Raw genomic sequence first — 54,115 nt, 5'->3', positions numbered from 1 at the left:
AAGAGACACGCCGGATGCAGATGGAGCTCAACAACAAGAGCCGCGAGAAGACGCTCGACCAGATCGCGCACCTCCAGAAATTCGTCGATCGCTTCAAGGCCAAGGCCACCAAGGCCAAGCAGGCCCAGGCGCGCGTCAAGATGATCGCGAAGCTGAAGCCGCCGGCGGCGATGTTCGACGAGAGCTCGTCGCCGTTCAATTTCCCCGACCCGAAGAAGGTCCCGGCCTCGCCGATGATGACCTTCGACAACGTGTCGGTGGGCTATGGCGACAAGGTGATCCTCAGGCACATCACCAACCGGATCGATCCGGACGACCGCATCGCGCTGATCGGCGTCAACGGCAACGGCAAGTCGACCTTCGCCAAGCTGCTGTCGGGCGATTTGAAGCCGATGGGCGGCGAGATGCGGAAGGGCAAGGGGCTGGAGATCGCCTACTTCGCCCAGCACCAGCTCGACAAGCTGAAGCCCGAGCAGACGCCGTTCGAGCATGTCGTAGACCTGATGCCGTATGACAGCGAGGCGAAGCGCCGCAGCCGCGTGGCGCAGATGGGGCTCACCACCTCGCGCATGGACACCAAGGTGAAGAACCTGTCCGGCGGCGAGCGGGCGCGGCTGCTGCTCGGGCTCATCACCTTCGGCGGGCCGGGGATGCTGATCCTCGACGAGCCGACCAACCACCTCGATATCGACAGCCGCGACGCGCTGGTGGCGGCGCTCAACGACTATTCGGGCGCCGTGCTGATCATCAGCCACGACCGCCACCTGATCGACGCCACGGTCGACAAGCTGTGGATTGCGCAGAACGGGACGATCGAGGAATTCGACGAGGATCTCGACACTTACCAGCGGTTGCTCACCTCCAATAGCAATGGCAAGGGCAAGAAGGGTGCGGCCCAGGCAGCACCGGCGATCGAGGATCGGAAGGCGTCGCGGCAGGACGCGGCGGCCAAGCGCGCCGAAGTGGCGCCGCTGCGCAAATCGATCAAGGACCTCGAGCAGAAGCTCGGCCGGCTGCGGACCGAACTGGCGCGTGTCGATGGCTTCCTCGCCGACCCCAAGACCTATGACGGCGCGCCCGAACGGGTCATCCTGCTCGGCAAGGACAAGGCGCGATTCGAGGGCGAGATTGCCAAGATCGAGGAGAGCTGGCTGACGCTCAGCGAAGAGCTGGAGCTGGCAGAGAAGGCGCAGGCATGAAGCAGATGACGGCCTCCGAGATTGTCGGCCTGCTCGGGCTCGAGCCGCATATCGAGGGCGGCTTCTACCGGCAGACCTTCGCCGACGTGCCCGGCGCTTCAGGCCGGCCCCTCTCGACGCTGATCTACTACCTGCTCACCGATCGGCAGTCCGGCGCCTGGCACCGGGTGGATTCGGCCGAGGTCTGGCACTGGTATGCCGGCGCGCCGATGACGATCGGCATCTCTCGCGATGGCAAGAGCGTGACCGAGCACAAGCTCGGCAACGATCTGGTCGCCGGGGAAAGGCCGCAGGTGGTGATCCCCAGTCACGCGTGGCAACAGGCGACCTGTCTCGGCGACTGGTCGCTGGTCGGCTGCACGGTGGCGCCGGGGTTCCAGTTCTCGAAGTTCGAGCAGGCGGAGCCTGGCTGGGCGCCGGGGGTGTAGCGGGCTCGGCGTAATCTGTCGGTGCCTTCTCCCTTGTGGGAGAAGGCGCTGACCGATGGCGCGGGGCCTGCCCTACCCCTTCTTCGCCCACTTCCCGTTGCCGTCCTGCTGCCAATACGTCACCTCGTTGCCGTCGCGCAGCGCTTTCCACGCCGCGCGGGCTTCGGTGACGGCGTCGGGGTCGTGGCCGGAGAACATGTAGACCAGCCGGACATAGCCCTCGCCCGATTGCGGCACGGCGCGATCGACGAAGAAGCGGACCTGCGCCTGGTTGGGATTGTGCGGGCGGGTGGTGATGAGGATGCGCTGCAGGTCGTCGGCGTCGCCGCCGGCCAGCGAATGCGGCAGGAAGCTGTCGTCGCGATAGGTCCAGAGCAGGTTGTCGAGCGCCTCGGCCCGTTCCTCGCTGCCCGTTTCGACCACCACGTTCCAGCCGCGCTCCAGCGACTTTTCCAGGAGCACCGGGATCACCCGTTCGAGGGGCTGGCTCTCCAAGTGGTAGAACAGGATCTCGGCCATCGGCTCAGGCTCCGTCCGGTTGCGGGATCGTGGCGCCATGCCTGGTCGCCAGCGCCACCAGCGTATCGGCCAACAGCCGCGCCGGCCGGTCCATAGCGCGGACCGGGATGTTGGCGAGTCCGGCCGCCGGCTGGCGGAAACCAGTGGTGCCGGCACGGTAGGGGCTGAGGCGGGTATCGAGCGGCGTGCGCAGCGCCAGCAGCACGCCGCCACCGCCCGGGGATGGCGCCACTTCGACCACATCGGCCCAGGCGATCGGCGCATCGGTAACGCGGCGATCGAAGACGCCGTTCTCGTCGATGATAAGCACCGGCCGTTGCAGCCGCAGGTCGCCGACGATCACCGCACCGACGACGAGGAAGAACACCGCCACTGCCAGCGTCGGTAGCGCCAGCAGCGTCAACTCGACGCTCGGCGCCATGCCGAGCGCGCCGACGAGGAGGCTGGCGAGCAGCAGCGCGGTCGGCAGCAGCGCGACAAGCCCGGCGGCGATCGCCAATGCTGCGACCGGCGACAGCCAGAGGCGCGACGGACTGGCGGTGAGCGGCAGGTCGGGCAGCGTGCCGGTCATTTGGCCTCGTAATTGTCGCGGACCAGCCGATCGAGCAGTGCCACGCCGAAGCCCGATGCCCACGCCGCGTTGGTCTCCGATGACGGCGAGGCCAGCGCCACGGCGGCGATATCGAGGTGCGCCCACGGCACATCATTGACGAAGCGGGCGAGGAACTGCGCGGCGGTAATCGAGCCGGCGGGACGGCCGCCGGAGTTCTTGATGTCGGCGAAGCGGCTCTCGATGAGCTTGTCGTAGGCGGAGCCCATCGGCATGCGCCAGAGCTTTTCGCCGGTGGCGAGGCCGGCGGCGAGAAGCTTGGCCGAGAGTTCGTCGTTGTTGGAGAACAGCCCCGCGTGATCGTTGCCGAGCGCCACGCCGATGGCGCCGGTGAGGGTCGCGAGGTTGATCATGAACTTCGGCTTGAAGCGATCCTGGGTGTACCAGAGCGCGTCGGCGAGGACGAGGCGACCCTCGGCGTCGGTGTTGACGATTTCGATGGTGGTGCCGGACATGGCGGTGAGGATATCGCCAGGGCGCATCGCGGTGCCCGACGGCATGTTCTCCACCAGCCCGATGACGCCGACGGCGTTGACCTTGGCCTTGCGGCTGGCAAGCGCATGCATCAGCCCGGTGACTGCCGCCGCGCCGCCCATGTCGCCCTTCATGTCTTCCATGCCGAGGCCGGGCTTCAGCGAGATGCCGCCGGAATCGAACACCACGCCCTTGCCGACGAAGGCGATGGGCTGGTCCTTCGACTTGCCGCCGTTCCAGCGCATGATCACGAGGCGCGGCGGGCGGGCGGAGCCCTGCGATACGCCGAGCAGCGAGTTCATGCCGAGCTTGCGCATGGCCTTCTCGTCGAGCTGCTCGATCTCCACGCCGAGTTCGGCGAGCTTGGCGGCTTCGGCGGCGAACTCGAGCGTGCCGAGCACGTTGGGCGGCTGGTGGATCAACTCGCGGGCGAGCAGTGTGCCTTCGGTGGTGGCTTGGCGCTCGGCAATGGCCTTGTCGGTACCGGACTTGTCGGCGACGTGGAGAGTAACCGCCAGTGAGCTATCGCCATTGTCCTCGGCCTTGACCGCCTTGTAGCTGTCGAACTTGTAGTGGCGGAGGCGCAGCCCGGCGGCGAGTTCGGCGATGCCCTCAGGCGTCGCCGCCTCCTCGTCGAGCAGCACGGCGGCCTTTTTCACCTTGAGACCCATCAGCTTGCCGGCAAGCGAGCCGCCGCGGTCGGTCCAGGCGGAGAGCCCGGCACCCTGCCCTGCCTTGCCGCTGCCCAGCACCAGCAGGCGATCGGCGGCGACGCCGGCAGGCGCCAGCAGATCGAGCAACTGGCCCTGCTTGCCCTTGAAGTTGCCCGCGGCCGAGACCTTCTGCCAGTCGAGCCCGGTGGCGGCCCAGACCTCGGCCGCGGCGCCGGCGGGTGCGGCGTCCTCGGCGGCATAGACCACCAGCGTACCGGTTGCCTTCAACGGCAGGGCGGCGGTCTTGATCTCGATCCGGTTAGGCATGGGGCAAAATACCTTATGGCAATGGGGCGGGCGCGATTGCCCGCGAGGTCGGTAATCGACTGATAGTGGCTACGCCGGTCGCGTCAATCCCGCAACACCCCGGGGGGCAACGCCTCGCCCTCGCCCCGTTTTCCTTGCAAAGGGACGGGCGGGGCGGGCAAGGTCCGCTTGGTTCATCGCGCCGGGGGCAGTCCGGGGGGTGGGCGCGCGTCGGAACTCGTCTCTGATATGACTCGGCTAGGCAGTTATCTTTTCAAGCTTTTTGCCGCCGAAGCCGCAGCGCTTTTCGGGGTCGCGCTGACTATTCTCTACCTCGCGCAGACGCTCAGAATCGTCGAGGTCGGAGCGGTGCGCGATCGCGGGCTGCTGACGCTCTTGTGGCAGACGATCCTGGCGCTGCCGCCACTCTCCATTGCCTTCATGTACGTCTGCATCGCGGTGGGACTGGCCCGGGCCCTGCGCGCCCTGCAGGGGTCACGCGAGCTGCACATCATCCACGTGTCGCAGCGCTTGCCGGTGCTGATCCGCACGGTGCTGGGCTTTGCTACGGTCGGCACGCTGATCGTGCTGGTGCTGGCCCACGTCATCGAGCCGCTGGCGACCAGCGAAGGCAACCTGATCCGCGTGAAAGCCGCGGCCGACCTGGTGGGCCGCTCGCTGGTGCCGAACCGCTTCGCCGAACTGGGCGACGGGGTGACCATCACGGTGGGCGGCCGGGGCGCCGATGGGGAGATCACCTCGTTCTTTGCCGACGACCGGCGCGATGCCGAAACGCGGCGCACCTATATCGCGGACTCGGCGCTGATCACCGCCGACGAACTGGGCTACGTGCTGCAGTTGCAGCAAGGCACGATCCAGTACCGCACAGCGGACGGGAAGTTCTCGGAGATCTCGTTCGACCGCTACGACATCGCGCTGGAGCGGCTGACCGGCGACGCCGATACCGGCGACGCGCGCGGCGACCAGAGCACCTATGGCACGCTGGTGCGCGGCTTCACCACAGGCGAGTGGCCTGCCGAAAAGCTGCGCCGGCTGGCGGAACGCACCTCCGACGGTTTCCGTGTGCTGGCGCTTTGCCTGTTCGTCGCGGCCATCAGCGGCTTTCCCTCGGGCCGGCGCAAGGAACCGCTGCTGCCGGTGGAGATCACCGTGCTCGGCGCCGTGCTGTTCGAGCGCACCCTCACCTCCTACGCGCCGCTCAGCGGCTGGATGCGGGAGCCAGTCGGAGTGATCGTTCTCACCATCATTTCCATCGCCATCCTGATCTACCGGCTGCGCGTCTTCGTGCCCCTGCCCCGGGAGGCGCACAGCACATGAACCGCATCGACTGGATCGTCGTCCGGCGGCTGGCCGGCAATGTCGGGCTGACGCTGGCAGTGCTCTACGGCATCGTGGTGCTGGTCGAATCGCTCAACACCCACCGCTTCTCGGCGCTCGCGGCGGTCGGCGGGTTGCCGCTGGCGCTGACGGCGGTCGTCCTCTCCTCGGCCCGCTGGGTCATCGATACGCTGCCGCTGACCTTCCTTGTCGGCACCATTGCGGGCCTGCTCAACCTGCAGGCGACCCGCGAGATGACGGTGATCAAGGCCTCGGGCATGTCGGTCTGGCGGGTGATGGTCGCGCCGGTCGCGGTCACCCTGCTCGGCGGCGTGCTGATCACCCTGGTGGTCGACACCGGGGTGATCCAGTTCAACCGCAGCCTGGCGCCGAGCAGCGCCGCGAACGGCACCGTCAGCCGAGCCGGAACGCTATGGCTCGATGAGCGGCAGGGCGATCTCCACTACATTCTCGAGGCCGGCTATGTCAGCCCCAGCGGCGAGTCGCTGGGCAGCGTCAACGTGTTCCTGATGGATACGCCGCGCGACCGCATCGAGGCGCCGACCGCCGAGCTGCGCAATGGCGAGTGGGTGATGCCGGGGGCGATCCGTTTCCGCTCCAACCAACTGCCCGAAACGATAGCGGATTTCCGCCTGCCCACCGGCCACAGCCCCGGCGACATGCGGGCCCGGATCGCCTCGGTCAAGGACATGACGGTGTGGGAGCTGGCGAGTACGCTGGCGGCGAAACTGAGCGATTCCAAGGAGCGCGCCGAGACGGAAACGCGGTTCCTCAGGCTGCTGGCGCTGCCGCTCACCTTGTGTGGCTCCCTGGTCATTGCCTTCGCGTTTACGGCCGGTTATCGAAGGACCAATAAGTATGGTGGGGCGGTGCTTTATGGTATCGTCCTTGGCGTCTTGGTTTATGTCGTGACCGAGATGGCGGGACGCGCCGGGGGCGCCGGCGTGATGCATCCGGCCATAGCAGTCGCAGGGCCGGCAGTGGTGGCGATCGTTATCGGAGTGACGGTGCTGCTGAACAGGGAAGACGGGCGGACGTGAGCAAGATGCGCCGCGACCGGGGGATGGGGACGCGCCTGCGCCAGTTTGGTGCGGTGCTTGCGCTCGCCCTCGCGGCCGGCCTTGCCGCCACTCTTCCCGCCGCAGCCCAGTTCCTGCCAGAAGGCTTTTTCGCAACGCTCCCCGAGCCGGGCGCGCCGGCCAAGGTCGAGGCCAACGTCCTCTCCTATGACAAGAGCAGCGACGTGATCAGCGCGCAGGGCCGCGTGCTGATGCAGTACGAAGGCTACGCGATCGCCTGCGACGACCTGCGCTACGAGCAGAAATCGGGCGACCTGAACTGCGTCGGCAACGTGCAGGTGCGCGATCCGGCGGGTACCGAGTATACCGCCGACAGCGTCGAGGTGACGGGCGGGATGAAACAGGCGTTCATCCAGTCGCTGACGCTCACCACCGTCGACGGCGCCATGGTGACGGCGAACGACGCGCACTATTCGGCCGAGCTGGAAACCGTACTCAACCAGGCGACCTACAGCCCCTGCGGGCTCTGCATCGACGCCAAGGGACACCGGATCGGCTGGAAGGTGAAGGCCACCAAGCTGATCCACAACAGCGAAACCAAGACCGTCTACCTGGAACAGCCGTCGCTGGAAGTCCTGGGCATCCCCGTTGCCTGGCTGCCGTGGCTGTCGCTGCCCGATCCGACCTCCAAGCAGAGCAACGGCTTCCTGTTGCCGAGCGTCAACTACAAGGCCGCGTACGGCGCGCGGATCACCGCGCCCTACTTCATCAACATCGGCGAAGACACGCAAATCCTGCTCTCCCCCTCGCTGATGTCGCGGCAGGGCTTCCTGATGGCGGCCGAGTGGCGGCAGCAGTTCGACTACGGCTCGTTCACGGTGAAGGGCTCCGGCCTGTACCAGCTCGATCCCGGCGCCTTCACCGAGCTCGGCAACCGCGAGTGGCGCGGTGCGATCCAGAGTTCTGGGCGGTTCGAACCGGTAGCGGACTGGACCGTAGGCTGGTCGTACAGCGCCTTCTCCGATGCCGCCTATTTCGACGATTACGACTTCAGCACCGCGAAATGGCTCACCAACGAGGTGTATGCGACGCACCTCAGCGACAACTTCTACGCCGATGTGCGGCTGCAGCAGTTCCTGAAGCTGGGGCAGTACGGCACCAATGCTGCGGCCAACCTGGCGCAGGACCAGCAGGCGACGGCGTTGCCCAACGCACGCGGCAACGGCTATTTCGACCTCGGTGACTGGGGCCAGGTGCGCGCCAACGGCAACCTGCTTGGCGTGCAACGCGGCGAGAACTCGTCCGCAACCTACGGTACGAAGGACTATGTCTTCGGCTACGAAGGCAGCAAGATCCACGCATCCGGCGAGCTCAGCTGGCAGAACCAGATCGTCGCTCCGGGCGGCGTGGTGGTGACCCCGTATCTCGGGCTGCGGGCCGACGTCACGAATTACGACAGCGGCAGCCAGGGCAACCCGCCCGTCGGTCTGCCCGAGCCCTCGGACCAGTTCCTGTTCACGGCAACGCCGATCGCGGCCCTCGATTTCCGCTGGCCGCTATTCGCCAGCAACGGGCTCGACACGCACCTGCTCGAGCCGATCGCGCAGCTGGTCTATCGCGGCAGCGACACCACGCTGGTCGGGGTCACCAACGACAACGCGCACAGCTTCGTGCTCGATGACACCAACATCTTCTCCTACGACCGCTTCACCGGCACCGACCGGCAGGAGACAGGACTGCGCGCCAATGTCGGCGCTCGCTACCTTGCCAACTTCTCAGGCGGGCAATGGCTGGAAATCATCGCCGGGCAGAGCTTCCACCTCGCCGGCGTCAATGCCTTCGGCGTCGCTGATCCGGTCAATACCGGGGTCAGCAGCGGCCTCGAGGATGAGGCCTCCTACGTCGTGCTCGGCGCGCGTGGCTCGCCTTATGACGGGGTCACGCTCGGCGCCAAGCTGCAGATCGATCCGGACGGGCCGCGTGTCGCGCGGGCCGGTGTCGGCGGCAGTTATGCCTTCGGCCCCTACTCGGTGGGCAGCGACTATGTCTACCTGCCGGCCGACGCGGCGATCGGCGTGCCGGTCGATCAGCATGAAGTCACTGTGCGCGCCAGCGCGCCGCTGCCGATGGACTACTGGCGCGCCAATGGCAGCTTCTCGTGGGACATCGCATCCAGCGAGTGGCTGGAGGCACGCGGCGAGCTGCTTTACGATGACGGCTACTTCCTCGCCGGCGGCTTCGCCCAGGCCAACGGCCCGACCCACGAAACCCCGGACTCGTTCACCTTCGGCGTGCAGTTCAGGCTGAAGGGCCCCGGAACCGACTTCGGCATCGGATACTAGGCTCGGCCAACCGATTTTGGCCGTATTCTTCCAACATTGAGATGGCCGAGCCGGGGGCGATCCGGCGGCTTCCAGAGAACTGAATGGTGACGACAATGCTCCGCTTCATCGCTGCAATGCTGATCGGCCTTACCCTGAGCGTCATGCCGGCTTTCGCCGCGACCAAGGTGACGGTCAATGGCGTGCCGATCTCCGATATCGAGATCGCCCAGCGCACCAAGCTGCTGGCCCTCGAGGGCGGCGGCGGCAGCAAGAAGGCGATGGAGCAACTGATCGACGAGCAGTTGCAGCTGCAGGAAGCCAAGCGCATGAACATCGTCATTTCCGACCAGCAGGTCGACGACGCGTTCACGCAGGTCGCCCGCAACATCAAGGTGTCGAGCGACAAGCTGAACCAGATCCTGCAGCAGGCTGGTGTCAGCAAGGACACGATGCGCGCCCGCCTCCGCGCCGCCATCGCCTGGCAGCAGGTAAGCCAGATGGTCGTGTCGTCGCGCGTGAAGGTCTCCGATCTCGAGCTCGACAAGGAGGCCTCCGCCAAGCTCGACCAGGCCTCGAGCTACGACTACATCCTCAAGGAAGTGCTGTTCATCAGCTCGACCGGCAATGCTTCGGCCCGCACCGGCCAAGCCAACCAGTACCGCAAGGCCTTCAAGGGCTGCGATAGCGCCGTGCAGGTGTCGCTGAACTTCACCGACGCCGCCGTGCGCGACATGGGCCGCCGTCATGCGACGCAGTTGCCTGATGCGCTGGCTGCCGAACTCGCCAAGCTGAACGTCGGCGGCATCACCAAGCCGCGGGTGACCGAGGCAGGTGTGTCGATGCTGGCCATCTGCGCCAAGAACGAGGCGCGCGACACCACCTTCGTCAAGAACAAGCTGCGCAGCGAACAGGGCGGCGAAGCGATGAAGGCCGAAGCCGAGAAGTTCAAGGCCGAGCTCAGGAGCAAGGCAAAGATCGTCTACAACTAACGGACCCTTGTCATCCCCTTGAGAAATCGAGGGAAACTACGGTCTTTGACTTAGCAAGTCTGTGCTAGAGGGCGCTAGGCTTGGCGTGCCGAACCGGCTACGCCAAGCGGCCCAAACCTGCGAGGACGCCTTGGTCGACAACCGTTTGCCGCTTGCCGTCACCATGGGAGAGCCTGCCGGGATCGGGCCCGACCTGATCCTCAGGCTCTATTCCAAGCGCGCCGAGCTGGGCCTGCCGCCCTTCATCGTCTACGGCCACATCGATTTCCTGCGCACCCGCGCCGCACGCCTGCACCTCCCGGTGTCGATGGTTGAGAGCACGCCGCTCGAGGCCAATTTGCGCTTCCCTGACGCCCTGCCCATCGCCCATGTCGAGGGTCTGGTCCCCGACAAGCCGGGCGATCCTACCTCGCTCTCCGGCAAGGTGGTGATCGAGGCGATCAGCCGCGCCGTCGAGGCCAGCCTCACCGGCGCCTGCCGGGGCATCGTCACGGCGCCGATTCACAAGGCGGCGCTGTATTCGGCGGGCTTCAAGTATCCGGGCCATACCGAGTTCCTGGCGGCACTTTGCGCGCAGGGCGGCGTGGTGCCGACGCCGGTGATGATGCTGGCGCATGACGGGCTGCGAGTGATCCCCGCAACCATCCACGTGCCGATCAGCCAGGTCCCCTCGCTGATCACCTTCGACCTGGTGGTGAGCACCGGACGGATCGTCGCGCACAGCCTCAGGACCCGCTTCGGCATCGCCCAGCCCCGCATCGGCTTTGCCGGCCTCAACCCGCATGCCAGCGAAGGCGGCAATATCGGCACCGAAGACTTCGACACGGTCGGCCCGGCCATTGCCCAGTTGCAGCATGAGGGTATCGAGGCCGAGGGCCCCATGCCGGCCGATACCCTGTTCCACCTGCCCCACTGGCGCCGCTTCGACGCAGTGATCGCGATGTATCATGATCAGGCGCTGATCCCGATCAAGACGGTGGCCTTTGACGAGGCAGTGAACGTGACGCTGGGCCTGCCGATCGTCAGGACGTCCCCAGACCACGGCACGGCCTTCGACTTGGCCGGCAGCGGCCAGGGGTCGGATGCGAGCTTCCTCAACGCGATCAGGCTGGCAGATCAGCTGACCAACGGCATGCTGCATCAGCAGAACGCGGCGCAGTAGAGGTTCCGCACACAAATCTCTCCGTCATCTCTCCCCGTGCGGGAGAGAAAGCGATTTCTTGGACTTAGCCCTTCCTCTCTTGCGAAATCTAAGGCTTAGCCAAACGGCTAAACCTGAGATTTCGCTTTCTCCCCCGCCTAGGGGGAGATGGGGCCGGTGACTCCCTCCCCTACAGCGGCTGCTTCTCCAGCCAGGCAAGCATGTCGGCGATTTCCTTTTCCTGGGCGGTGATCACGGCCTGCGCCATTTCCTTGGCCCAGGGGTCATCGCCATGCGCCAGTTCGGCCTTGGCCATGTCGATGGCGCCGCGATGATGCGGGATCATCGAGCAGATGAAGGCGACGTCGATATCGGCCGCCGTGCCGCCGGCGGCCATGTCGGCGTTCATGGCATCCATGCCGTCCATCAGATCGACATGTGCCGCGTCGGCGCCGGCGGCATGCTGCATGGCCATGGGGGCCGACGCCTGCTGCGCGTTGGCGAGGCAGATCGCCGGAAGGTCGGCCGCTGGAGCCGCGCCATGGGCGCCATGATCCTGCGCCATGGCGGGAACGGCGAACGCCAGCAGCAGTGCAGCGGCGAGGGTGAACTTGTGCATCTTCATCTCCTTCGAAGTCAGGCCAACCAGAGTGGCTATGGCCCGTTCCTGCACCTTCCCATCATGGCAAGGTCAATACCCGTTCTTTGCGCCATTTGCCTTCGCCGATAAATCCGCTATCCCCCAAGCATGCAGATCGACAATCTACCGCCGCTTCGCGAGGTTATCGCCGCGCACGACCTGAGGGCCAAAAAGGAGCTCGGGCAGAACTTCCTGCTCGATCTCAACCTCACGGCGCGCATCGCCCGGGTCGCCGGCCCGCTCGAGGCGGTAACGGTGATCGAGGTCGGCCCCGGCCCCGGCGGCCTGACTCGCGCGCTGCTCGCGGAGGGCGCAAAGAAGGTCATCGCCATCGAGCGCGATGAACGCACCCTGCCCGCGCTCGCCGAGATCGCCGCGGCCTACCCTGGCCGGCTTGAGGTGATCGCTGGTGACGCGCTGCAGATCGACTATGCCGCGCTGGCCGACGGGCCGACGCGCATCGTCTCGAACCTGCCCTACAACATCGGCACCGAACTGCTCACCCGTTGGCTGACCGTCGAGCAGTGGCCGCCGTTCTTCGAGAGCCTGACGCTGATGTTCCAGCGCGAGGTCGCCGAGCGCATCATCGCCAAGGCCGGCGACGATCACTATGGCCGGCTCGGCGTGCTGTGCGGCTGGCGCACCGAGGCGCGCATCGCCTTCAATGTCGGGCGCGAGGCCTTCACCCCGCCGCCCAAGGTGACGTCGAGCGTCGTACACCTGAAGCCGAAGGCGACCACCGACGGCGTGGCCGTGCGCGATCTCGAGGCCGTCACCCGCGCCGCCTTCGGGCAGCGCCGCAAGATGGTGCGCCAGAGCCTCAAGTCGCTCGGAGTGCCGATGGAGCCATTGCTGGCTGCAGGCGGGCTGAAGGGCGATGAGCGGGCTGAGGTGCTGCCGGTCGAGACGTTCCTGAAGCTGGCGAAGGCGCGGCGCTGATGGGCGGTGCCATCGCGCTGATCGGGGCGTTCCTGGCGTTCTGCGTACCGGTTGCAGTGCCTCTGTTCGCGCAGCGTTGGCGGACGCTGGGGATTGTCGTGGCGCTTGGCGCGCTGTTCTTCGCCTATGTGAGCTACGACCTCACCAATCCAACCGGCATGACGCAACTGCTCGGGCCGTTCACCTTCGGCCTGATGCTATTCGGCTTCGCTGCCGGGGTAATCGCGAAGTTCGTGATGCTGTTGGGGCGCCGGTAGTTTCGGCTCCATCGCCTTCTCCCACAAGGGGACAAGGCGCAAACTGAGAGTACGGCGCTCAGCCGCTGACCGTCGGCCGCGTGACGTTGCCTTCGCCGCTCACCTCGATCTCGGCTACCGACACCGTCCGCTTGAGGATGGTTGCCGCCTTCACCAGCAGCGCAGTCTTCACCTCGGACGGGCTCATCTTGTCGTGGGTGTTGGCCCACACGCGCAGCGTTAGGTTGTGGTCGAACGTTTCGCGGGAGCGGATCTCGCGCAGCAGCACCTTGACCTTGGCCTGGGTCCGATCGGCGAAGGTCGGATGACGCTGCATTTCGTCGATGCTGCACGCTTTCACTTCGAATGGCATGCTCAAGTCCCCCGCCCGGGTAGGTTCTGCCCAATTCCGGGGTTCCGGAACTATGGCGCGCAGACCATCCACAGCTGGACGTGGTTTATCCACACCCGTCTGCAGCTAAAGTTAAGGCAATACCTTAAGCGTACTGCCGCTTGATGACAGCGGATACAGCGCGCGACCTCTGAGCAAAGCTCCTAAAGAGAGTCGATCTGGTCCTGCAAGTCCTTGACGAACTTATCCAATTGGATGAACCGCGTACGGGCGAGGCGCGCCGCGGCGAGGATGGTGCGGACGCGCGAGGTGGAATCTTCGAGATCCTCGTTGACCAGCACGTAGTCGTACTCGTTGTAGTGCTGCATTTCGATGCGGGCGTTCTTCAGCCGCTTGTCGATGGTGCCGGCGCTGTCCTGCGCCCGGCGCTCGAGGCGCTTGCGCAGTTCCTTGATCGAGGGCGGCAGGATGAAGATGGTCACCATGTCGCTGCGGCACTTCTCATAGAGCTGTAGCGTGCCCTGGAAATCGATGTCGAACAGGATGTCGCGGCCGGCCGAGAGCCGCTCTTCGACGCGCGAGCGCGGGGTGCCGTAGAAGTTGCCGTGGACTTCGGCGCTCTCCAGGAGCTCGCCGTCCTCGCGCATCTTCTTGAAGGTTGGCACGTCGATGAAGTGGTAGTGCTTGCCGTCGATCTCGTCGGTGCGGCGGGCGCGCGTGGTCACCGAGACCGACAGCGCGATGTTCGGGTCATCCTCGAACAGGGCGCGGGAAATCGAGGATTTGCCTGCGCCGGATGGCGAGGCGAGTACCAGCATCACTCCGCGGCGCGTGAATTCCATTCGTGCTTCGTCCTCTTGCCCTGCGCATAGCACTCGGCCGCTTCGCGGCACTCGCCGGGTTACTCGATATTCTGGACCTGCTCGCGGAGCTGATCGATCACGGCCTTCAAATCGAGGCCGATGGCAGTCAGGGCCACGTCGTTGGATTTGGAGCAGAGCGTATTCGCTTCGCGGTTAAATTCCTGTGACAGGAAGTCGAGCTTCCTGCCCACCGGGCCACCGCCGGCGATCAGTTGGCGCGCCGCGGCGATGTGCGCCCCCAGCCGGTCGAGCTCCTCGCGGATATCGGCCTTGGTGGCGAGCAGCACGGCTTCCTGCGCCAGCCGCTCGTCGGAGAGGGTCGGGCTGGCCTCGCTGAGATCGGCGACCTGCTGGCGCAGGCGGGCGAGGATGGCATCGCGGCTGCGGCCGGGATGGATCTCGGCGGCCTTGGTGAGCGCGGCGATCTCGTCGATGCGCTCGCCGAGGATGGCGGCGATGCGAGCCCCCTCCTCCCGCCGCGCGGCGACGAGGCCGGTCACCGCCTGTTCGACGGCGGCGAGGATAGCGGCATTCACCGCCTCCTCCTCGTCGGACGAGAGGGCTGTCTCGTGCTGCTCCAGCACGCCACGCAGAGCGAGGATGCCGTCCAGGCGGGGCTTGTCGGCATCGACGCGACTTTCCAGCCACTTGAAGCCTTCGAGCACTGCTTCCAGCGCCTGGTGATTGACGACGACGCGGCCGCCCTCACCCTCGCGGTCGACGTTCAGCGACACGGTCAGCGAGCCGCGGGTAATGGACTTGCCGATCAGCCGCCGGATCTCGCTCTCGAGCGCATCGAAGCCGGAGGCAAGGCGCATCCGCAAATCGAGGCCGCGGCCGTTGACTGACTTGATCTCAACGGTGAAGCCGACGCCCGGAAGTGCGCCGGCGGCGCGGGCGTAGCCGGTCATGCTGGCGAGTGTCGCCATTATTGCGCGGGCTCGACGGTCTCGCCGGCGCCCTTGGCCTCATCGGCCTCAAGCGCTTCCCTGGCGGCCTCGGCATCGGCTTCGGCGGCTGCCTTGCGATAGAGCGTCACGTTCTTCCTGTGCTGGGCATAGGTCTCGGCGAACAGGTGTCCATCGGCCGGGTTGGCGCTCTTGGCGACGAAGTAGAGATCCTTGGTCGCGGCCGGGTTGGCCACGGCCTTCAGCGCCGCTTCGCCCGGATTGGCGATGGGCCCGGGCGGCAGGCCGTCAATCTGGTAGGTGTTGTAGGCGTTCTTGGCCTTCAGCTCGGCCGAGGTCGGGCCGCGGTTGAGCACGGCCTTGCCCTCGGTCACGCCGTAGAGAACGGTCGGATCGGTCTGCAGCCGCATATTCTTCTTCAAGCGATTGATGAATACCGCCGCGACCTGCGGGCGCTCGGTCTCGAGGCCGGTTTCCTTCTCGACGATGGACGCGAGCGTCACCAGGTCCCCGGGCGTCTTGATGACGCTGTCGATTGCCGGGTCGCGCTTGGCCCAGATCTCGTCGAGCGTCCTCTTCATCTCGGTCTGCATCTTTTCGAGCACCGAGACGCGGGTGTCGCCGGGGAAGAAGTCGTAACGGACGGCGAGAAGCGTGCCTTCGGCCGGCACCGGGACGGGCTCGCCGGTGAGGTTCGGGCCTTCTGCATTCAGCCGCTCGGCCACCTGGAACGAGGTATCGCCCGGAATGACGTTGACGAAGAAATCGAGCGGCTTGCCCTCGGTCAGCTCGGTAAGAATGTCGGCCATCGAGGAATTGGGCTTCAGCGCATAGACGCCGGCCTTGAGGTCGCCCTCTTTCTTCAGCGCGCGGGCGCCTCCCCAGAACAGCCATTCGGACGGCAGCAGCTGGCCCTGCGGGATTAGGCCCTGCTCTTCCAGCCGGCGCGCCGTCGTCATCACCGAGGAGCCCTTTTCGACGGTGAAGTTCGCCTCGGTCTTGACCGCGCCGGGCGCGTAGAACTGGCTCGCGCCGTAGAGGAAAATGCCGACGAGCACGAGGATGCCAATGACCACGAGCGTGAGCAGCGCGTTCAACACGCTCAGAAAGCCGCTACCACGCCGCTTCTTGCGTGCCCGCTTCTCGCTGCGCTCGTTGGCCATCGGTCGAACCTCCACAAACGCGGCACTATCGCTGGAAAAATGACATCAATACGAACCCGGCGCCGTAGCGGGCGCCCGGGTCCGGTCGCTTAGCTCGCCTTGCGGAAGATCAGCGAGGCATTGGTGCCGCCAAAACCGAAAGAGTTCGAGAGGGCAATGTTGACCTCCTTCTTCTTGGGCTTGTGGGGCACCAGGTCGATCACCGACTCGATCGACGGATTGTCGAGGTTGATGGTCGGGGGCACGATGCTGTCGCGCATGGCGAGCAGGCAGAAGATCGCTTCGACCGAACCGGCCGCGCCGAGCAGGTGCCCGATGGCCGACTTGGTGGAGCTCATCGCCGCCTTCGGAGCAGCATCACCCAGCATGCGGGTGACCGAGCCGAGTTCGATCTCGTCGCCGAGCGGCGTCGAGGTGCCGTGGGCGTTGATGTAGTCGATCTCGGACGGATCGATGCCGGCGCGCTTCACCGCCATCTGCATGCAGCGGAAGCCGCCATCGCCGTCCTCGGAGGGCGCGGTGATGTGGTAGGCGTCGCCCGAGAGGCCGTAGCCGATGACTTCGCCGTAGATCTTGGCGCCGCGGGCCTTGGCGCGCTCGTATTCCTCGAGCACGACGATACCGGCGCCCTCGCCCATGACGAAGCCGTCGCGATCCTTGTCGTAGGGACGCGAGGCCATTTCGGGGCGGTCGTTGAAGTTGGTCGAGAGCGCCCGGCAGGCGGCGAAGCCGGCGATCGAGATGCGGTTGACCGGCGATTCAGCGCCGCCGGCCACCATGACGTCGGCGTCGCCCAGCATGATCAGGCGGGCGGCGTCGCCGATGGCGTGCGCACCGGTCGAGCAAGCCGTCACCACCGAGTGGTTCGGGCCCTTGAGGCCGAAGCGGATCGAGACATTGCCCGATGCCATGTTGATGATGCGGCCCGGGATGAAGAACGGGCTGACGCGACGCGGGCCCTTCTCATGCAGGATGATCGAGGTCTCGTAGATGCCCCCGATGCCGCCGATGCCCGAGCCGATCAGCGTACCGATGCGGTGCTTTTCTTCTTCGGTCTTCGGTTCGACCCCGGCGTCTTCGATGGCCTGGGTAGCCGCCGCCATGGCGTAGATGATGAAGGGATCAACCTTGCGTTGATCCTTCACGTCCATCCACTCGTCGGGGTTGAACTTGCCGTCGGCGCGGTCGCCCAACGGGATTCGGTGGGCGATCTGGCAAGCGATATCGTCGACCTGGAAGTCGTCGATGCGCTTGGCACCGCTTTTGGATGCGAGAATGTTGGCCCAGGTCGGTTCGATCCCGCAGCCCAAAGGGCTGACGATCCCCATCCCGGTGACGACGACGCGGCGCAATTCCATCGAAGAAGAGCCGTTAGCGGTCGGCGATCAGCCGACAGCCTTGGTCAGATAGGCGACGGCGTCACCGAAGGTCTGGATCGATTCCGCGGCATCGTCCGGGATTTCGACGTTGAACTCTTCCTCGAAAGCCATGACCAGCTCGACCTGATCGAGCGAGTCAGCGCCCAGATCATCGATGAAGCTGGCCTTATCGACGACCTTCTCCGCATCCACGTTGAGGTGTTCGACCACGATTTTGCGGACGCGATCAGCGATATCGCTCATATTTGACTTCCCTTGTTACCAGTCAGGTTGTTCGTTCGTACTCGGGTCTCAGGCGCCGGAACTGTCCGGACCCACGACCTTTGCCGCCGGTAGCGGCAGACTGTAGGCGCGGCGTCGTACCCTCGCAAGTACGGGCCAAACCCGAAATCAGGGGCGGAGGTAACATACTTCCCCCGCCATTGCCATATTGTGCAAGGCCCGGTTTCCCCAGCCTTCGGCACTGGCAATAGGATTAAAGCATCACCATGCCGCCATTGACGTTCAGCGTGTGGCCGGTGATGTACCCCGCTTCGTTGCTGGCGAGGAACACCACCGCGGCGGCAACCTCGTCGGCGGCACCGAGCCGGCCGGCCGGGACCTTACCCAGAATGCTCTCGCGTTGCTTGTCGTTCAATTCGTCGGTCATGGCGGAGCCGATGAAGCCCGGCGCCACGGTGTTCACCGTGATGTTGCGCGAGGCGACTTCGTAGGCCAGCGCCTTGCTCATGCCGATGAGACCGGCCTTGGACGCAGCATAATTGCCCTGCCCTGGGTTGCCGACGACGCCGACGACCGAGGTGATGCCGATGATACGGCCGAAGCGCTGCTTCATCATTCCGCGTAGCACGGCGCGGGTGAGGTGGAACGCAGAGGTAAGGTTCACTGCCAGCACCTCGTCCCACTCTTCGTTCTTCATGCGCATGAAGAGGTTGTCGCGGGTGACGCCGGCATTGTTGACGAGGATATCGATGCCGCCCAGCGCCGCCTCGGCCGAGGGGATGAGCTTATCCACCGCGTCGAGATCGGAGAGGTTGGTCGGCAGGATCGGGTGATCACCGCCGCCCAGCAGGTCGCGGGTCTCCTCGAGGGCGCCAACACGCGTGCCGCTCAGCGCGACCCGTGCACCGGACGCGGCCAGCGCCTTCGCGATTTCACGGCCAATGCCGCCCGAGGCGCCGGTAACGAGGGCGCGTTTGCCCGTGAGATCAAACATTTGCGGACTCCTCAGGAGAAACTGATTCAGGCGCCGACAACGGCGAGGAAGGCGTCGACATCGGCCGGTGCACCGATCGACACCGCCGGGGTTTCCGGCGCGATGCGCTTGGCGAGGCCGCTCAGGACCTTGCCCGAACCGAGCTCGACCAGCTGCGTCACGCCGCCGTCCTTGACCAGCCAGTTGACGCACTCGGTCCAGCGGACCATGCCGGTCACCTGCTCGACGAGGCGCCTCTTGATTTCTTCGGGGTCGGAGATCGGAGCGGCCAGTACGTTGGCGACAACAGGCACCACCGGCGTGTTGACCGTCACCTGGTTCAGAGCGTGCTCCATCGCATCGGCGGCGGGGCGCATCAGGGCGCAATGGAATGGCGCGCTCACCGGCAGCGGCAGGGCGCGCTTGGCGCCGGCGGCCTTCAGCAGCTCGATGGCGCGATTGACGGCGCCGACATGACCGGAGATCACCACCTGGCCGGGGGCGTTGTCATTGGCGACGCCGCAGATTTCGCCGTCCTCGGCGTCATTGGCGGCGCGCAGCACGGTTTCGAGGTCGAGCCCGAGGATCGCCGCCATGGCGCCCTGCCCGACCGGCACGGCCTGCTGCATGGCCTGGCCGCGGATCTTCAGCAGCCGCGCTGCATCGCCGAGGCTGAACGCGCCGGCGGCCGCCAGCGCCGAGTATTCGCCCAGCGAGTGCCCGGCGACATAGGCGGCGTGATCCTTGAGGTCGAAGCCCCGGCTCGCCAGCACGCGGGTGACCGCCACAGACACCGCCATCAGCGCCGGCTGCGCATTTTCGGTCAGCCGCAGCGTCTCGTCCGGCCCATCGAACATGATGGCGGAGAGCTTTTGGCCAAGCGCGTCGTCGACTTCGGCGAAGACGTTGCGGGCTTCCTGGTAGGTATCGGCGAGGTCCTTGCCCATGCCGACGGCCTGGCTGCCCTGGCCGGGATAGGTGAATGCGCGCTTGGTCAAGTTGGTGGCCTCCGCTGTTGTTCTTGGTGCTTGAGGCCGAGCCTATGCCCCGCCCGGACAGGCGTCCAGTTGGCGGCGGCGTGTGCCGGAGGGGTGAGGCAATGTCAAGGCGGCTAGTCGAACTTCACCGCCGCCGTGTTGGCGCCGCAGAGCAGTACACCGACCCTTTCGCCGGGCGCCGGCACGTAGCGGCCGGAGAGCACGGCGGCCATCGCTGCGGCGCCGCCGGGCTCCACGGCGACACGCAGCACGTCCCAGATGGTTTTCTGCGCCGCGACGATCGCCTCGTCGGTGACCAGCACCGAGCGGTCGATGAAGCCGGAGAGGGCGAAGCTCAAGTTGCCGATACGGCGGGCGCCGAGGCTGTCGGCGGCGACGCCGCTCACCGGCACGTCGACGGGACGGCCCGCTTCGATGGCGTTGTGCAGCGTCGGCGCGTTCTCCGGCTCGACCCCGATGATACGGACGCGGCCGGCCGCCGCCGCGGCGATGCCACCGATCAAGCCGCCGCCGCCGACAGCGACGAGCAGCGTATCGAGCCCCGGGGCCTGCTCCAGCCATTCGAGCCCGACGGTGCCCTGCCCGCAGAGCGTTTCGAACATGTCGTAGGCGTGGACCTCGAGCAGGTCGTTCTCGAGGGCGAACGCATGGCTCGCCTCGTAGGCATCGATATAGCTGTCGCCGCCGATGGTGATCTCAGCGCCATACTGGAGGATGCGGTTGATCTTGGCCTGTGACGAGATGCGCGGCACGTAGATGTGGGCGGCGATGCCGAGCTTCTGCGCCGCATAGGCCACGGCCGCGCCGTGGTTGCCGCCGGAGGCCGCCACCACGCCGCGCTCGGCGCCGGTGCGGATCAGCAGGTTGGCGAAGGCACCGCGCGCCTTGAACGTGCCCGAGTGCTGCATGAATTCCAGCTTGAGCGAGAACGGCACACCATCCAGCCCGAAATCGGCTGCCGGCGCTTCGATCACCGGAGTGCGCCGGATGTGGGGGCGGATCACCACTTCGGCCGCGCGCACGGCATGGCGATCGGGAGCGGCAGGCGCGACGGTATCGATGGTGGTCATAACGGTCCAGACAAGGTTAGCATCAGTGGAGCCGACGGCTTGCCTAGCGCAAGATGGGGCGACAATGAAAGAGGCCGCACGATGGGGAAGACCAACGCCGAATGGCATCAGGCGCACCGGATGCCGACCAACCCGACCAAGCAGCAGCGGGCCGAATGGCACTACCAGCACGCGCTCAACTGCGGTTGCCGGGCGCTGACGCCGTCGATCACGTCGCTGCTGGTGTCGCAGGGTTATGAAGTGCCGAAGGTACGCGCGGCCGGCGTCGCAGGCTGAGGACTCAATCGAGCGGCGGCGTCTCGCGCTCGGACGGCGTGGGGCCCGGGTTCAAGAGCGGATCGCGCCAGACGGGCATTCCAGGCAACTGCCCTTCCGGCAGTTCCCTGATCGGCTGGTCGGTGTCAGGGAAATCGGGGGACACCTTGTCGGGCGGCTCGGCGGGCGGAAGGGGCTTCTTCGGATCGGTCATGATGTTCTCCTCCTGGTATTAAGGAGGCATCGGCTGATTTGTTCCCGGAGCGGCCCCACGGGTCTCGGCCGGATCGCTTGCGTTCCCCGCCCTTTTCCCCTATAGCCCGCCTCACATTCGTTCGGCCGGGGGCTGAACGGAGGGTTTGTTGTTTCCTCCAAGTGCGACGCTATGCGCTCGCGGGTCGCAACAGATAGGGTTCGCCCGTCCTCCCGTGTTCCCGCTCTTTAGAAGACTGCTTTGGTGCCTTTCCGGCTTCAAAGGGGCTCCGCGCCGAGTGGGATGTGTTGTGAACCAACTTGAAGGAAGGCGCTTATGGCCCTTTACGAACACATTTTCCTGGCTCGCCAGGACGTTTCCCCGACGCAGGTGGAAGAGCTGACGACGGCTTTGACCGAAGTGCTCACCAACGGCGGCGGCAAGGTTACCAAGAACGAGTACTGGGGCCTGAAGTCGCTCTCGTACCGCATCAAGAAGAACCGCAAGGCGCACTACACCCTGCTCAACATCGACGCTCCGCACGCTGCGATCGCCGAGATGGAGCGCCAGATGGGCATCAATGAAGACATCCTGCGCTTCATGACCATCCGCGTCGACGAGCTGGAAGAAGGCCCCTCGGCCATGATGCAGAAGCGCGATCGCGATGACGACCGTGGCGACCGTCCGGGTGGCCCGCGTGGCGACCGTGGTGGTTTCGACCGCGGCGACCGCCGCCCGCGCCGCTTCTAAGAACTGCTCGGGAGTATTCCAGGAAAAGTCGCTAGCGCTTTTCCGGTTCGGAATGCGACCCACTCAAAGGGATAAGCCAAATGGCCATCAAAGACCTGACCACGACCACGGCCCGCCGTCCGTTCCAGCGCCGCCGCAAGACCTGCCCGTTCTCGGGCCCGAACGCGCCGAAGATCGACTACAAGGACGTTCGCCTGCTGCAGCGCTATGTGTCCGAGCGCGGCAAGATCGTCCCCTCCCGCATCACTGCGGTCTCCGCCCTGAAGCAGCGCGAACTGGCCAAGGCCATCAAGCGCGCCCGCTTCATCGGCATCATGCCCTACGCCGTTCAGTAAGAACGGTTCGGGATTGGTTGGGGCTGCCGATCGTCGGCGGCTCCTAACCGTTCACTCGTGAACGGGACAGCATAGGAAAGCATCATGAAAGTCATTCTCCTCGAGCGTATCGGCAAGCACGGCCACATCGGCGACGAAGTGTCGGTGAAGGACGGTTTTGCCCGTAACTTCCTGCTCCCGCAGCAGAAGGCGCTGCGCGCCACCGAAGCCAACCGCAAGCGCTTCGAGCGCGATCGCGCCGACATCGAGAAGCGCAACCAGGAACGCCGCGAGGCCGCTGCCGGCATCGCTTCGGGCCTCAACGGCAAGTCGGTGGTGATCATCCGCCAGGCTGGCGAAACCGGCCAGCTCTACGGCTCGGTGTCGTCGCGCGACGTCGCCGACGCGCTGATCTCGGACGGCTTCACCGTTTCGCGTTCGCAGGTCGACCTTGCGAACCCGATCAAGACGGTCGGCGTTCACACCGTGCCGCTGCACCTGCATGCCGAAGTCGCCGTGACCATCACCGTCAACGTCGCTCGTTCGGAAGACGAAGCCGAGCGTCAGTCGAAGGGTGAAGACCTCACCGCGATCAACTACGACGACGAAGCCAACGAGGCCTTCGCCGCCGGCCAGGCCGAAGTCGGCTCGGCAGCCGCCGAAGCCTTCGGCGACGAAGAGTAAGAACGCCTCACAATCGAATGCGGAAGGCCGGGAGCGATCCCGGCCTTTTTGTTTGTCCGCCGGTCGCTACATCCCCGCCGGACAGGGGCGATCGGCGCGCCGTGTGTCGCAGGCGGAGGCCTTAGCGAGGTAGGCAAGCGCCGGCTGTTCCAGCTCTTTGGTGGAGGCGGCGCGGTAGGCATATTGCACCACATAGAGCGCGTCCGCCCCGGCGATCGCCTTGAGCCACATAGCCTCGGGCTTGCCCGTTCCGGGATTCAGCGGGCAGGCATAGTGCCAGAGCGCGAACGCGAAGCCGTTCGTTTCCCCGGTATCGAGCTTGCTCACCGAACTACCCTGGCAGGCGCCCTGCCAGTTCTGGCCCAGGTTGCGGGCGAAGGCGCCCGGGTCGGCGTCGTCTGCGTCGTGCAGGATTTGCACGGTCACCATCGTCGACCAATTTTCGACGGTTTCGCCCCTGGGAACGAACTCCATCATGTCCATCGTCCCCTGACGAGTCTGGAACCCGATCTCAAATCCCTCCGGCAGGTTTGTCAGCAGGTTCTCGGCGCTGAGTTGCGCCTGAACGGGTGCAGCCGCGAGTGCCAACCCCGCGGCCACTGCCAAGACTGATAGTACATGACCCAGTCGCATCGACTTCCCCTCCAACAGCCCGTTGGTAGGATGCTCGACGGCATCCGCCGCGGCAAGTCTATGCTGCCCCGACGCCCATGCGCGCCAGTAGCCGGTCCTTGCGGATGAACTGGTGGTAGAGCGCCGCGACGATGTGCAGCGCCAGCAGCCCCAGCATCAGTTTGGAGCCGATGCCGTGGACCGTCCGGGGCAGCACCGTCTCGAGATCCGGCAGCACGGCGCTGCCGAGGATCGCCGGGAGTGCGCCCGAGAGCACGATGGTGGCGATGCCGCTCGCGGCGGATTCCAGCACGATCGCGTAGAGCGCGATGTGTACCGCCTTTGCCATCCATTGCTGCCAGGCCGGCTGATCAGCCGGCAACGCCGGGCGGCGGTCGGCGGCCAGCCACCAGACGATGCGCAGGAGAGTGAGGAGCAGCGCCCCTACCCCCAGCGGAATGTGCGCGCGCAGCAGCGCGAGCTTGGCTGCGGGATCGGTCTGGCCCGCGGCCAGCAGGCCGGTCACGAACAGCATGAGGATCAGCAGCGCCGTCAGCCAGTGGATGGCGACGGCAATCGAACCGTAGCGGTTGGCAGTGCTTTTGACCGACATCGAAATCTCCTTGCGTCGGGCTCCCATCCGCAGTTACATAGCACACTATACAACTGCATAGCAAGCTATTCAAATGACCTATGTTCGCGAGACCTCTGCTGGCTATCTCACCAATTGGGCGGCGCGGCTGTTCGCCAAGGCGATCGAGCGACGACTGGAGGGCGGCAATTCCGGACCGATGCCGGTGTTCTTCGCCCTGCAGGACGGGCGCGCGATGACGCAGAAGGCCCTCGCCCAGATGGCCGCGGTGGAGCAGCCGACCATGGCCAACACCCTTGCCCGGATGGAACGGGACGGACTGGTGAGGCGCACGCCGGACCCCAATGATCGCCGCAGCGCCCAGGTGTCGCTAACCCCGCTCGGCCTCGAGCGTGCAAAAGCTGCTTTCGTCAGCGCTGTGGAAGTGAACCAGCTTGCGACAGCGGCCCTGACGCCCGAAGAGCGGCCCCTGTTCTACGACATGCTGCGCCGGATAATCGCGACGCTGGACAAGGACGGCGACTCGGCCGCCTGAGGGACGCGCCGATTTGCAATGCGTGCGGCTTGGCGCCGCCTTGGTTTCCCCCGCTTTCAACACTAACCACAGGCATCGCGGTAGTGACCCGATTCGGTCACCGCTGCGTCACATTTGATACTCGTCGCGGCGTCTGCCGCTGGTAAAGCAAACCTTAACGAGCGGGGGAGTATCCGAGTCGCTATGGCCGACAACAACGTGCATCGCCTGCGTCCGGAAGACGAAAAGGGCTTCCGCCTCGCCCCCCACAATGTGGAGGCGGAGCAGGCTTTGCTGGGTGCAATCCTCGTCAACAACGAGGCGTTCTACCGGGTCAGCGACTTCCTCGTGCCCGAACATTTCTACGAGCCGATCCACCGCACCATCTACGAAGTGCTGGCCAAGATCATCCGCGCCGGCAAGACCGCAACGCCCGTCACTGCCAAGACCTATCTCGGCGAGCAACTGACCGCTGAGATGACCATGCCGCAGTACTTGGCGCGACTGGCGGCGGAAGCCACCACGGTCATCAACGCCGCCGATTATGGCCAGTCGATCTACGATCTCGCCATCCGCCGCAACCTGATCCAGATCGGCGAGGAGATGGTGCAGGTCGCCTACGACTCCGATGTCGACGCGACGGCCAACAAGCAGATCGAGGAAGCCGAAAAGCAGCTCTTCGATCTTGCCGAGAAGGGCCGCTACGACGGCGGCTTCCAGAGTTTTTCGCAGGCGCTGACCGAAGCCATCAAGATGGCCGGCGAAGCCTACGGCCGCGACGGCACGCTGTCGGGCACCGCTACCGGCCTTACCGATCTCGACCGGCTGATGGGCGGCTTGCAGCGCAGCGACTTGATCATCCTCGCGGCGCGTCCTGCGATGGGCAAGACCTCGCTCGCCACCAACATCGCCTTCCATGTCGCCAAGAGCTTCAAGGGCGAAGTGCTGGCCGACGGGCATACCAAGACCGTCGATGGCGGCCATGTCGGCTTCTTCAGCCTCGAAATGAGCGCCGAGCAGCTGGCCACCCGTATTCTCGCCGAGCAGGCCGAAATCTCGTCGTCCGACATTCGCCGCGGCAACATCCACGAGAGCCAGTTCAACCGACTGGTCGACACCTCGAACCTGATGGCGCAGGTGCCGCTCTATATCGACGACACCGGCGGTATCTCGGTGGCACAGCTCGCCGCTCGGGCCCGGCGCCTCAAGCGCCAGAAGGGCCTCGACCTGCTGATCGTCGACTACTTGCAGCTGCTTTCGGGCTCGTCGAAGAAATCGAGCGAGAACCGCGTGCAGGAACTCACGGAAATCACCACCACGCTTAAAGCGCTGGCCAAGGAACTCGAAGTGCCGATCATCGCGCTCAGCCAGCTGAGCCGACAGGTCGAAAATCGCGACGACAAGCATCCGCAACTTTCGGATCTGCGCGAATCCGGCTCTATCGAGCAGGACGCCGACGTGGTGCTGTTCGTTTATCGCGAGGAGTACTACCTCAAGAACAAGGAGCCCAAGGAGGGCTCGCCGGAACATCTGGCGTGGCAGGGCGAAATGGAAAAAGTGCATGGCCGCGCCGAAGTGATCATCGGCAAGCAGCGTCACGGCCCGACGGGCACCGTGCAGGTCAGCTTCGAGGCGCAATACACGCGCTTTGGCAACCTGGCGCGCGCCGACTACCTGCCCGAGAGGATGGAATAGTGATGGCGGCACCGGCCATTGCGACCGGTTACGGCGGGCGGCTGACGGTCGACCTGGGTGCGCTGAAGCGCAACTGGCAGGCGCTCGACAAGGTGAGCCGCGGGGCACTGACCGGTGCCGTGGTGAAGGCCGATGCCTATGGCACCGGCATCGCCCAAGCCTCGCGCGCCTTCTATGAGGCCGGCGCGCGCTTTTTCTTTGCTGCCACCCCTGATGAGGGCATCGCCGTCCGCGCTGCCCTCCCCGAGGACAGCCACATCTTCATCCTCGACGGGCTGTTTCCCGGCTCGGCGCCGCTCTATGTGGGCGAGCGGCTGATGCCGTGCCTCGCTTCGATCCCCATGCTCGAGGAATGGCTGCAGGCTTGCGTCGCCTCGAACCAGGCGCTGCCGGCGGCCCTGCATTTCGACACCGGCATCAACCGGCTCGGCTTCCGGCTCAACGAAACCTCGATCGTCAAGCGGCTGGTCGACTCGATCGGCTATGCGCCGCAGATGATCATGAGCCATCTCGCCTGCGCCGATACCCCGGCGCACGAGAAGAACCGCACGCAGCTGGCGCTGTTCACCTCGGTGATGGCGCAGTTCCCCGGCATTCCGGCATCGCTCAGCAACTCGGCCGGGCTGATGAGCAACCGCGACAACCATTTCCAGATGGTCCGCCCGGGCATCGCGCTCTATGGCGGCCGCGCCGTTGCCGGCCGGCGCAACCCGATGGCGCCGGTGGTGACACTCGAGGCGCCGATCCTGATGACCAAGGACGTGAAGACCGGTGAGACGGTCGGCTATGGCGCGCTGCAGACCATGTCGCGCGACAGCCGCCTCGCCATCGTGGCGCTGGGCTATGCCGATGGCTTCTTCCGCTCGCTCAGCTCATCCAACAATCACCGCGGCACGCATGTGGTGATCCGCGGCCAGGCCTGCCCCGTAGTCGGCCGCGTCTCGATGGATATGATCGGCGTCGATATCACCGACCTGCCGCAGCCGCCCGCGCCCGGCGAGATGGCTGAAATCATCGGCAAGCAGGTGACGGTGGACGACCACGCCGACGCCGGCAACACCATCGGCTACGAAGTGCTGACCAGCCTCAAGGGGCGCTACACCCGGCAATACACGGAAAGCGCCGCGCCGACGGCGTGATTGCGGCTAGTCGTCCACCACCAAGGCGTTGAGCGGACCTGCCATGATGCCGCCCTCCACCGGCAGGTTGACGCCGGTGATCCAGGACGCATCGGCCGAAGCGAGAAAGGCAACCGCCGCGGCGACGTCTGCCGGCTCGCCGACGCGACCAAGCGGGTACATGCGCGCGAGCTTTCCGAGGTCTTCCTCCCGGCCGATCCAGTTGCGGGTGCGGATGGTACCTGGTGAGACCACGTTGAAGCGCAGTCCGTGCCGCCCGTAGCGGACGGCGAGGTTCTTGGTCAGGATCTCCAGCCCTGCCTTGGCGGCGGAGTAGGCGTATCCGCCGACGGCGACGTTGCCGTTGATCGATCCGATCGTGACGACGTTGCTTCCTGGCCCGGCCGCGATCAGGCTCGGCAGGGCCGCGCGGATGCAGCGGACCACTCCGGTCAGGTTCACGTCCATCTTGCGGTCCCAGAGCTCGTCGGCGATCTCGCCAAACACCGGCTCGTCCCAGTCGCCGCCGGCGGTGTTGACCAGCACGTTGAGATGACCGAGCCGCGCGACGGCGTCAGCGAACGACGCCTCGACGGATGCAGTGTCGGTCACATCGCAGGTCGTAGCGAATGCCCTGCCGCCGGTCGCCACGATCTCCCCGGCGACCTCCTCGGCCGCTATTGCGTCGATGTCCGAGACCGCGATCGATCCGCCTTCGGCCGCCAGGCGGAGCGCAATCGCGCGGCCGATGCCGTGCCCTGCACCGGTGATATAGATCGCCTGCCGATCGAACCGCATTCGATGGTCCCCTGGTCCTCGTATCGACGGGCACCTTAACGGGTGTCGCTCGTTGCAGACCAAGCGAAAATCCGGGCGGCACTACGCTGGACGCGCAGCGCCCTCGGCCTGATCGGTCTCGACGACGCGAATATCGGCCGCGCGAAGCTTCTCGAGCACCTGCACCTGCCCGATCAGCGGCCAGGTGTCGAAACCCAGCAGTTCCAGCGGTCGCCACAGGGAGACGCCGCCGGCGATGGCGAGGCTCTCGCTCACGACCAGGCGGATGTACTCGGGCAGGAACGACATATAGCCGACGGTCGTCGAGAGCAGCACGCAGACGGCCAGCAGCACGAGGCCGATGCGCAGGGCCTCGAACCCCGAGCGACGCAGCATCTTGAGCTGCCACCGGCTCTCCTCGATCTGCTCGTCGCAATATCCCCGGATGGCCAGCCGGACGCTCTCGCCATCCGCGGGGCCAGGCATGGCGAGGGTTACTCTTGGTGGCGGATCGTGCCGGCGGAGGCCGAGATCCTCGACTTCCTCGATCAGCCACTGGATGCCCGGGATTCGAGAGTATCTCCCCTCGTATGGCGCTATCGCCGGCGCCTCGAAGAGGTCGGCCTGCCGCCTGAGCCGCACGGAGATATCTGGAGAATCCATCCGCACCACCATTGATCACGGCGAAGCGTAGGTCGGCGACCTTGTGGGGAGGTTTCGGCGAACGGCGTAAATTCAAGCGAGTTTGGTCGGCGCCGACGGGGTAAGTCCAGCCCCGTCGGCGCCTGCTGCATCTAGCCGACGGGCGGGCCGAACCAGGTCGTGAGCGCCTCGGCAAGGCCTTGCCGGCCTCCCTCGCCCACCCAGGCGACGTAGCCATCGGGCCGAACCAGCACGGCGGTGGGAGCGCTGACCGCCCCAAGCACCGGCAACTCCCACGTCCCCGAGTAACTGGCGTCGACCAGTTGGACCCGATCGGCCCATGGCGTGATGTCCAGGTCGCCGGGCGTGCCGAAGTTCAGGAGTGCTGGCCTCGCGCCATGCAGCAGGCTGAACATGCGCCGCGGCCCGTCGGCGGTGACGATATCGAGGTCGGGCACGCGACGGCCGAGCAGGGGATGGCCCTCGCCGAGGTCGTAGTGAATCCCCAGCCCCGTCAGCATTCCGGCGAAGCGCAGCCGCGGCTCCTCCATGCCGAGCAGTTCGGCCATGGTGTCACGCACCGCCTTCGTCCGATCGTCCTCACGGCGCAGCGCGACCGAGGCCATGGTGTGCTGCAGCACGCGTGCACCCACCGGGTGACGTTCGGCGTGATAGGTGTCGAGCAGGGTTTCGGGCGAGGTCGCCTTGATCACCTGGGCCAGCTTCCATCCGAGATTGAGCGCATCCTGCACGCCGGTCTGGAGACCCTGTCCACCATCGGGCGGATGAATGTGCGCGGCATCGCCCGCGACCAATACCCGTCCCTTCCGGTAGGAAGCGGCCTGCCGGGCCGCATCGGTGAACCGGCTGATCGAGGTGGGACTGTGGATCCCGTAATCGGTGCCATAGACGGCAATGAGCGCCTCCTTGAGATCGCCCAGGGTCGGCTCACCCGCCTCCCCCAGCTGCCGCTCGGTCACCATGACGCCGACCGGCCCTTCATCCGCATAGACGATCTTTCCATCGCGGATCTGGTAGTTCACCCGGCCGATGGAGTGGAGGCCGATGGCATCGCGGCGGATGCCCCATTCCGGCGGCAGCTCGGCAAGCTCGGCCTGCGCAATCAGATTGCTGACGGTGGGATCCGATCCGGGGAATTCGATGCCCGCCGCCTTGCGCACGACACTGCGCCCGCCGTCGCAGCCCACGAGATAATCCGCCCGCAGCGACCGGCCATCGCTGAGCGCGACGTCCACGCCGGTGTCGTCCTGCGTGCAGCCGGTCACCTCGACGCCGCGATAGCTCGTCACCGCCAGCTCGGCGACCCAGCCGCCGAGGATCCGCTCGATGTGCTTCTGCCAAAGCCCGAGCGTGTAGGGGTGGCGCGTCGGGAAGCCGCTGATGTCGAGCATGACCCCGGCAAACCCGGTCACCTGCACCTTCTGTCCCTCGGCGAGGAACCGCTCGACAATGCCGCGCTGATCCAGCACCTCGAGTGTCCGGGCGTGCAGCCCCCCTGCCCGCGAACCAAGCACATCCTGGTCCAGGCGCCGCTCGACGATGGCGACATCGACGCCGGCCAGCGCCAGTTCACCCGCCAGCATCATCCCCGTCGGACCGCCTCCGGCGATTACCGCTGCGTGCTGTGTCATCCCTCGCTCCTGTTGCTTTGGCCAAGGGCTGCGGAACTTACGCAGAAGTCGACGATTGCCAACGCTTGAACTGAACTCATTTCACCCCAGATAAGGATTACCGGGCCGGCTGCGTTCGCCCGATGAACTCGCGCATGAGCGAGGCGGCAGATCGGGCGCCACGACGTAAGCCTCCCTCACCAACGAGGGATGACGTCGCGAAAGCGCCGAGGTCGGAAATCCGTGCAGGAGCAGCACGGCGGGCATCAAGGCCTATGTTCCTGTTTTGTTCTTGACTCGCGTTTTGCCTCAATGGTTCCCTGCTTCTCCCTAAACGGAGGACCATGAGATGACCGATCTGCCGCAGCTGTCGATGTTTGCCAGCGAAACCCGGCCGTTCAAATCCATCAAGGTGCCACCGCGGCAGGGCCGCGACCCGGTGTTTTTCGCTGTGTTGGTGGGCGGCAGGCTGCGGCCGGCGCTGCAGGCCATCGTCACCGACCAGCAGCGGCTGCACGGCATCTCGGCCGGGCTGCTGCCGGCGACGACGCTTCACATTTCGCTGGTCGGCGTCGGCTTCTACCAGGAGCTGTCGGGCCCGGATCTCGCGACCGCAATGTCGACCGGCGACTCGATCGGCTTCACGCCGTTCGACATCGCCTTGACCAAATTGATGAGCTTCAAACGCCGCGTCGGCGCGCCACCGATGGTGCTGACGCCCGGATCAGATACGCCACTGGTCGACCTGTCACGCCTGCTGCGCTGGGGCATGCTTGAGCGCGGCTTCGAGGCCCGCTCGGACCCGAGCGAGGCCTTCCACCTCACCCTCCTGTACGACCGCGTCAGCGCCCCCGAAACGGTGCTCGAACACCCGCCAACCCTGCGCGTCGAGGGCTTCGCGCTGGTGCGGAGCTTCTATGGACAAGGCCGATATGAGGTAATCGGAGAGTGGCCAAGGGCCGACCGCGACACGGCAACGGTTGCTCGCCCCTGATCACTCCCGATTCCTCGACCGGCACCACAGGTGCCGAACACTCGATGCGGCACCTCCCCCTCTGACGGGGGAGGATGGCTGGAGGTGAGCGGCGCCACGACGCCGAGATTTTTGAAGATCGCGACCCCGCTCGACCACCGCGCATCCGGAAGCCGCTGGCTGTCGGATGTCTCGGCACCATCGTTCACTCTTCGTTCTTGCCTTCGCGCCGATACTCCGCTACCTCTCATCGCCTATCGGGGCATCTCATGGCGCGTACCAAAACCTCCTATGTCTGCCAGGCCTGCGGCGCGGCAACCACACGCTGGCAGGGGCGGTGCGAAGCGTGCGGCGAGTGGAACACCATCGTCGAGGAGATCGTCGATTCCGGTGTCGGCGCCGGGCCGAAATCGGCAGTTGCCGGCGGGCGCCCGATTGCGCTGCTGCCGCTGGCCGGTGAAACCGAGACGGCGGCACGCGTCGTCACCGGCATCGGTGAGCTCGATCGGGTCACCGGCGGCGGCTTCGTGATGGGCTCCGCGGTCCTCGTTGGTGGCGACCCGGGCATCGGCAAATCCACGCTGCTGCTGCAGGCTGCCGCGGCGATGGCCGAGCGCGGCCGGCGCGTCGTCTACGTCTCTGGCGAAGAAGCAGTGGCGCAGATTCGGCTCCGCGCGCAGCGGCTAGGGCTGGGCGATCGCGAAGTGCTGCTGGCGTCCGAAACCAATGTCGAGATCATCCTCGCCACGCTGCAGAACGGCCCTGCCCCCGACCTCGTAATCATCGATTCGATCCAGACGCTGTGGACCGACCGGGTCGAGAGCGCGCCCGGCACGGTCACGCAGGTGCGCACCTCGGCGCAGGCGCTGACGCGCTTTGCCAAGAAATCCGGCGCCGCCGTCGTGCTGGTCGGCCATGTCACCAAAGACGGGCAGATCGCCGGTCCGCGCGTCGTCGAGCACCTGGTCGACGCGGTGCTGTATTTCGAGGGCGATGCCAGCCACACCTTCCGCATCCTGCGCGGCATGAAGAATCGCTACGGCGCTACCGACGAGATCGGGGTGTTCGAGATGTCGACGCTTGGCCTGCGCGAAGTCGCCAACCCGTCCGCCCTATTCCTCGACCAGCGCGACAAGGACGCGGCAGGCTCCGCAGTGTTCGCCGGCATGGAGGGGACGCGCCCGGTGCTGTGCGAAATCCAGGCGCTGGTCTCGCCCTCGCCGCTCGGCACACCACGCCGTGCCGTCATCGGCTGGGACTCGTCGCGGCTGTCGATGGTGCTCGCCGTTCTCGAAACGCGCTGCGGTGTGCGGATCGGCGCCAACGATATCTATCTCAATGTCGCGGGCGGGCTGAAGATCAACGAAACCGCGGCTGACCTTGCGGTGGCGGCGGCGCTGATTTCCTCGCTCACCGGCTCGCCCCTGCCCTCGAGCAATGTCTATTTCGGCGAGATCTCGCTGGCCGGCGGCGTGCGGCCGGTGGCGCATGCGGCGCAGCGGCTGCGCGAGGCGCAAAAGCTCGGGTTTCAAGGCGCGGTGACCGGCCGGCTGGGCAAGGGCGACGTGCCCAACGGCATCGCCGTGGGCGAATATGCCGAGCTTGCCGAGCTCATCGGACGCATCGCCGCTCGCGGCCAGAAGCAGGCGGCGGAGTAGCGGTTTGGCCACGCTTCCTGCTTTCCGTGAAGATCGGCTATGCGGCGCTTCCTCGACGCTTGGCTTTGCCACGATTAGCGGTTACACGGGATTTTGAAGCGGGTCGCACGGGCGGATTTTCTACATGTTGACTGCATTTGACGTCGGCATCGGCGTTCTCGTCCTGATCTCGGCGATCCTGGCTACGGCCCGTGGCTTCACGCGGGAAGTGCTGTCGCTCGCCACCTGGGCGGGCTCCGCGGCCATCGCCGCCTATGCCTATTTCAACCACAAGGAAATCGCGCGCGGCTACATCGCCGAGCCGATCGTGGCCGACATCGTGACGGTGCTCGGCACCTTCATCGTGGCGCTGATCATCCTCCATCTCATCACCATGCGGATCGCCGATTTCGTCGTCGACAGCCGTATCGGGCCGCTCGATCGCACGCTGGGCTTCATCTTCGGCGTCGCCCGCGGCGTGCTGATCGCGGTCATCGTGGTGATCTTCGGGCTGTGGCTGATGCCGTCGAACCTGCCGTCCTGGGCGGCCGAATCGCGCTCGCTCCCGATCCTCAAGAATTTCGGCGATAGCCTCATCAGCCTGTTGCCGCCCGACCTCGAAAAGCAGGTCACCGATATCCTGCAGCGTGGCGCCGGCGGCGGCACAGGCGATGACACCTCGCCCGACGATGTGCCGACGCCCGATGCCGACGTGCCCAATGAAGAGGGCACGGATCAGCTGGAAAACGACGCGCCGCTCGAGCCGCCCGCCGATGGGGCTGCGACCAACACCTGATGAATTTCGGGTGAGCGCATTGCATATCTGTGACCGGGGCCGCATTTGCGGTCCCGTCTTCTTTGGCCCGCTCTGAACCCGAGGTGCCCACTTGACCCAAAACGCCAAGCCGATCGCGGAATGGGACCATGATACGCTACGCGAGGAGTGCGGCGTGTTCGGCATCCTCGGCCATCCGGAAGCCGCCACGCTTACCGCGCTCGGGCTCCATGCCCTGCAGCATCGCGGCCAGGAAGCAGCTGGTATCGTCAGCTTCGACGGCAAGCAGTTCCACTCCGAACGCCAGTTGGGCCTCGTCGGCGATCACTTCACCGATCCCGCGACCGTCGGCCGCCTCCCCGGCCACCTTGCCATGGGTCATGTGCGCTACTCGACCACCGGCGAAACGATCCTCCGCAACGTGCAGCCGCTATTCGCCGAACTGGAAGTCGGCGGCATCGCCATCGCCCATAACGGCAACTTCACCAACGGCCTGACGCTGCGCCGCCAGCTGATCGCGCAGGGCGCTATCTGCCAGTCGACCTCGGACACGGAGGTGGTACTCCACCTCATTGCCCGTTCGAAGAAGGCCGCCTCGTCCGACCGCTTCGTCGATGCGCTGATGCACCTCGAAGGCGCCTTCTCGCTTGTCGCTATGACCCGCACCAAGCTGATCGGGGCTCGCGATGCCAACGGCATCCGCCCGCTGGTCCTCGGCGATCTCGACGGCAAGCCGATCTTTGCGTCCGAGACCTGCGCGCTCGATATCATCGGCGCCAAGTTCGTGCGCGATGTCGAGAACGGCGAGGTGGTGATCTGCGAAATCCAGCCGGATGGCCGCATCACCATCGACTCGGTGAAGCCGTTCGCGCCCAAGCCCGAGCGGATTTGCCTGTTCGAATATGTCTACTTCGCCCGGCCGGACTCCATCGTCGCCGGCCGCCCGGTCTATTCGGCGCGCAAGCGCATGGGCATCAACCTCGCCAAGGAAGCGCCGGTCGAGGCCGACGTGGTGGTGCCGGTGCCCGATGGCGGCACCCCCGCAGCGATCGGCTTTGCGCAGGCGAGCGGCATCCCGTTCGAGCTCGGCATCATCCGCAACCACTATGTGGGCCGCACCTTCATCGAGCCGACGCAGTCGATCCGCGCCTTCGGCGTCAAGCTCAAGCACTCGGCCAACCGCGCCGAGATCGAGGGCAAGCGCGTCGTGCTGATCGACGATTCGATCGTGCGCGGCACCACCTCGGTGAAGATCGTGCAGATGATCCGCGAAGCCGGCGCCAAGGAAGTGCACATCCGCGTCGCCAGCCCGATGATCTTTCACTCGGACTATTACGGCATCGACACGCCGGATCCGGAGAACCTGCTTGCCAACCAGCACCCCGACCTCGAGTCGATGTGCCGGTTCATCGGCGCGGACTCGCTGGCGTTCCTCTCGATCGATGGGCTCTACGACGCGGTCGGCGGGGTGAAGCGCAATCCGCTCAGCCCGCAGTTCACCGACCACCACTTCACCGGCGACTACCCGACCATGCTCACCGACCTCAACGGCCGCAGCAAGAACGACCCCAAGACGCTGTCGCTGATGAAGGAAGCGAGCTGAGGCCTTCTACAAGGCCCATGTGTCTCGTTTGCTGATCCAGTCCTAAAGATCCCCCACCCCTGTCCCCTCCCCGCAAGGGGGGAGGGGACGCCTACACTGACATCGGTGTTTTGGTCTTCCTCCCCCTTGCGGGGAGGGGACAGGGGTGGGGGGCTCTTGCCGCACTGGCTTGACGGGACCATCCGCCGCACCGCCGCCGGAAATTCTACTTTCGCCACGACGCCCCTGTGTTTAGAACCGCGCCGAAGCCAACGGAACCCGCACGCATGACCACCAACTCCCTCGCCGGCAAGATCGTCCTCGTCACCGGCGCGTCGCGGGGTATCGGCTATCATGCGGCGCTCGAGGCGGGACGGCGCGGCGCGCACGTGATCGCGGTGGCGCGCACGGTGGGTGGGCTCGAAGAACTCGACGACGAGATCCAGAAGGCCGGCAGCTCGACAACGCTGGTGCCGTTCGACCTCAGCGACGGCGACGGCATCGACCGGCTCGGCCACGCCATCTTCGAGCGCTGGGGGCATCTCGATGGGTTCGTCGCCAATGCCGCCATGCTGGGCGAGTTGCGGCCCGTCGCCCATGTCGAGCCCAAGGCGTTCGACAAGCTGATGGCGCTCAACGTCACCTCGAACTACCGGCTGATCCGCTCGCTCGACCTGCTGCTGCGGCAGTCCGAAGCCGGCCGGGCGGTATTCGTCTCAGCCTCGTCGGCGCGCTCGGCGCGGGCCTTCTGGGGCCCCTATGCCGCGAGCAAGGCGGCGGTCGAAGCGCTGGCCAAGAGCTACGCCGCCGAGATCGGCGGCACCACGCCGGTGCGGGTCAATGTGTTCTATCCCGGCGCCGTGCGCACTGCGATGCGGGCCCAGGCGATGCCGGGCGAAGACCCCGACACGCTGCCGCGCCCCGCGGCGCTGGCGCCCAAGCTGATCGACATGATCGAGCCCGGCTTCACCGAGAACCGCATGCTGTTCGACTGGGAAAAGTCGGAACTGACGGCGCTTTAGGGCAGCCGCGTCACCAGCACCTTGTCGATGCGGCGGCCATCGAGGTCCAGCACCTCGAAGCGCCAGTGGCCGCGCTCGAAGGTTTCACCGACATCCGGCAGGTGATTGAGCTCGGCGAGCACGAACCCCGCCACCGTCTCGAACTTGGCGTCCTTCGGAACCGGCACACCCAGGTGCGCCTGGAACTCGTCGACCTGCATCCAGCCCGAAACGAGGAACGATCCGTCCTCGCGGGTGACATAGGCCTTCTCGTCGCCTTCCTCTTCCTGGAACGCGCCGGTGATCGCCTCGAGGATGTCGCCCGGGGTCACGATGCCTTCGAAATGGCCGTACTCGTCGAACACCAGCGCCATGTGCACTAACGAGCCGCGCAGCGCCTTCAGCACGTCGAGCGCGCTCGAGCGGTCCATCACCACGGGCGCCTGCTTGACCAGCGTGCGCACATCGAGCGGCGTCGCGGAGAGCACGTTCTCGACCAGGTCCTTGCGGACGATCACGCCGACGATCGAATCCACCGCGCCGTCCTGCACCGGCAGCACCGAGTGCCGGGTGGCGCGGAGCTTTTCGATCATCTCCTCCTGCGTCTCGCTGAGGTCGATCAGCTCGACATCGAGGCGCGGGGTCATCAGGCCGCGGGCCGAACGGTCCGCAAGGCGCATGACGCCCGAGATCATGTGCCGCTCTTCGGTCTCGAGCACGCCGGCGTGCTCGGCCTCGGCGATCAGGGTCTTCACTTCCTCGTCGGTCACCCGCTCGTCGGTCTCTCCACTCTGGCCGATCAGGCGCAGCACCAGCCGTCCCGAAACGTCGAGCAGCCAGACCAGCGGCGCGGCGATCGAAGCAATGAACGCCATGGCTGGCGCCACGCGTGCAGCGACGCCCTCGGCATCGCGAAGCGCGATCTGCTTGGGCACCAGTTCGCCGATGATCAGCTGGAGGTAGGTGATGATGATGACGACGATGCCGACCCCGAGCGGGGTGGCAATGCCGGGATCGATACCCGCGGCGGCCAGCGTATCGCCCAGCCGGTCGCCAAGCGTCGCGCCCGAGAAGGCGCCGGACAACACGCCGACGAGGGTGATGCCGATCTGCACCGAGGAGAGGAATTTGCCGGGGTCCTCCTGCAGCTTCAGCGCCACCGTGGCGCCGCGCTTGCCTTCAGCGGCGAGGACCTTCAGGCGAGCCGGGCGGGACGAAACCACCGCCAGTTCGCTCATTGCAAGCAGGCCGTTGACCAGCGTCAGGACGGCGACAATCAGGATTTCTAAGAACAATGTCGTTTCAAAGTTGCGGCCCCGCACTCAGCATCGGGTCGCTTGGGAGGCGGCAGTTATAGCGGGTGGTTGGCAGGGGGCGCAATGAGCGGTGACAGTGTCACGCGATGGTCCCCCAAAGAGGTGGGTGCCGGCGCTCTGCGATCGTGTTACCAGCAGTCTCCTGCGTCCGATGGGAGGGCTCGATCATGCATGACGGTGCATCCTTGCCCGACGGCTGGATAGCCGTAGACGTCACCAACGTCCATCTGCTGACTGTTGAACTGCAGGCGGAGTTGTGCCCAGCCCATGTCCTCAAGAACGTGCCTTTGAGGATCGTTGCCAAACATTTCAGGCGCGACGACGTTCTCGCTGAGCTCGACGATGGAAGAGTGGCCAGGGTTCACCTGACTTGGAACCTGCACCCCGAGCCAGATCCGTTCTTTCCGCACACCGTACTTTTCAGCTCGATGGCCGCCTTCGCCAGCGGGACCTCGTAAGAGCGGCACACGGTGCGCCCCTAGCCGTCCGCCCTACTTGTCCGACTTGTCGAATGGGTTCTTCCCGCCGCGCACCCAGAGGCGGATGGGCGTGCCGGGCATGTCGAAGGCCTCGCGCATGCCGTTCACCAGGTAGCGCTGGTAGGCATTCGGCAGCGCTTCGGGCCTCGATGCGAACAGGATGAAGCTTGGCGGGCGGATCTTGGCCTGCGTCATGTAGCGCAGCTTCAGGCGACGGCCGGAGACGGCCGGAGGCGGATGGCTCTCGGTCATGCCGGCGAGCCAGCGATTGAGCCGCGCTGTCGAGACGTGGCTGTTCCACTTGCTCTCGATGGCGAAGATCGCAGCCATTAGCTTGTCGATGTTGCGGCCCTGCAGCCCCGAAATGGTGACAAGCGGGATGCCCTTGAGCTGCGGCAGGTAGCGCTCGAGCTGCTCGCGCAACTCGCTCAGCGCCTTGTTCTTGTCCTCGATGGTGTCCCACTTGTTGACCGCGATCACCATGGCGCGGCCTTCGCGCTCGACCAGATCGGCAAGGGTCAGGTCCTGCTTTTCGAAGGGGATCTGCGCGTCGAGCAGCAGCACGACGACTTCGGCGTACTGGATCGAGCGGAGGGAATCGCCGACCGCCAGCTTTTCGAGCTTCTGTTCGATGCGCGCCTTGCGGCGCATGCCGGCGGTATCGACCAGGTTGATGGTGCGCCCATTGTATTCCCACGGCACGAGGATCGAATCGCGGGTGATGCCGGCCTCGGGGCCGGTCAGCAGCCGTTCTTCGCCGACCATACGGTTGATCAGCGTCGATTTTCCGGCGTTCGGGCGGCCGATGATGGCGACGTTGAGGAATCGCTTGGGGTCCCAACGCTTGGCCGGCCCCTCCTCGGTCGAGCCGTCGTCGGGCGGCAGGTCGACATCGACCTCCGGCATCAGGTCTTCGGACAGCGCGGCGACGCCTGCGGCCTTCTCGGCGGCTGCATCGACAGCCTTCGAGACGATCGCGTGTAGGTCCGAGAGGCCGAGGCCGTGTTCAGCCGACAGCGCCACGGCCTCGCCGAAGCCGAGGTTGTAGGCTTCGAGCAGGCCAGGATCTGCGGCCTTGCCCTCGGCCTTGTTGGCGATCAGGTGCACGTCCTTGCTGGCTCGGCGCAGCACTTGTGCAAAACGCTCGTCGAGCGGGGTCACCCCTGCCCGCGCGTCGATCATGAAGAGGATCACGTCGGCATCGCGGATGGCGATCTCGGTCTGCTGGCGCATCCGGTCTTCAAGCGAGCCGTCGGTCTTGTCCTCATAGCCGGCGGTGTCGAGCACTTTGAAGCGCAGGTCGGCGATGCGACCCTCGGCTTCGCGGCGGTCGCGGGTCACGCCCGGCGTGTCATCGACGAGCGCGATCTTGCGGCCGACCAGCCGATTGAACAGCGTCGACTTGCCGACATTGGGACGGCCGACAATGGCGACGGTAACGGTCAAGCGAGACCCCAGTACAAGTAGGCCGACGCGAACTTAGTTCGCGGGAGCGGCAGGTGCGTCCGCGGCCGGCGCGGGTTCGGTAGCCGGAGCCATGGCGGGTGCCGCTTCCATCGCCGGGGCGGCTTCCATGGCAGGCGCGGTTTCCGGGGCCGGGGCGGTGTCGAGCGCCGGACCATCGCCGACCGATGTCTCGGCGGCGGCGGCAGCGGCGGGATCGACCACGACAGGCGTTTCGGCAGCGGCCGCATCGGCGACCGGAGCGGCAACGCCCTCGGCGACCAGCTGGGCCAGATAGATGTTCAGCCGGCCGCGCAGTTCCTGGCTGGCCTGCGGATCGTTAACCGCATCCTCGAAGCTCTGGCGAGCCCCGGCGAGATCGCCGGCCTTGTACTTGACGAGACCGATCGCCTCGCGCGCGGCGTTGCGCATCGGACTGGTGCCGCTGACGAGACCGCCGACGCGCTGCTCGACCTGGGCGACATCGCCGCCGTCGACGAGCAGGTTGGCGGCGAGAACGAGCGCCAGCTCGCGGACGTGGGCGTTGGATTCGCTGGTCGACAGCGCATCATAGGCAGCAACCGCCTCGGCGGTCTTGCCGCCCTGTGCGAGCAACGCGGCCTCGCGGAAGCGCGCCAGCGTCGGATAGCCGCCATGGCCCGCGGCGATCACGTCGTCGAGCGCCTTCTTCGCAGCAGCGGCATCGGTGCCGTCCGCGAGCGTCAGCGCTGCGTAGAACTGATCCGAGGACTTCGACGAGTTGGAGTTCTGCCACCAGCTCCAGCCCTCGTTGACCGCAACGATGAGCACGATGGCCACGGCTGCGCCGATGACGTAGGGGCCGAAATTGCGCCACAGGCTGCGCATGCGATCGCTGCGCAGTTCCTCGTCGATCTCACGGATGATGTTTTCGTTGGACATGTAGCTCAAGCGGAACGGGGGTCGAATTCGGCCGCACCATAGTGAGGCGACCGCGCGAATGCAAACGCCCTGCGCACCTTGCTCCCAGCGGGTCACGAGCGCGTGAGGGCGCACATGCGAGATGCGATCTTAACAGCTCTGCAACCGGCATAAGCCAAGCTTTCGTCAGCGCCAATGCAGAGTATATCAAGATGTTGCGTCGTGTTTTACTTCTTGTTGCCTGCCTCGTCGTTGCAACGCCAGTCGCCGCCGCCGACGTTTCCATAGTCATCGATATCTCTGATCAGCATATGCGCGTCCTGGTAGGGGGCGAGCCGACCTACAGTTTCGACGTTTCCACCGGCCGCAAGGGCTATGCCACGCCCAAGGGGCGCTATGGCGTGCAGCGGATGTACAAGAAATACCACTCCAAGAAATACGACTGGGCCCCGATGCCCTACTCGATCTTCTTTCACGGCGGCTACGCCATCCACGGCACCAGCGAGGTCAAGCGCCTCGGCCGCGCCGCCTCGCACGGCTGCGTGCGGCTCTCCACCGAGAATGCCCGCCAGCTCTACCGCCTGGTGCAGGAGCATGGCAGCGGCAATGTGAGTATCCGGGTGAAAGGCTAGTTCGACGGCTCTGGCCTCGACAGCACGTACCACGCGCAGCCGGCAAAGATCGCCAGCACGCACAGGTTCAGCAGCAGGCCAGGCCGCGCGCCGATGAGGAAGGCCGTGTAGCCGAGCACCATGCCGATCGCAGCCAGCACCTTGGCGCGGCGCGGAATAGCGCGCTCGGTCCGCCAGGCGACGATCATCGGGCCGAAGCGCTGGTACCGAAGCAGCCAGTTCTCGAGCCGAGCCGAAGAACGCGCGAAGCAGCCGGCGGCGAGAATGACAAAGATCGTGGTCGGCATCAGCGGCAGGAACGCACCGATGATGCCCAGCGTGAGCAGCAGGAAGCCGGCGGCGAGATAGGCGAGGCGCACCATCCGGGAACTATGTACGGACGAGGATGCCGGGGCCGGGGGCAAGCCGGCTTTGTCGATGCCCTCGGGTTCCGGGATTACTCCCACTCGATCGTGCCGGGCGGCTTCGACGTCACGTCGTAGACCACCCGGTTGATGCCGCGCACTTCGTTGATGATGCGGGTGGCGGCGCGGCCGAGGAAGTTCATGTCATAGGGGAAGAAGTCCGCCGTCATGCCGTCGACCGAGGTCACGGCGCGGAGCGCGCAGACGAACTCGTAGGTGCGGCCGTCGCCCATCACGCCGACGGTCTGCACCGGCAGCAGTACGGCGAAGGCCTGCCAGATCTTGTCGTAGAGCCCGGCTTTCCGAATCTCGTCGAGATAGATGGCGTCGGCGCGACGGAGGATATCGAGCTTCTCACGCGTCACACCGCCCGGCAGGCGGATGGCGAGGCCAGGGCCAGGGAACGGATGGCGGCCGACGAAGCGGTCCGGCAGGCCGAGCTCGCGGCCCAGCGCCCGGACCTCGTCCTTGAACAGCTCGCGCAGCGGCTCCACCAGCTGCATGTTCATGCGCGCCGGCAGGCCACCGACATTGTGGTGCGACTTGATGGTGACCGAGGGGCCGCCCGAGAAGCTGACGCTCTCGATGACATCAGGATAGAGCGTGCCCTGCGCCAGGAACTGCGCGCCGCCGATGCGCTTGGCCTCTTCCTCGAACACCTCGATGAACAGTCGCCCGATGGTCTTGCGCTTGGTCTCCGGGTCCGACTCGCCCTCGAGCGCGCCGATGAATTTGTCAGCGGCATCAACATGCACGAGCGGAATGTTGTAGTGATCGCGGAACATCGAGACGACTTCGTCGGCCTCGTTCATCCGCATCAGGCCGTGGTCGACGAACACGCAGGTGAGCTGCTCGCCGATCGCCTCGTGGATCAGGATCGCCGCCACCGAGCTATCGACGCCGCCCGACAGCGCGCAGATCACCCTGCCCTTGCCGACCTGGGCGCGGATCTTGTCGACGGCGCGCTGGCGATAGGCCGACATGGTCCAGTCGGACTTCAGGCCCACGATGTTGTGCACGAAGTTGGCGAGGAGTTTGCCGCCATCCGGCGTGTGCACCACCTCGGGGTGGAACATCGTGGTGTAGTAGCGTTTGCGCTCATTGACCGCGATGGCGAACGGGGCGTTCTCGGAGGTGCCTACAACGGTAAAGCCCTCGGGCAGCTCGGTGACGCGATCGCCGTGGCTCATCCACACCGGATAGCGCCCGCCGACCTGCCACAGCCCGTCGAACAGCGGGCTCGGCTCCTTGATCTCGACATCGGCCCGGCCGAACTCGCGGGCGTGGCCGCCTTCGACCTTGCCGCCCTGCTGCAGCGCCAGCGTCTGCTGGCCGTAGCAGATGGCGAGGATCGGCACGCCACTGTCGAACACTTCCTGCGGCGCCCGGGGGCTGCCCTCGTCGGTCACCGAGGCGGGACCGCCCGAGAAGATCACGCCCTTGGGCTGCAGCCGGGCGAAAGCCTCGGCGGCGCTCTGGAACGGATGGATCTCGCAGTAGACGCCGGTCTCGCGCAGGCGGCGCGCGATCAGCTGGGTCACCTGGGACCCGAAATCGATGATGAGGATGGACTCGGCGGGGGCGGCGGCGATGTCTGTCATGGGCGGGAAATAAAGCGCGGCCGGGGATTCCGCAAGTCTTGCCCCGGCAAGTCGATATCGGACGTTCGCACTAGGCGGTCTGCCCGACACCCTCCACGGCGTTAGAGCGCACCAGCTTGCCCGCGAGGTTGCGGTTGAGCGCCGATTCCAGCGTCCGCCGCAGTTGCGGGTCCGCTTCGACCGCGGTGTTGAGCCGGGTCTGGTCGAACACCAGGATCCGCGCCGGTTTCGCCACCGTGGCGGTGGCGCTGGCCGGCTTGCCGGAAAGGAAGCTCAGCTCGCCGATGTAGTCGCCGGGCCCGCAGATGGCCACCACCCGGTCGCCATGCTCGATCTTGACGATGCCGTCGGCCAGGTACATCAGCCGCTGCACCGGCTCGCCCTCGGTGGTGAGAACCGCGCCGGCCTCATATCGCTCGAGGTCCGACAGATCGAGCAGCCGCTTGATGGCACTGCGGTCGACGCCTTCGGGCATGTTCTCGGCAAAGTGCTGCTCTTCCTCGGCGAAGCGATGGTGGTACTCGTAGTACCAGATGATCAGGAGCTGCCCGATGTTGACGAGCACGAAGATCGTCTCCCACAGAACGCTGACCGGATCGAACACGAAGAAGGCGCGGTAGACGATCTTGGCGACGCCGGAGGCGACCGCGAGGATACGCAGCGCCACCATCCGCCGCATCAGCATGGAGATGATAAGCAGGAAATAGGTGAAGTGGCCGAACAGTATCACCGGGTTGGAAAGGCCCCGCAGCAGTTCGTCCAGCATGGTCGTCATCTCGTGCAATCCCGAAAAGGCAGGGCCGTAAGAAGGCTATCGTCAGGCGCCGGGCATGGCTTGGTGGCTTGGCGAAGCCGTTCGACGAGCACCCGCATCACGCTCAGGCCGAAGTAAGGCGCTTCGCCGACCATGAACAGGAATTGCTTCTCGCTGATCGGAACGACGACGCAGTCGGTCTCCGCGATCACCGTGGCGCTCCTCCAGCCGCACCGCGACCTTGCCGCTGCGCACCATGTAGAACGCGGCCGGCTGGTTCAGCGAGGGTTGCGCTCAGTCCCGGCGACACGCTGGTCCTGTTCACCGACGGGGTGACGGAAGCCATGAACCCGGATGTCGAAGAGTTCGGCAACGCCCGCCTCGAAGCGCTGCTCGACGAGTACGGCCATTTGCCCCCTGCCGATCTGACCGCGCGCTTCTTCGCCGACGTCGATGCATTCGCAGCCGGGGCCGAGCAGGCCGACGACATCACCTGCCTGACGATGCGCCTGGCATCGTGACATCTGCGTACACTTCGGCCGATCTGCGCGCCATGACGCTGCGGTCGAACTGGGCGCGGCCGAACTCCGCGGCGTTGACCGACATCTGCTGCAGCGTGCCCGCATCGGAAAGCTCCAGGATGGTCTCGGCCAACTTGTCGGCGTCGTCGAAAGGGACCAACCGTCCGTTCCAGCCGTCGCGGATCTGATCGAGCGCTCCGCCACTGGGTGTACGGATCGGCACGGCGCCGCAGCACATGGCCTCGGCCACGACGAGGGCAAATCCCTCGACACGGCTTGGCAGCAGGAACAGGTCTGAGGCCCAGTAGACCTGGCGCAAGTCAGTGACAAAGCCGAGGAAGCTGAACAGCTCGGTGTCGGCCTGCGACTGGTGGGCGACGTCGCGTATCTCCTCCTCCTGGTAGCCGCCGCCAACGATCAAGCACCGCAACTCGCGCTCGGCTAGGGCCTGCCGGACCTGCCGCAACGAGTCGATGACGAGATCGTGGCCCTTGTTCCAGCTCAGCCGTCCGACGATGGAACAAACCAGCGCCTGATCGCTGCACCTGAGGGCTCGGCGCGCAGCCTGCCGTTCCTCGAGGGTCGGCGGGCGAAAATGGTCGACGTCGACGCCCGCGAGGATCTTCGAAACGCGCTCAGCAGGGACGCCGCAGGCGTCGATCAGAAAGCGCTCGATTTCAGTGGAGAGGGCAAGGAACCGGGCCGGCGGAAGCAGGCGCAGCACCGACCGGTAGCGGCGGGGATTTGCGAACTGGCTCCGTTGAGCATCCTGCGCGCCACGGGCGATGTGGACCGAAGGGTGAAAGGTCGCGACGACCGGGAGCTTCGCCAGCCAGCCCAACGCTCGCGCGATCAGCAGCATCGAGAAGCCGTGCGCGTGCAGTACCTCCACGTCGTACTTCTTAAGCTCGCGCAACAGGGTTCGCAGGCGTCCCGGAGCCGGCACCCTCATGTTGCCGCGCTCGCGGACGATCCAGGCCGCCGCGATCTCGTTCAGCCGATCGAACCGCAACTTCGAGGACGCGTCGTACTGCACAGGGCCGGAAATAATGACTACGCGCCACCCATTGTCGCGCAGTCCCTCGATCAGCGCCTCGCAATGCGATGCAACGCCGTCATCGCAGGTCACGCCCGCCAGGAGAAATGCTGCTGTCCTCATGTTTTCCACGAGCCCGACGCATACTGTTCACCGCGGCTCATTGGCGTCAACGCCAGCGCGGCACCGTCGAAATGCAGGCGGCCGACGCCGCACTGACCGCTGGAGGAGCCGATGGGGCTTGCGCGGCCCGGACTGGCAGTGGCAAATGTAATCGATTGCAGCGTTATCCGCACAGCAGATGCGGAGCTGCGGTATGAGGGGAACCGATGACTGACAACCGCCTGAATGGTGCCGATTTCGTGCGCGCCGCCGCCTGCCTCACCGTGCTGTTCCACCATCTGGCGCAGCGCATGAGCTGGAACGACAATCTTGGCGCCGTCGAGTGGTTTCGCGTGTTCGCGTGGATCGGCACGTTTGGCGTGGCGATGTTCTTCGTGCTCTCGGGGTTCCTCCTGGCGCGGCCGTTCTGGCAGGCGCTGGATCGTGGCGAGGCCGCCCCCTCGCTCGCCACCTACGCGATGCGCCGCGCTGCCCGCATCCTTCCCGGCTTCTGGCTGGCATTGCTCGTCACCTTCGTGCTGTCGATCACCGTGTTCGGCGCCAAGCTGGATGGGCAACTGGTGCTGCGGCTGTTCGCCGGCATCTTCACCGTCGCCGATTGGCACTGGGTGACGCTGTTCCCGGTCGAGGTGAACGGCCCGCTCTGGTCGATCAGCTTCGAGGTGACCTCATACGTATTGCTGCCGCTTGGCTTCGCCCTGCTGTTCCTCGCCGGCCACTGGGTGGGCAAAGGCTGGCGATCGCGGCTGCTGTGGGTGGGGGTGATCGGGCTGGCGCTGGTCGCACATTGGCTGTTCACCCGATACTACCGCGTCGACATGCACCAGCGCGGCTGGGATTTCGGCCTGATCGGCGGCGCCAAGACCTGGATGCCGCGCTTCAATCCCTTTGCCTTCTTCGCCATGTTCGCCATCGGCGCCCTGGCCGCCGGGCTGCAGGTGCGCTGGGCGCAGTACCGCAACATGCTGTTCGACGCCGTGGCGATCGCGGCGATCGGCTGGTCGCTCTACCTCATCGCTGTGCAGACGACGGCCGAGACCCCCGATGGCTGGGGCTGGCTCGGGGTGCCCTACGGCTTCCCGTGGTTCGTGCTGGCGATCGGGCTGTTTCTCTCGGCTGCCCCGTCCAGCGTCTTCGTGGGCAGCCTCCTCGACAACCCAGCCACTCGCTACGTGGCGCGCATCTCGTTCGGCATCTACATCTGGCACTATCCGGTGCTCGAGCTGGTGCGGGTCTACTGGGATCCGCTGATCGATCACGGCAAGGCAAGCGACCCGACGCGCTTCGTCGTCACCTGCGCCATCATCACGGTGATCACTTTCACCGTGGCGCACCTGTCCTATCATCTGGTGGAAAACCCGATGATCCGCTGGGCGCGCGGCAAGGAGCGGCGTGGCGCCGCCTCCCCCACGCTTTCTCCGGCGGCAGGTTGATCCGATGAAGGCCGGCAAGAGCTTCTGGCGCAACCAGCCGCCCTTCTACGAGGAGCGCGGCGACACGCTGCTGGTCCGGACCGGCAAGGACACCGACTACTGGAACAACACCTTCTACGGCTTCAAGCATGAGAACGGACACTTCCGCGCCACCGAGGTCAGCGGCGATTTCAGCTTCGAGCTGACGTTCTCGGCCAGCTACCAGCGCCTATACGATCAGGCCGGGGCCATGCTGTTCGTCGATGGCGAGAACTGGCTCAAGTGCGGCGTCGAGTTCACCGACGGGGCGATGCACTTCTCGGTGGTGGTGACGCGCGACGACCAGTCGGATTGGTCGGTGCTGAAGCTCGGAGGGGCAGCCGATGCGTCGGTAACGCTGCGACTGACGCGCCATGCCGAGGCACTACGGGTGCAACTGCGCGAGCCCGATGGTAACTGGCAGTTGGTCCGCCTCTGCTACCTGAGCATGGGCGAGACTGTCGAAGTCGGCCCGATGACCTGCTCCCCCACCGGCGAAGGGCTAGAGGTCAGCTTCACCCGGCTGGCGCTGGGGGAAGCGATTTCGCGGGAATTGCACTAGGGGCCGGAGCAGGACGCCGATCCCTCAGTCGGGTCACCTTCTTCTCCCCTTGTGGGAGAAGGCAGGCGCCTCACTCCGTGATCGTGCAATCCGCAGCAATATCCAGCGGGAACTTGCCGCCCTGCCCTTCGGCATCGGCATAGACGATGTCGACGGTTTGCTCGTCGGCGGACCACAGCGGATGGGCGTTGAGCAGCACGGCGTGAGTCTGGGTCAGGCTGAAATGGCACCCCCGGCGCGACTTGCTGCCATCGGGCGTCGTGGTTTCGGCGATGACTCGCCGCTCGCACGCCGTCTCGCCGCACTGCTCGCCAATATCCAACGCGATACGACCCGAGGGCGAGACGAAGTGGTGCCGGGCGCTGATGCCCGGGATGGCGAACCAGATCACCGCCCCGACGATCAGCAGGAATGCGATCGAGCCGACGCTCACGACGGCGACCAGTGGGACGCCGCTGTCTTCATCCCGTGCCATCTCAGCCCCGCTGCATCGCGATAACGTAGAACCCGTCGGTGCCGGTAAGGTGCGGGGTCAGCGCCACGCCACCCTCCGGCGAGAACCGGGCGCGCAGCTTCGAGCCGGAGAAATGGCTCATCCACTGCTTGTTGCCGGCGATCGCCTTGAAGTCCGGGTTGGCCTCGAGGAAAGCCGTCGCCTGCAGGGCGTTCTCGGCCGGCAGTACCGAGCAGGTGATGTAGACGAGCGTGCCGCCCGACTTCACGTACTTCGCCGCCTCGATGAGGATGGCGCGCTGCTCTTCGACGCGCACCGCCACCTGCTCTGGCGTCAGCTTCCATTTCGCCGTCGGCTGGCGCCGCCAGGTGCCCGAGCCGGTACACGGCGCATCGACCACGACGCGATCGAGCTTGCCCACGAGATCGTCGAGCACACCCTCACCCGGCGCGCGGACCTGCACGTTGCGGGCGCCGGCGCGCTTCAAACGATCATAGATCGGGGCGAGCCGGGTCCGGTCGCTGTCATAGGCGAAGATCTGGCCACGGTTCTGCATCGCAGCGGCCATGGCGAGGGTCTTGCCCCCTGCCCCGGCGCAGAGGTCGAGCACCTGCTCACCACCGCGCGCGCCGGCCAGCGCCGCGACGATCTGGCTGCCGAAGTCCTGCACCTCGAACCAGCCCTTGATGTAGCCTTCCTCGCTCTGCACGTTCGGCGTGCGGCTGTCGCGCTCGCCAGCCGGAAAGCGGATGCCGTCAGGGATGATCACCGTCGCATCCGGCGCAAACCGAACGAGCGCCCGCAGCGCCTTGTCGCGATTGGCCTTCAGGGTGTTGACGCGCAGGTCGAGCGGCGGCCGGCCGGCGAGGTCATGCGCCTCGGTCACCCAGTCCTCGCCAAAACTCTCGGCGAGGTGCGGCGCCACCCATTCCGGCACATCGCCGCGCACATGGTCCGGCGCGCCCGCCAGCGGATCTGCCGCCGTGAGCTTCGCTGCCTCATCCGCATCGATCGGTGCTGGCGCGAACCGATCACCGCCGAAGCTCTGGTTCAGCTCCTCGATGTTCTCGCCCCACTCGCGCAGCACCACGCTCAGCACCAGCGCGCGCGGCGCGTCCGAGCCCATAGCCCAGGCGTGCGAACTCTTCCGGCGCAGCGCGTCGTAGACCAGGTTGCCGATGGCGGCGCGGTCGCCCGCGCCGGCAAAGCGGTTGTTGAGCCCCCAGGCCTTCAGCGCCTCGGCGACCGGGCGCTTGTGCGCGTCGATATCGGCGAGCACATCGATGGCGGCAGCGATCCGGCCGGGCAGCCGCATCAGTTGCCGCCGCGGTAGTTCGGGCTCTCGCGAGTGATCGAGACGTCGTGCACGTGGCTCTCGTTGAGCCCGGCGCCCGAGATCTTCACGAACACCGAGTTCTCGCGGAAATCCTGCAGCGTCGGCGCACCCGTGTAGCCCATCGCCGCCCGCAGGCCGCCCGCCAGCTGGTGCAGCACGTTGCCGGCAGCGCCCTTATACGGCACCTGGCCCTCGATGCCCTCGGGCACCAGCTTCAGGCTGTCCTGCACTTCCTGCTGGAAGTAGCGGTCGGCCGAGCCGCGGGCCATGGCGCCCACCGAGCCCATGCCGCGATACGACTTATAGGAGCGGCCCTGGTAGAGGTAGACCTCGCCCGGGCTCTCGTCGGTGCCGGCAAGAAGCGAACCCACCATCGCGCAAGAAGCACCACCGGCCAATGCCTTGGCCAGATCGCCTGAGAACTTGATTCCACCATCGGCGATCACCGGAATGCCGTGCTTGTCGCCTTCCTCGGCGCAGGCCATGACGGCCGCCAGCTGCGGTACGCCGACACCGGCGACGATGCGGGTGGTGCAGATCGAACCCGGCCCGATGCCGACCTTCACCGAATCCGCACCCGCCTCGATCAGCGCGCGAGTGGCCTCGGCGGTCGCGACGTTGCCGGCAACGATGCGGGTCGAATTGCTCTCGCGCTTCACCCGCTCCACCGATTTCAGCACGCCCGACGAATGGCCATGCGCCGTGTCGATCACCAAGAGGTCGACGCCCGCATCGATCAGTGCCAGCGAGCGCTCGAAGCCTGCATCGCCGACACCGGTCGCCGCGGCGACGCGAAGCCGCCCCTGCGCATCCTTCACCGCGTGCGGGTTGAGCTGTGCCTTCTCGATGTCCTTGACCGTGATCAGCCCGACGCAGCGGCCCTCGTCATCGACCACCAGCAGCTTTTCGATGCGATGGGCGTGCAGCAGGCGCTTGGCCTCGTCCTTGCTGACGCCGTCGCGAACGGTCACGAGGTTTTCGTGCGTCATCAGTTCGGCGATGCGCTGGCGCGGGTTGGTGGCGAAGCGCACATCGCGGTTGGTGAGGATGCCGACGAGCTTGCCGATCTTCCGGCCGCCCGCGCCGCCATTCTCCACCACCGGAATGCCGGAGATGTGGTTAGCCTCCATCAGCGCCAGCGCGTCGGCCAGCGTCGCGTCGGGGCCGATGGTGATGGGGTTCACCACCATGCCGCTTTCGAAGCTCTTCACCGCGCGGACGTGTTCGGCCTGCACCAGGATGTCGAGGTTCTTGTGGATCACGCCCATGCCGCCGGCCTGCGCCATGGCGATCGCCATGCGGCTCTCGGTCACCGTGTCCATGGCGGACGACAGGATCGGGATGTTGAGGAAGATGTCCTTGGTCACCCGCGTGCGGATGTCGACATCGGTCGGCAGCACGTCGGAGCGCGCAGGCTGCAGCAGCACGTCGTCGAACGTCAGTGCGCTATCGCCGGTGATGGAAGTAATGATCTTCGCCAAGGGTCGGGCCCTTCCCTTCTGAGCATCAGAAAAACGGAAGCCCGCAGTGGGAACGACTCGACGTCCGGCTGCGGGTTGGCGAGGGTGATTACCACCGGACTCGGGGTTTGGGAAGGGTGCTCTCTGCAGGGCTGGTGCGCGCCGCCTTCCACCGGGGTAGCCTCGGTGATCCACAGCCCCCCGACGCCGATTGGCTCAGCCCCTCTGGAGCGCTACAGTATCGGTGCGGACGCGCCTCAACGGTGCGAGGAACACGCACCGGGGAGGACGTCGCCAGAGGAACAAATCACGAACCCAGGAGGAGTAGATGGCAAACGACAACGGCAGACAAGCCGGGCCCCGGTGCATCGCGCTGGTGGGGCCGTTCGCGAGCGGCAAGACTTCGCTGCTCGAAGCGATCCTGATGCGCACTGGGGCCATCACCCGACAAGGCCACGCCAAGGACGGCAACATGGTGGGCGATGCCGCACCGGAGGCCCGCTCCAACGGCATGAGCGTCGAGGTCAACGTCGCCGAAACCGAGTTCATGGGCGACCGCTACACGTTCATCGACTGCCCCGGCTCGGTGGAGTTCCAATATGAGGGCCTGCCCGTCCTCGCCGGCGCCGACATGGCGGTGGTGGTGGCGGAAGCCGACCCCAAGAAGGTCGCCGCCTTGCAGTTGATCCTCAGGGATCTCGAGGCGCGCCAGCTGCCCCACCTCGTCTTCCTCAACAAGATCGACCGGCTCTCGGGCCCCGTGCGCGACATCCTCACGATGCTGCAGCCGGCGAGCCGCGTGCCGCTGGTGCTGCGCCAGTTGCCGATGACCAAGGGCGGTGTCGTCACCGGCTGCATCGACCTCGCGCTTGAGCGGGCGCATGTCTATCACGAGGCCAAGGAGAGCGAGATCGTCGCCCTGCCCGATGGCGAGAAGGCCGACGAGGTCGCCGCTCGCACCGCGATGCTCGAGCAGATCGCCGATTTCGACGATGTGCTGATGGAGCAGTTGCTGGAGGACGTGGCGCCGGAAAAGGACCTGATCTTCAAGGACCTGGTCGAGGAGATGCGCGCCGGCAAGATCTGCCCGGTGTTCATCGGCTCGGCCGAGCACGGCAACGGTATCACCCGCCTGCTCAAGGCGATCCGCCACGAGGCGCCGACGGTTAAGGAAACGCGAGCCCGCCTCGGCCTCGCCGATGGCACCGGCACGGTGGTCCAGATCATGAAGACCATGCAGACTGCCCGCAGCGGCAAGATGTGCGTCGCCCGTGTGCTCAGCGGCAGTGTCGCCGATGGCGCGACGCTCCGCTCCGCCGATGGCCGTGAAAGCAAGGTGTCGGGTATCTTCCGGGTCATGGGCCAGGAGACGCAAAAGCGGGAGGCGGCGAAGGAAGGCGAGACCGTCGCCCTTGGCAAGGTCGAGGCGGCCCGCACTGGCGATACCCTGTCGGCCGGCCGCATGGTGCCCGACCTGATGCCACCGCCCGAGAGCGTGCCGATGATGGCGATCGCCGTATCGCCAAAGGAGCGCAAGGACGACGTCCGCCTTTCCACCGCTCTGCAGCGCATCCTCGAGGAGGACCCGTCGCTGCGGCTCACGCACGTGCCCGAGACCGGCGAGACCGTGCTCGAGGGACACGGCGAGATGCACCTGCGGGTGGTCATCGAGCGGCTGACCAACCGCTATGGCGTGCCGGTCACCACCTCGGTGCCGCGCATCGCCTATCGCGAAACCATCAAGAAATCCGCCAACATCCGCGGCCGGCACAAGAAGCAGTCGGGCGGTCACGGCCAGTTCGGCGATGTGGTGCTGACCATCAAGCCGCTGCCGCGCGGCGCCGGGCTCGGCTTCGACGAAAAGATCACCGGCGGCGTGGTGCCACGCCAGTACATCAGCTCGGTCGAAGCAGGCGTCCGCGAGTATTTCGACATGGGCGGCCCACTCGGCTTCCCCGTGGTCGACGTGGCCGTGACGCTGACCGACGGCTCGTATCATACCGTCGACTCCTCAGACATGGCGTTCCGGCAGGCGGCGCAGATCGGCATGCGCGAAGGCATGCCGCAATGCGAGCCGGTGCTGCTCGAGCCGGTCATGGAGGTGACGGTGCATTGCCCGAGCGAAGCTACGGCGCGCATCAACGCCATCCTCCCGCGCCGACGCGGCCAGATCGTCGGCTCCGACACCCGCGATGGCTGGGACGGCTGGGACGACATCCACGCGTATGTTCCAGCGGCGGAGATGCAGGACCTGATCATCGAACTGCGCTCGGCGACGGCGGGCGTGGGCAGTTTCGAACAGGAGTTCGACCACCTGGCGGAGATCAGCGGGCGGTTGGCTGAGGAAGTGGCGAGCAAGTACGGGAGGCAGGCGGCTTAGGCCTGCTGATGTTGACGGCGTCCACCTGCGTCGATCCGATGTTTCGGGGGCGCAGGTGGGCAAGCAGTTCTTCGTCTACATGATGGCAAGCAGCAAGCGCGGCACGATCTACACTGGCGTGACGTCGAACCGTGTTGCGCGCGTCTACCAACACCGAACCCATGCCATCGCCGACAGTTTCACCGCCCGATACGGCGTGACGAAACTGGTCTGGTTCGAGGAACACGGCAATGCCGAGTCCGCGATCCCTCGTGAAAAGCGGATCAAGGAATGGCGTCGAGCGTGGAAGGTGGAGCTGATCGAGGAAACCAACCCACAATGGGACGACCTCTGGGACCTGATCGTCTCCTGACCAACCACCTCCACCACCATCATCTAGATGCTGCCATGTCCCGATCTAACCCACCCACTAGCCGTCATCCCGGCGAAAGCCGGGACCCACTGCTCGAACGGTTGGTCTGGGCACGACCCCATCCGGTCCATCACAGCAAGGTCGGACGTGCTCGCGCGGGTGGATCGGCCCGTGCACTGGGTCCCGGCTTTCGCCGGGATGACGGCAGGTGGGAAGGGCAAAAGCGAGCACACCGAAATTTCTTATCCCCCCACTCCGCCACCATGCGATTCTCCCACCCATCCGCTGCACCGAAGCGAGATCATGACGAGTGGTTGGTGCGGAGGAGACCGGGTGGGCTGCGGGTCGCTGCAGTTCAGGCGGAAACCATCACGGCAAGGACCGGTTCGCCGGTCAAGCCGC

58 protein-coding genes (1 of these 58 cut by a window edge) are annotated in these 54,115 nt (G+C 65.9%); 28 read left to right on the top strand and 30 right to left on the bottom strand.

Annotated elements, in window-relative coordinates; genetic code table 11:
* Positions 1 to 1,199, top strand: partial view of an ABC-F family ATP-binding cassette domain-containing protein gene (locus tag AC1DV8_RS14155; RefSeq protein ID WP_477157879.1) — the 3' portion only. The gene continues 694 nt to the left of window position 1, outside the view; only the last 1,199 of its 1,893 coding nucleotides appear in the window; its start codon lies off the left edge, out of view; it ends in the stop codon at positions 1,197 to 1,199.
* The gene (locus tag AC1DV8_RS14150; RefSeq protein WP_477157878.1) at positions 1,196 to 1,627 is read left to right on the top strand and encodes a cupin domain-containing protein; all 432 of its coding nucleotides are present in this window, start codon (positions 1,196 to 1,198) and stop codon (positions 1,625 to 1,627) included. Before AC1DV8_RS14155 ends, AC1DV8_RS14150 begins: the two co-directional genes overlap by 4 nt.
* A gap of 72 nt (positions 1,628 to 1,699) precedes the next feature.
* Here the strand turns inward: AC1DV8_RS14150 and AC1DV8_RS14145 are convergent, their stop codons facing one another.
* The 3 genes from AC1DV8_RS14145 to AC1DV8_RS14135 are packed head-to-tail and all read right to left on the bottom strand — an operon-like array spanning position 1,700 to position 4,210.
* Positions 1,700 to 2,146 carry a DNA polymerase III subunit chi gene (locus tag AC1DV8_RS14145; protein WP_477151324.1) on the bottom strand — a complete coding sequence of 149 codons (447 nt, stop codon included), beginning with the start codon at positions 2,144 to 2,146 and terminating at the stop codon, positions 1,700 to 1,702.
* Positions 2,147 to 2,150: 4 nt separating this feature from the next.
* Positions 2,151 to 2,717, bottom strand: coding sequence for a hypothetical protein (locus AC1DV8_RS14140; protein ID WP_477157877.1), 567 nt, complete (start codon positions 2,715 to 2,717; stop codon positions 2,151 to 2,153).
* Positions 2,714 to 4,210 carry a leucyl aminopeptidase gene (locus AC1DV8_RS14135; protein WP_477157876.1) on the bottom strand — a complete coding sequence of 499 codons (1,497 nt, stop codon included), beginning with the start codon at positions 4,208 to 4,210 and terminating at the stop codon, positions 2,714 to 2,716. Before AC1DV8_RS14135 ends, AC1DV8_RS14140 begins: the two co-directional genes overlap by 4 nt.
* A gap of 228 nt (positions 4,211 to 4,438) precedes the next feature.
* On the opposite strand from AC1DV8_RS14135, the gene AC1DV8_RS14130 reads away from it, so the two are divergent.
* The 5 genes from AC1DV8_RS14130 to pdxA all read left to right on the top strand — a co-directional run bounded on the left by AC1DV8_RS14130 (position 4,439) and on the right by pdxA (position 11,042).
* Positions 4,439 to 5,527, top strand: coding sequence for an LptF/LptG family permease (locus AC1DV8_RS14130; protein ID WP_477151327.1), 1,089 nt, complete (start codon positions 4,439 to 4,441; stop codon positions 5,525 to 5,527).
* Complete coding sequence (locus tag AC1DV8_RS14125) at positions 5,524 to 6,588, top strand: LptF/LptG family permease (protein WP_477157875.1); 1,065 nt, start codon at positions 5,524 to 5,526, stop codon at positions 6,586 to 6,588. The genes AC1DV8_RS14130 and AC1DV8_RS14125 overlap by 4 nt, the downstream gene beginning before the upstream one ends.
* A 5-nt stretch (positions 6,589 to 6,593) precedes the next feature.
* Positions 6,594 to 8,909: an LPS-assembly protein LptD gene (locus AC1DV8_RS14120; protein ID WP_477157999.1), complete on the top strand. Its 2,316-nt coding sequence runs from the start codon at positions 6,594 to 6,596 to the stop codon at positions 8,907 to 8,909.
* A gap of 83 nt (positions 8,910 to 8,992) precedes the next feature.
* Positions 8,993 to 9,880, top strand: coding sequence for a SurA N-terminal domain-containing protein (locus AC1DV8_RS14115; RefSeq protein WP_477151329.1), 888 nt, complete (start codon positions 8,993 to 8,995; stop codon positions 9,878 to 9,880).
* A gap of 130 nt (positions 9,881 to 10,010) precedes the next feature.
* A complete protein-coding gene (gene pdxA, locus AC1DV8_RS14110; protein WP_477157874.1) occupies positions 10,011 to 11,042 on the top strand; it encodes a 4-hydroxythreonine-4-phosphate dehydrogenase PdxA in 1,032 nt (343 codons plus the stop codon).
* 169 nt (positions 11,043 to 11,211) lie between these two features.
* Here pdxA and copM read toward each other — a convergent pair whose 3' ends face one another.
* On the bottom strand, positions 11,212 to 11,640 hold the full coding sequence (gene copM, locus AC1DV8_RS14105) for a CopM family metallochaperone (protein ID WP_477157873.1): 429 nt from the start codon (positions 11,638 to 11,640) through the stop codon (positions 11,212 to 11,214).
* 129 nt (positions 11,641 to 11,769) lie between these two features.
* Between copM and rsmA the strand changes: the two genes are divergently transcribed.
* Together rsmA and AC1DV8_RS14095 are read left to right on the top strand one after the other, a co-directional pair.
* The gene (rsmA, locus tag AC1DV8_RS14100; protein WP_477157872.1) at positions 11,770 to 12,600 is read left to right on the top strand and encodes a 16S rRNA (adenine(1518)-N(6)/adenine(1519)-N(6))-dimethyltransferase RsmA; all 831 of its coding nucleotides are present in this window, start codon (positions 11,770 to 11,772) and stop codon (positions 12,598 to 12,600) included.
* Entirely contained in the window at positions 12,600 to 12,857 is a 258-nt protein-coding gene (locus AC1DV8_RS14095; protein ID WP_477151333.1) for a hypothetical protein, read from the top strand. The genes rsmA and AC1DV8_RS14095 overlap by 1 nt, the downstream gene beginning before the upstream one ends.
* Before the next feature lie 58 nt (positions 12,858 to 12,915).
* Here the strand turns inward: AC1DV8_RS14095 and AC1DV8_RS14090 are convergent, their stop codons facing one another.
* From AC1DV8_RS14090 to AC1DV8_RS14050, 9 genes are all read right to left on the bottom strand, one after another.
* The gene (locus AC1DV8_RS14090; protein ID WP_477151334.1) at positions 12,916 to 13,209 is read right to left on the bottom strand and encodes a hypothetical protein; all 294 of its coding nucleotides are present in this window, start codon (positions 13,207 to 13,209) and stop codon (positions 12,916 to 12,918) included.
* 182 nt (positions 13,210 to 13,391) lie between these two features.
* A complete protein-coding gene (gene gmk, locus AC1DV8_RS14085; protein WP_477151335.1) occupies positions 13,392 to 14,030 on the bottom strand; it encodes a guanylate kinase in 639 nt (212 codons plus the stop codon).
* 59 nt (positions 14,031 to 14,089) lie between these two features.
* Positions 14,090 to 14,980 carry a YicC/YloC family endoribonuclease gene (locus AC1DV8_RS14080; protein WP_477157871.1) on the bottom strand — a complete coding sequence of 297 codons (891 nt, stop codon included), beginning with the start codon at positions 14,978 to 14,980 and terminating at the stop codon, positions 14,090 to 14,092.
* Positions 14,980 to 16,122 carry an endolytic transglycosylase MltG gene (mltG, locus tag AC1DV8_RS14075; RefSeq protein ID WP_477157870.1) on the bottom strand — a complete coding sequence of 381 codons (1,143 nt, stop codon included), beginning with the start codon at positions 16,120 to 16,122 and terminating at the stop codon, positions 14,980 to 14,982. The genes AC1DV8_RS14080 and mltG overlap by 1 nt, the downstream gene beginning before the upstream one ends.
* Positions 16,123 to 16,211: 89 nt before the next feature.
* Positions 16,212 to 17,474 carry a beta-ketoacyl-ACP synthase II gene (fabF, locus tag AC1DV8_RS14070; RefSeq protein WP_477151380.1) on the bottom strand — a complete coding sequence of 421 codons (1,263 nt, stop codon included), beginning with the start codon at positions 17,472 to 17,474 and terminating at the stop codon, positions 16,212 to 16,214.
* A gap of 33 nt (positions 17,475 to 17,507) precedes the next feature.
* The gene (locus AC1DV8_RS14065; RefSeq protein WP_055048542.1) at positions 17,508 to 17,744 is read right to left on the bottom strand and encodes an acyl carrier protein; all 237 of its coding nucleotides are present in this window, start codon (positions 17,742 to 17,744) and stop codon (positions 17,508 to 17,510) included.
* A 232-nt stretch (positions 17,745 to 17,976) separates the two neighbouring features.
* Entirely contained in the window at positions 17,977 to 18,717 is a 741-nt protein-coding gene (gene fabG, locus AC1DV8_RS14060; protein WP_055879302.1) for a 3-oxoacyl-[acyl-carrier-protein] reductase, read from the bottom strand.
* A 26-nt stretch (positions 18,718 to 18,743) separates the two neighbouring features.
* Positions 18,744 to 19,694, bottom strand: a complete 951-nt coding sequence (fabD, locus tag AC1DV8_RS14055) for an ACP S-malonyltransferase (protein WP_477157869.1) — start codon at positions 19,692 to 19,694, stop codon at positions 18,744 to 18,746.
* A gap of 113 nt (positions 19,695 to 19,807) precedes the next feature.
* Positions 19,808 to 20,764, bottom strand: coding sequence for a threonine/serine dehydratase (locus AC1DV8_RS14050; RefSeq protein WP_477157868.1), 957 nt, complete (start codon positions 20,762 to 20,764; stop codon positions 19,808 to 19,810).
* Between the two features lie 81 nt (positions 20,765 to 20,845).
* Here AC1DV8_RS14050 and AC1DV8_RS14045 point away from each other — a divergent pair, with 81 nt between their 5' ends.
* A complete protein-coding gene (locus AC1DV8_RS14045) occupies positions 20,846 to 21,040 on the top strand; it encodes a hypothetical protein (protein ID WP_477151340.1) in 195 nt (64 codons plus the stop codon).
* Positions 21,041 to 21,044: 4 nt separating this feature from the next.
* On the opposite strand, the gene AC1DV8_RS14040 is transcribed toward AC1DV8_RS14045, so the two are convergent.
* Complete coding sequence (locus AC1DV8_RS14040) at positions 21,045 to 21,233, bottom strand: hypothetical protein (protein WP_477151341.1); 189 nt, start codon at positions 21,231 to 21,233, stop codon at positions 21,045 to 21,047.
* A 315-nt stretch (positions 21,234 to 21,548) separates the two neighbouring features.
* Here AC1DV8_RS14040 and rpsF point away from each other — a divergent pair, with 315 nt between their 5' ends.
* The 3 genes from rpsF to rplI all read left to right on the top strand — a co-directional run bounded on the left by rpsF (position 21,549) and on the right by rplI (position 22,960).
* Complete coding sequence (rpsF, locus tag AC1DV8_RS14035; protein ID WP_477151342.1) at positions 21,549 to 21,962, top strand: 30S ribosomal protein S6; 414 nt, start codon at positions 21,549 to 21,551, stop codon at positions 21,960 to 21,962.
* 80 nt (positions 21,963 to 22,042) lie between these two features.
* Entirely contained in the window at positions 22,043 to 22,297 is a 255-nt protein-coding gene (rpsR, locus tag AC1DV8_RS14030) for a 30S ribosomal protein S18 (RefSeq protein WP_055048535.1), read from the top strand.
* Between the two features lie 84 nt (positions 22,298 to 22,381).
* Entirely contained in the window at positions 22,382 to 22,960 is a 579-nt protein-coding gene (rplI, locus tag AC1DV8_RS14025) for a 50S ribosomal protein L9 (protein ID WP_477151343.1), read from the top strand.
* Between the two features lie 66 nt (positions 22,961 to 23,026).
* Here the strand turns inward: rplI and AC1DV8_RS14020 are convergent, their stop codons facing one another.
* Both AC1DV8_RS14020 and AC1DV8_RS14015 read right to left on the bottom strand, forming a co-directional pair.
* A complete protein-coding gene (locus AC1DV8_RS14020; protein ID WP_477157867.1) occupies positions 23,027 to 23,593 on the bottom strand; it encodes a hypothetical protein in 567 nt (188 codons plus the stop codon).
* Positions 23,594 to 23,651: 58 nt separating this feature from the next.
* Positions 23,652 to 24,185, bottom strand: a complete 534-nt coding sequence (locus AC1DV8_RS14015; RefSeq protein ID WP_477151345.1) for a cytochrome b — start codon at positions 24,183 to 24,185, stop codon at positions 23,652 to 23,654.
* 73 nt (positions 24,186 to 24,258) lie between these two features.
* On the opposite strand from AC1DV8_RS14015, the gene AC1DV8_RS14010 reads away from it, so the two are divergent.
* The 3 genes from AC1DV8_RS14010 to alr all read left to right on the top strand — a co-directional run bounded on the left by AC1DV8_RS14010 (position 24,259) and on the right by alr (position 27,512).
* A complete protein-coding gene (locus AC1DV8_RS14010) occupies positions 24,259 to 24,699 on the top strand; it encodes a MarR family winged helix-turn-helix transcriptional regulator (RefSeq protein WP_477157866.1) in 441 nt (146 codons plus the stop codon).
* Positions 24,700 to 24,882: 183 nt separating this feature from the next.
* Positions 24,883 to 26,373, top strand: a complete 1,491-nt coding sequence (locus tag AC1DV8_RS14005) for a replicative DNA helicase (protein ID WP_477151347.1) — start codon at positions 24,883 to 24,885, stop codon at positions 26,371 to 26,373.
* A 2-nt stretch (positions 26,374 to 26,375) separates the two neighbouring features.
* A complete protein-coding gene (alr, locus tag AC1DV8_RS14000) occupies positions 26,376 to 27,512 on the top strand; it encodes an alanine racemase (RefSeq protein ID WP_477157865.1) in 1,137 nt (378 codons plus the stop codon).
* A gap of 6 nt (positions 27,513 to 27,518) precedes the next feature.
* On the opposite strand, the gene AC1DV8_RS13995 is transcribed toward alr, so the two are convergent.
* The 3 genes from AC1DV8_RS13995 to AC1DV8_RS13985 form a co-directional block, all read right to left on the bottom strand.
* Positions 27,519 to 28,289 (bottom strand): SDR family NAD(P)-dependent oxidoreductase, encoded by a 771-nt coding sequence (locus AC1DV8_RS13995; RefSeq protein ID WP_477157864.1) that lies wholly within the window; start codon positions 28,287 to 28,289, stop codon positions 27,519 to 27,521.
* Between the two features lie 81 nt (positions 28,290 to 28,370).
* Positions 28,371 to 28,931 carry a hypothetical protein gene (locus AC1DV8_RS13990; RefSeq protein ID WP_477157863.1) on the bottom strand — a complete coding sequence of 187 codons (561 nt, stop codon included), beginning with the start codon at positions 28,929 to 28,931 and terminating at the stop codon, positions 28,371 to 28,373.
* Between the two features lie 131 nt (positions 28,932 to 29,062).
* Entirely contained in the window at positions 29,063 to 30,562 is a 1,500-nt protein-coding gene (locus tag AC1DV8_RS13985) for an FAD-dependent monooxygenase (RefSeq protein WP_477157862.1), read from the bottom strand.
* A 328-nt stretch (positions 30,563 to 30,890) separates the two neighbouring features.
* On the opposite strand from AC1DV8_RS13985, the gene AC1DV8_RS13980 reads away from it, so the two are divergent.
* From AC1DV8_RS13980 to AC1DV8_RS13960, 5 genes are all read left to right on the top strand, one after another.
* Entirely contained in the window at positions 30,891 to 31,535 is a 645-nt protein-coding gene (locus tag AC1DV8_RS13980) for a 2'-5' RNA ligase family protein (RefSeq protein ID WP_477157861.1), read from the top strand.
* A 248-nt stretch (positions 31,536 to 31,783) separates the two neighbouring features.
* On the top strand, positions 31,784 to 33,172 hold the full coding sequence (gene radA / locus AC1DV8_RS13975; RefSeq protein ID WP_477157860.1) for a DNA repair protein RadA: 1,389 nt from the start codon (positions 31,784 to 31,786) through the stop codon (positions 33,170 to 33,172).
* Positions 33,173 to 33,296: 124 nt separating this feature from the next.
* On the top strand, positions 33,297 to 33,947 hold the full coding sequence (locus tag AC1DV8_RS13970; RefSeq protein ID WP_477151354.1) for a CvpA family protein: 651 nt from the start codon (positions 33,297 to 33,299) through the stop codon (positions 33,945 to 33,947).
* Between the two features lie 91 nt (positions 33,948 to 34,038).
* Positions 34,039 to 35,529 (top strand): amidophosphoribosyltransferase, encoded by a 1,491-nt coding sequence (gene purF / locus AC1DV8_RS13965; RefSeq protein ID WP_477151355.1) that lies wholly within the window; start codon positions 34,039 to 34,041, stop codon positions 35,527 to 35,529.
* Between the two features lie 266 nt (positions 35,530 to 35,795).
* Positions 35,796 to 36,530 (top strand): SDR family NAD(P)-dependent oxidoreductase, encoded by a 735-nt coding sequence (locus tag AC1DV8_RS13960; RefSeq protein ID WP_477157859.1) that lies wholly within the window; start codon positions 35,796 to 35,798, stop codon positions 36,528 to 36,530.
* On the opposite strand, the gene AC1DV8_RS13955 is transcribed toward AC1DV8_RS13960, so the two are convergent.
* Complete coding sequence (locus tag AC1DV8_RS13955; protein ID WP_477157998.1) at positions 36,527 to 37,789, bottom strand: hemolysin family protein; 1,263 nt, start codon at positions 37,787 to 37,789, stop codon at positions 36,527 to 36,529. The two genes, AC1DV8_RS13960 and AC1DV8_RS13955, sit on opposite strands and share 4 nt — an antisense overlap.
* Before the next feature lie 203 nt (positions 37,790 to 37,992).
* On the opposite strand from AC1DV8_RS13955, the gene AC1DV8_RS13950 reads away from it, so the two are divergent.
* Positions 37,993 to 38,283: a hypothetical protein gene (locus tag AC1DV8_RS13950; protein WP_477157858.1), complete on the top strand. Its 291-nt coding sequence runs from the start codon at positions 37,993 to 37,995 to the stop codon at positions 38,281 to 38,283.
* A 33-nt stretch (positions 38,284 to 38,316) separates the two neighbouring features.
* On the opposite strand, the gene der is transcribed toward AC1DV8_RS13950, so the two are convergent.
* Entirely contained in the window at positions 38,317 to 39,750 is a 1,434-nt protein-coding gene (der, locus tag AC1DV8_RS13945; RefSeq protein WP_477157857.1) for a ribosome biogenesis GTPase Der, read from the bottom strand.
* Positions 39,751 to 39,783: 33 nt separating this feature from the next.
* Positions 39,784 to 40,668, bottom strand: a complete 885-nt coding sequence (locus AC1DV8_RS13940) for a tetratricopeptide repeat protein (RefSeq protein ID WP_477157856.1) — start codon at positions 40,666 to 40,668, stop codon at positions 39,784 to 39,786.
* Positions 40,669 to 40,859: 191 nt separating this feature from the next.
* Between AC1DV8_RS13940 and AC1DV8_RS13935 the strand changes: the two genes are divergently transcribed.
* Positions 40,860 to 41,279, top strand: coding sequence for a L,D-transpeptidase (locus tag AC1DV8_RS13935; RefSeq protein ID WP_477157855.1), 420 nt, complete (start codon positions 40,860 to 40,862; stop codon positions 41,277 to 41,279).
* Here AC1DV8_RS13935 and AC1DV8_RS13930 read toward each other — a convergent pair.
* The 4 genes from AC1DV8_RS13930 to AC1DV8_RS13915 form a co-directional block, all read right to left on the bottom strand.
* A complete protein-coding gene (locus tag AC1DV8_RS13930) occupies positions 41,276 to 41,641 on the bottom strand; it encodes a YbaN family protein (protein WP_477157854.1) in 366 nt (121 codons plus the stop codon). The two genes, AC1DV8_RS13935 and AC1DV8_RS13930, sit on opposite strands and share 4 nt — an antisense overlap.
* Positions 41,642 to 41,715: 74 nt before the next feature.
* Positions 41,716 to 43,284 carry a glutamine-hydrolyzing GMP synthase gene (gene guaA / locus AC1DV8_RS13925; RefSeq protein ID WP_477151361.1) on the bottom strand — a complete coding sequence of 523 codons (1,569 nt, stop codon included), beginning with the start codon at positions 43,282 to 43,284 and terminating at the stop codon, positions 41,716 to 41,718.
* A 70-nt stretch (positions 43,285 to 43,354) separates the two neighbouring features.
* Positions 43,355 to 44,059: a Crp/Fnr family transcriptional regulator gene (locus AC1DV8_RS13920; protein ID WP_477151362.1), complete on the bottom strand. Its 705-nt coding sequence runs from the start codon at positions 44,057 to 44,059 to the stop codon at positions 43,355 to 43,357.
* Positions 44,056 to 44,250 (bottom strand): hypothetical protein, encoded by a 195-nt coding sequence (locus AC1DV8_RS13915; protein ID WP_477158004.1) that lies wholly within the window; start codon positions 44,248 to 44,250, stop codon positions 44,056 to 44,058. Before AC1DV8_RS13915 ends, AC1DV8_RS13920 begins: the two co-directional genes overlap by 4 nt.
* Here AC1DV8_RS13915 and AC1DV8_RS13910 point away from each other — a divergent pair.
* Positions 44,203 to 44,559, top strand: a complete 357-nt coding sequence (locus AC1DV8_RS13910) for a PP2C family protein-serine/threonine phosphatase (protein ID WP_477157997.1) — start codon at positions 44,203 to 44,205, stop codon at positions 44,557 to 44,559. The genes AC1DV8_RS13915 and AC1DV8_RS13910 overlap by 48 nt on opposite strands.
* Here AC1DV8_RS13910 and AC1DV8_RS13905 read toward each other — a convergent pair.
* Positions 44,528 to 45,718 carry a glycosyltransferase family 4 protein gene (locus tag AC1DV8_RS13905; RefSeq protein WP_477157996.1) on the bottom strand — a complete coding sequence of 397 codons (1,191 nt, stop codon included), beginning with the start codon at positions 45,716 to 45,718 and terminating at the stop codon, positions 44,528 to 44,530. The genes AC1DV8_RS13910 and AC1DV8_RS13905 overlap by 32 nt on opposite strands.
* A 206-nt stretch (positions 45,719 to 45,924) precedes the next feature.
* On the opposite strand from AC1DV8_RS13905, the gene AC1DV8_RS13900 reads away from it, so the two are divergent.
* Together AC1DV8_RS13900 and AC1DV8_RS13895 are read left to right on the top strand one after the other, a co-directional pair.
* Positions 45,925 to 47,151: an acyltransferase family protein gene (locus AC1DV8_RS13900; protein WP_477157853.1), complete on the top strand. Its 1,227-nt coding sequence runs from the start codon at positions 45,925 to 45,927 to the stop codon at positions 47,149 to 47,151.
* A 4-nt stretch (positions 47,152 to 47,155) separates the two neighbouring features.
* On the top strand, positions 47,156 to 47,731 hold the full coding sequence (locus AC1DV8_RS13895; RefSeq protein WP_477157852.1) for a DUF1349 domain-containing protein: 576 nt from the start codon (positions 47,156 to 47,158) through the stop codon (positions 47,729 to 47,731).
* Positions 47,732 to 47,801: 70 nt separating this feature from the next.
* Here AC1DV8_RS13895 and AC1DV8_RS13890 read toward each other — a convergent pair whose 3' ends face one another.
* Genes AC1DV8_RS13890 through guaB form a run of 3 tightly spaced genes read right to left on the bottom strand, consistent with a single transcriptional unit; the run spans position 47,802 to position 51,002 of the window.
* Complete coding sequence (locus AC1DV8_RS13890) at positions 47,802 to 48,206, bottom strand: hypothetical protein (RefSeq protein WP_477157851.1); 405 nt, start codon at positions 48,204 to 48,206, stop codon at positions 47,802 to 47,804.
* A 1-nt stretch (position 48,207) separates the two neighbouring features.
* Positions 48,208 to 49,500, bottom strand: coding sequence for an RsmB/NOP family class I SAM-dependent RNA methyltransferase (locus tag AC1DV8_RS13885; protein ID WP_477157850.1), 1,293 nt, complete (start codon positions 49,498 to 49,500; stop codon positions 48,208 to 48,210).
* The gene (guaB, locus tag AC1DV8_RS13880) at positions 49,500 to 51,002 is read right to left on the bottom strand and encodes an IMP dehydrogenase (protein WP_477151372.1); all 1,503 of its coding nucleotides are present in this window, start codon (positions 51,000 to 51,002) and stop codon (positions 49,500 to 49,502) included. The genes AC1DV8_RS13885 and guaB overlap by 1 nt, the downstream gene beginning before the upstream one ends.
* A 307-nt stretch (positions 51,003 to 51,309) precedes the next feature.
* Between guaB and AC1DV8_RS13875 the strand changes: the two genes are divergently transcribed.
* Positions 51,310 to 53,361, top strand: a complete 2,052-nt coding sequence (locus tag AC1DV8_RS13875; protein ID WP_477151373.1) for an elongation factor G — start codon at positions 51,310 to 51,312, stop codon at positions 53,359 to 53,361.
* Positions 53,362 to 53,416: 55 nt separating this feature from the next.
* Positions 53,417 to 53,713 carry a GIY-YIG nuclease family protein gene (locus tag AC1DV8_RS13870; protein ID WP_477157849.1) on the top strand — a complete coding sequence of 99 codons (297 nt, stop codon included), beginning with the start codon at positions 53,417 to 53,419 and terminating at the stop codon, positions 53,711 to 53,713.
* Positions 53,714 to 54,115 lie beyond the last annotated feature (402 nt).

This window comes from Devosia sp. P3_B2 (assembly GCF_056402875.1).
This window is presented reverse-complemented; position numbering and strand designations above follow the sequence as displayed.

Bases quoted from the DNA above. Each gene is read 5' to 3' on its own strand.
- AC1DV8_RS14015 (WP_477151345.1), bottom strand. From the start codon at position 24,185: ATGTCGGTCAAAAGCACTGCCAACCGCTACGGTTCGATTGCCGTCGCC.
- rpsF (WP_477151342.1), top strand. From the start codon at position 21,549: ATGGCCCTTTACGAACACATTTTCCTGGCTCGCCAGGACGTTTCCCCG.
- gmk (WP_477151335.1), bottom strand. From the start codon at position 14,030: ATGGAATTCACGCGCCGCGGAGTGATGCTGGTACTCGCCTCGCCATCC.
- AC1DV8_RS14090 (WP_477151334.1), bottom strand. From the start codon at position 13,209: ATGCCATTCGAAGTGAAAGCGTGCAGCATCGACGAAATGCAGCGTCAT.
- AC1DV8_RS14115 (WP_477151329.1), top strand. From the start codon at position 8,993: ATGGTGACGACAATGCTCCGCTTCATCGCTGCAATGCTGATCGGCCTT.
- AC1DV8_RS14120 (WP_477157999.1), top strand. From the start codon at position 6,594: ATGCGCCGCGACCGGGGGATGGGGACGCGCCTGCGCCAGTTTGGTGCG.
- AC1DV8_RS13970 (WP_477151354.1), top strand. From the start codon at position 33,297: ATGTTGACTGCATTTGACGTCGGCATCGGCGTTCTCGTCCTGATCTCG.
- AC1DV8_RS13875 (WP_477151373.1), top strand. From the start codon at position 51,310: ATGGCAAACGACAACGGCAGACAAGCCGGGCCCCGGTGCATCGCGCTG.
- guaA (WP_477151361.1), bottom strand. From the start codon at position 43,284: ATGACAGACATCGCCGCCGCCCCCGCCGAGTCCATCCTCATCATCGAT.
- AC1DV8_RS13905 (WP_477157996.1), bottom strand. From the start codon at position 45,718: ATGAGGACAGCAGCATTTCTCCTGGCGGGCGTGACCTGCGATGACGGC.
- alr (WP_477157865.1), top strand. From the start codon at position 26,376: ATGGCGGCACCGGCCATTGCGACCGGTTACGGCGGGCGGCTGACGGTC.
- AC1DV8_RS14005 (WP_477151347.1), top strand. From the start codon at position 24,883: ATGGCCGACAACAACGTGCATCGCCTGCGTCCGGAAGACGAAAAGGGC.
- AC1DV8_RS13930 (WP_477157854.1), bottom strand. From the start codon at position 41,641: ATGGTGCGCCTCGCCTATCTCGCCGCCGGCTTCCTGCTGCTCACGCTG.
- AC1DV8_RS13890 (WP_477157851.1), bottom strand. From the start codon at position 48,206: ATGGCACGGGATGAAGACAGCGGCGTCCCACTGGTCGCCGTCGTGAGC.
- AC1DV8_RS13960 (WP_477157859.1), top strand. From the start codon at position 35,796: ATGACCACCAACTCCCTCGCCGGCAAGATCGTCCTCGTCACCGGCGCG.
- rplI (WP_477151343.1), top strand. From the start codon at position 22,382: ATGAAAGTCATTCTCCTCGAGCGTATCGGCAAGCACGGCCACATCGGC.
- AC1DV8_RS14145 (WP_477151324.1), bottom strand. From the start codon at position 2,146: ATGGCCGAGATCCTGTTCTACCACTTGGAGAGCCAGCCCCTCGAACGG.
- AC1DV8_RS14050 (WP_477157868.1), bottom strand. From the start codon at position 20,764: ATGACCACCATCGATACCGTCGCGCCTGCCGCTCCCGATCGCCATGCC.
- AC1DV8_RS13995 (WP_477157864.1), bottom strand. From the start codon at position 28,289: ATGCGGTTCGATCGGCAGGCGATCTATATCACCGGTGCAGGGCACGGC.
- AC1DV8_RS14020 (WP_477157867.1), bottom strand. From the start codon at position 23,593: ATGCGACTGGGTCATGTACTATCAGTCTTGGCAGTGGCCGCGGGGTTG.
- AC1DV8_RS13950 (WP_477157858.1), top strand. From the start codon at position 37,993: ATGCATGACGGTGCATCCTTGCCCGACGGCTGGATAGCCGTAGACGTC.
- AC1DV8_RS13985 (WP_477157862.1), bottom strand. From the start codon at position 30,562: ATGACACAGCACGCAGCGGTAATCGCCGGAGGCGGTCCGACGGGGATG.
- AC1DV8_RS14080 (WP_477157871.1), bottom strand. From the start codon at position 14,980: ATGGCGACACTCGCCAGCATGACCGGCTACGCCCGCGCCGCCGGCGCA.
- AC1DV8_RS14045 (WP_477151340.1), top strand. From the start codon at position 20,846: ATGGGGAAGACCAACGCCGAATGGCATCAGGCGCACCGGATGCCGACC.
- rpsR (WP_055048535.1), top strand. From the start codon at position 22,043: ATGGCCATCAAAGACCTGACCACGACCACGGCCCGCCGTCCGTTCCAG.
- AC1DV8_RS13940 (WP_477157856.1), bottom strand. From the start codon at position 40,668: ATGTCCAACGAAAACATCATCCGTGAGATCGACGAGGAACTGCGCAGC.
- AC1DV8_RS13895 (WP_477157852.1), top strand. From the start codon at position 47,156: ATGAAGGCCGGCAAGAGCTTCTGGCGCAACCAGCCGCCCTTCTACGAG.
- radA (WP_477157860.1), top strand. From the start codon at position 31,784: ATGGCGCGTACCAAAACCTCCTATGTCTGCCAGGCCTGCGGCGCGGCA.
- fabG (WP_055879302.1), bottom strand. From the start codon at position 18,717: ATGTTTGATCTCACGGGCAAACGCGCCCTCGTTACCGGCGCCTCGGGC.
- AC1DV8_RS13980 (WP_477157861.1), top strand. From the start codon at position 30,891: ATGACCGATCTGCCGCAGCTGTCGATGTTTGCCAGCGAAACCCGGCCG.
- mltG (WP_477157870.1), bottom strand. From the start codon at position 16,122: ATGGCCAACGAGCGCAGCGAGAAGCGGGCACGCAAGAAGCGGCGTGGT.
- AC1DV8_RS13935 (WP_477157855.1), top strand. From the start codon at position 40,860: ATGTTGCGTCGTGTTTTACTTCTTGTTGCCTGCCTCGTCGTTGCAACG.
- AC1DV8_RS13920 (WP_477151362.1), bottom strand. From the start codon at position 44,059: ATGACGACCATGCTGGACGAACTGCTGCGGGGCCTTTCCAACCCGGTG.
- AC1DV8_RS14130 (WP_477151327.1), top strand. From the start codon at position 4,439: ATGACTCGGCTAGGCAGTTATCTTTTCAAGCTTTTTGCCGCCGAAGCC.
- AC1DV8_RS14095 (WP_477151333.1), top strand. From the start codon at position 12,600: ATGGGCGGTGCCATCGCGCTGATCGGGGCGTTCCTGGCGTTCTGCGTA.
- AC1DV8_RS14065 (WP_055048542.1), bottom strand. From the start codon at position 17,744: ATGAGCGATATCGCTGATCGCGTCCGCAAAATCGTGGTCGAACACCTC.
- AC1DV8_RS14135 (WP_477157876.1), bottom strand. From the start codon at position 4,210: ATGCCTAACCGGATCGAGATCAAGACCGCCGCCCTGCCGTTGAAGGCA.
- AC1DV8_RS14150 (WP_477157878.1), top strand. From the start codon at position 1,196: ATGAAGCAGATGACGGCCTCCGAGATTGTCGGCCTGCTCGGGCTCGAG.
- AC1DV8_RS14140 (WP_477157877.1), bottom strand. From the start codon at position 2,717: ATGACCGGCACGCTGCCCGACCTGCCGCTCACCGCCAGTCCGTCGCGC.
- AC1DV8_RS13900 (WP_477157853.1), top strand. From the start codon at position 45,925: ATGACTGACAACCGCCTGAATGGTGCCGATTTCGTGCGCGCCGCCGCC.
- copM (WP_477157873.1), bottom strand. From the start codon at position 11,640: ATGCACAAGTTCACCCTCGCCGCTGCACTGCTGCTGGCGTTCGCCGTT.
- AC1DV8_RS14125 (WP_477157875.1), top strand. From the start codon at position 5,524: ATGAACCGCATCGACTGGATCGTCGTCCGGCGGCTGGCCGGCAATGTC.
- AC1DV8_RS14010 (WP_477157866.1), top strand. From the start codon at position 24,259: ATGACCTATGTTCGCGAGACCTCTGCTGGCTATCTCACCAATTGGGCG.
- AC1DV8_RS14040 (WP_477151341.1), bottom strand. From the start codon at position 21,233: ATGACCGATCCGAAGAAGCCCCTTCCGCCCGCCGAGCCGCCCGACAAG.
- AC1DV8_RS13885 (WP_477157850.1), bottom strand. From the start codon at position 49,500: ATGCGGCTGCCCGGCCGGATCGCTGCCGCCATCGATGTGCTCGCCGAT.
- rsmA (WP_477157872.1), top strand. From the start codon at position 11,770: ATGCAGATCGACAATCTACCGCCGCTTCGCGAGGTTATCGCCGCGCAC.
- AC1DV8_RS13990 (WP_477157863.1), bottom strand. From the start codon at position 28,931: ATGGATTCTCCAGATATCTCCGTGCGGCTCAGGCGGCAGGCCGACCTC.